This is a genomic window from Hominisplanchenecus faecis, assembly GCF_020687205.1.
Lineage (GTDB): Bacteria > Bacillota > Clostridia > Lachnospirales > Lachnospiraceae > Hominisplanchenecus > Hominisplanchenecus faecis.
Genome location: NZ_JAJEQE010000027.1, coordinates 1 through 40,729, shown reverse-complemented (window position 1 = coordinate 40,729; position 40,729 = coordinate 1). Strand labels below are relative to the sequence as shown.

25 protein-coding genes are annotated in these 40,729 nt (G+C 42.8%); 1 reads left to right on the top strand and 24 read right to left on the bottom strand.

The features are described 5' to 3' along the window. The 15 genes from LKD42_RS08895 to LKD42_RS08825 form a co-directional block, all read right to left on the bottom strand. The coding region (locus LKD42_RS08895) for an FtsK/SpoIIIE domain-containing protein (protein ID WP_248835474.1) at nt 1-1,136 on the bottom strand (1,136 nt) is incomplete at its 3' end. Between the two features lie 94 nt (nt 1,137-1,230). Further along, nucleotides 1,231-1,494, bottom strand: a complete 264-nt coding sequence (locus tag LKD42_RS08890; protein WP_005428607.1) for a hypothetical protein — start codon at nt 1,492-1,494, stop codon at nt 1,231-1,233. A gap of 35 nt (nt 1,495-1,529) precedes the next feature. Beyond that, the gene (locus tag LKD42_RS08885) at nt 1,530-1,712 is read right to left on the bottom strand and encodes a hypothetical protein (RefSeq protein ID WP_005428606.1); all 183 of its coding nucleotides are present in this window, start codon (nt 1,710-1,712) and stop codon (nt 1,530-1,532) included. A gap of 97 nt (nt 1,713-1,809) precedes the next feature. Beyond that, nucleotides 1,810-2,193 (bottom strand): YdcP family protein, encoded by a 384-nt coding sequence (locus tag LKD42_RS08880; protein ID WP_005428605.1) that lies wholly within the window; start codon nt 2,191-2,193, stop codon nt 1,810-1,812. Nucleotides 2,194-2,208: 15 nt separating this feature from the next. Beyond that, entirely contained in the window at nt 2,209-2,535 is a 327-nt protein-coding gene (locus tag LKD42_RS08875) for a YdcP family protein (RefSeq protein ID WP_005428604.1), read from the bottom strand. A 233-nt stretch (nt 2,536-2,768) separates the two neighbouring features. Further along, nucleotides 2,769-5,813 (bottom strand): SrtB-anchored collagen-binding adhesin, encoded by a 3,045-nt coding sequence (locus LKD42_RS08870; RefSeq protein ID WP_117628729.1) that lies wholly within the window; start codon nt 5,811-5,813, stop codon nt 2,769-2,771. Nucleotides 5,814-6,309: 496 nt separating this feature from the next. Beyond that, a complete protein-coding gene (locus LKD42_RS08865) occupies nt 6,310-9,093 on the bottom strand; it encodes a response regulator (protein ID WP_248835473.1) in 2,784 nt (927 codons plus the stop codon). Nucleotides 9,094-9,222: 129 nt separating this feature from the next. Further along, nucleotides 9,223-12,045, bottom strand: a complete 2,823-nt coding sequence (locus LKD42_RS08860; protein WP_248835472.1) for a transporter substrate-binding domain-containing protein — start codon at nt 12,043-12,045, stop codon at nt 9,223-9,225. A gap of 333 nt (nt 12,046-12,378) precedes the next feature. Continuing rightward, nucleotides 12,379-14,061, bottom strand: coding sequence for an ATP-binding protein (locus LKD42_RS08855; protein ID WP_248835471.1), 1,683 nt, complete (start codon nt 14,059-14,061; stop codon nt 12,379-12,381). Beyond that, nucleotides 14,022-14,609, bottom strand: a complete 588-nt coding sequence (locus LKD42_RS08850) for a hypothetical protein (RefSeq protein ID WP_248835470.1) — start codon at nt 14,607-14,609, stop codon at nt 14,022-14,024. Before LKD42_RS08850 ends, LKD42_RS08855 begins: the two co-directional genes overlap by 40 nt. Before the next feature lie 65 nt (nt 14,610-14,674). Beyond that, a complete protein-coding gene (locus LKD42_RS08845; RefSeq protein WP_248835469.1) occupies nt 14,675-16,519 on the bottom strand; it encodes an ABC transporter substrate-binding protein in 1,845 nt (614 codons plus the stop codon). A gap of 329 nt (nt 16,520-16,848) precedes the next feature. After that, complete coding sequence (locus LKD42_RS08840; protein ID WP_248835468.1) at nt 16,849-19,824, bottom strand: hybrid sensor histidine kinase/response regulator; 2,976 nt, start codon at nt 19,822-19,824, stop codon at nt 16,849-16,851. Between the two features lie 5 nt (nt 19,825-19,829). Beyond that, on the bottom strand, nt 19,830-21,680 hold the full coding sequence (locus tag LKD42_RS08835) for an extracellular solute-binding protein (RefSeq protein WP_248835467.1): 1,851 nt from the start codon (nt 21,678-21,680) through the stop codon (nt 19,830-19,832). A gap of 29 nt (nt 21,681-21,709) precedes the next feature. Beyond that, nucleotides 21,710-23,872 carry an ATP-binding response regulator gene (locus LKD42_RS08830; protein WP_248835466.1) on the bottom strand — a complete coding sequence of 721 codons (2,163 nt, stop codon included), beginning with the start codon at nt 23,870-23,872 and terminating at the stop codon, nt 21,710-21,712. Then, nucleotides 23,856-24,671 carry a substrate-binding periplasmic protein gene (locus LKD42_RS08825; protein WP_248835465.1) on the bottom strand — a complete coding sequence of 272 codons (816 nt, stop codon included), beginning with the start codon at nt 24,669-24,671 and terminating at the stop codon, nt 23,856-23,858. Before LKD42_RS08825 ends, LKD42_RS08830 begins: the two co-directional genes overlap by 17 nt. Before the next feature lie 265 nt (nt 24,672-24,936). Here LKD42_RS08825 and LKD42_RS08820 point away from each other — a divergent pair, with 265 nt between their 5' ends. Next, nucleotides 24,937-25,557, top strand: a complete 621-nt coding sequence (locus tag LKD42_RS08820; RefSeq protein WP_248835464.1) for a DUF3786 domain-containing protein — start codon at nt 24,937-24,939, stop codon at nt 25,555-25,557. 176 nt (nt 25,558-25,733) lie between these two features. On the opposite strand, the gene LKD42_RS08815 is transcribed toward LKD42_RS08820, so the two are convergent. The 9 genes from LKD42_RS08815 to LKD42_RS08775 all read right to left on the bottom strand — a co-directional run bounded on the left by LKD42_RS08815 (nt 25,734) and on the right by LKD42_RS08775 (nt 40,498). Next, nucleotides 25,734-26,465, bottom strand: a complete 732-nt coding sequence (locus tag LKD42_RS08815) for a response regulator (RefSeq protein ID WP_147631000.1) — start codon at nt 26,463-26,465, stop codon at nt 25,734-25,736. After that, nucleotides 26,431-28,221: an ATP-binding protein gene (locus LKD42_RS08810; RefSeq protein WP_248835463.1), complete on the bottom strand. Its 1,791-nt coding sequence runs from the start codon at nt 28,219-28,221 to the stop codon at nt 26,431-26,433. Before LKD42_RS08810 ends, LKD42_RS08815 begins: the two co-directional genes overlap by 35 nt. Nucleotides 28,222-28,240: 19 nt before the next feature. Then, entirely contained in the window at nt 28,241-28,888 is a 648-nt protein-coding gene (locus tag LKD42_RS08805; RefSeq protein ID WP_022118298.1) for a potassium channel family protein, read from the bottom strand. A 116-nt stretch (nt 28,889-29,004) separates the two neighbouring features. Then, nucleotides 29,005-30,342, bottom strand: a complete 1,338-nt coding sequence (locus LKD42_RS08800; protein ID WP_248835462.1) for a TrkH family potassium uptake protein — start codon at nt 30,340-30,342, stop codon at nt 29,005-29,007. A gap of 143 nt (nt 30,343-30,485) precedes the next feature. Continuing rightward, nucleotides 30,486-31,316: a TPM domain-containing protein gene (locus LKD42_RS08795; protein WP_022118296.1), complete on the bottom strand. Its 831-nt coding sequence runs from the start codon at nt 31,314-31,316 to the stop codon at nt 30,486-30,488. Between the two features lie 12 nt (nt 31,317-31,328). Then, nucleotides 31,329-32,399: a TFIIB-type zinc ribbon-containing protein gene (locus LKD42_RS08790; RefSeq protein ID WP_248835461.1), complete on the bottom strand. Its 1,071-nt coding sequence runs from the start codon at nt 32,397-32,399 to the stop codon at nt 31,329-31,331. 12 nt (nt 32,400-32,411) lie between these two features. Further along, nucleotides 32,412-33,764: an SPFH domain-containing protein gene (locus tag LKD42_RS08785; RefSeq protein ID WP_248835460.1), complete on the bottom strand. Its 1,353-nt coding sequence runs from the start codon at nt 33,762-33,764 to the stop codon at nt 32,412-32,414. Between the two features lie 47 nt (nt 33,765-33,811). Further along, nucleotides 33,812-39,013, bottom strand: coding sequence for an NPCBM/NEW2 domain-containing protein (locus LKD42_RS08780; protein ID WP_248835459.1), 5,202 nt, complete (start codon nt 39,011-39,013; stop codon nt 33,812-33,814). Between the two features lie 471 nt (nt 39,014-39,484). Next, nucleotides 39,485-40,498 (bottom strand): DnaJ C-terminal domain-containing protein, encoded by a 1,014-nt coding sequence (locus LKD42_RS08775; RefSeq protein WP_248835458.1) that lies wholly within the window; start codon nt 40,496-40,498, stop codon nt 39,485-39,487. Nucleotides 40,499-40,729 lie beyond the last annotated feature (231 nt).

The window sequence follows — 40,729 nt, the reverse complement described above, 5'->3', positions numbered from 1 at the left end:
TTATCTCTGATACCGTCCGAGAAATACTTTGCGTCTGGACGCTGGCAGGCAACGATAAGGAAATAACCTGCTTGTCGCCCTAACATAACGATTTTCTTTAGCTGGCTAAGTAAGCTCACGCTTTCTTTCGTCCCCAGCATTTCAAAAAACGCCACATATTCATCAAAGATAAGAAAGCAGGGTGGCAGTCCCAAATAGGCGTAGTTTTCGCCCGTCTTATAGTTCGGGTGTCGCTTCATTTCCTCGCTTCGCTGTACCATGCCCTCATAAAAGGCATTGACGCAATCAATCATTTCTTCTTTGGTGTGATACACATTTCCCATAACTGTCCCCAAGTCTGCTAAGTCCGCATTTTTCGGGTCTAAGACGTAAAGGACAGCGTTGGTATGCAGTAGGGCTTCAATGAGCGTCAGCAGAAAATAAGTTTTACCGCCACCCGTCCCACCAGCGATAAGAGCGTGAGGGAGTGCGTCATATTCCCAGACAAGATTTTTCATCAGCCTAAGACTGCCGTTTTCTGCCCGTACTTCATCAATGGTAATACGGTTCGCTATCATATCATAAAGCAGGGTATATTCGATATAGCCGTCGTGCAGGGTCTTGTCGGTCAGTTCACAATACAAGCCACTTTCCAATTTATCCTCTAACCGTAAAAGCTGGTCTTGATATTTCCCCAGCGTAATTTCACAGCGGATATGAAGCAGTCCCTTTTCCATTTGATAATAAATCTTTGGAAACCAGACGATTTTTTCCCTTGATCTGCTTTGCCGGTCAGTAAAAAAACCGCTGTCTTGTACGGTATCGGCTTCATACCACTTATTTTCCAGTACCATTCTTGCCAGCTTTTGACGGTGCAGGAGCTTCTTGAAACTGTCGTAACAGAAGCGGTAATATAGAAAAGCGACCAATGCACAAACACCCGTCGCTATCAATATGGTTATGAAGTTGTAAGGGGAGAGCGTCAAGCCGTTTTCTAACAAGCTGAAATGCTCCCAATCAGTACGCATAAGCTGTTTGATATTGAGTAGCAAAAGAACCGCCACGAATACCACCAGAAGCATCCCTATGGAAAAGTGGTAGACAAGGTGCTTGTCGCTGGCTCTGATACGGTGTCCTTTATTCCAAATCTTACGCATAAATCAATCACTCCTTTCTGGGTACGAAAAAAGCAGTCAATCCTAAGACTAACTGCTTTGTGTGTATGGATATGAAGTTTTGCAAATGGGAATTTTATATTACTTTTAATGCAATTTCTAGTATCAACGAAAAAATACAAATTGATAAAATAATGATAACTATTTCAACATTTCCTAGTGATATAAAACATTGAAAAATCAGCATAATTCCTACTAATAATATAGCTGTTCCCTCAATTCTTGAATGTAGCTTTATGTTTTTTACCCCATTATATCTTTTGATAAGGGGCAATTTACCTTTGATAATACTGAATACCCCTAAAACCACCATTATATTACCTAGTATTAGCCCTATCATATTTACCACCTTTTCTAAATCTTTAATTTTCAGTTCTATAAATCGAAATTTTCTTGTTTAAATTTATCTTTGAAAAAGCCAATTAAAATTAAAGCAATACCAAGAATTGCAACTGGTATATAAATAATATTAGGTATATGATAAACAAATCTATCAATTCCAGACATAGCAATATAAATAATTATTCCCACACAAATTAAAATGTTTTTATCTTTCATAGCTGGTCTCCTTTACACCTTATTATTTGTCCGTTTCTTCATACCCATATTATAACAGTTCCATATATCCGCTACAATGAAAATCTATTCAGTAAGCCTATTTTTTCGGCTGTCCCTGCGGTGTATGGTTCTGTGGACTGCCTGCGTTCTGATTGCCTTTATTTTTCAACACAATATTCTCTGCCTTTACATACCAGTCCACATCTGCACCCGTATAAGTCTTTCGTGATACCGTATCGGCTACTGGATTGACAAGCTCCACAACTGCATTGTACGGAAATTCCCTTAACGGTACTTCTGGCGGTACAGACACGGGGATAATTCCACCATGCAGACTGCACTTCAAATCATAGATACGCTTTTTAAGCTGGGTACTCGGTGTCCCGTCCTCATTCTGCAAGAACACATCACGCACCGCTGTAAATTTTAATTCTCCAAATGTTTTCTCTTTGTCAATAACAAACCCGTTTGATAATCTCATAAATTCTTCACTCCTTTACTTTTCTTCAACTGCTACAATATCATCAGCAAGCAACACATAATCGGTATGTCCCATATCCCCGATTGCGTAACCTCTGCCATATAACTTCGGATTGACAAGTTTTACTTTCTGCTCATACTTGAACTTCTTTTCGCCAGCCTGCACGGGAATTTCCACGACAACATTTTCCCCTCTCTGCACATCTGAATAAAGGTTGTAGCTTCTTCTTGCGAAAACTCTACGGTTATCTTTATCTCTGTCAAAAACATGGTCGCTTTCGCCTGCAAATTCAAGAGTTCCAAAAGACTGTGCCATATCTGGCACGACATATTTCATTTCCATATTGTTTTACCTCGTTTCTTTCTATTTTTGATAAATTGATTGTGATTTCTTATTCTGGCAGTTTGGGAAGTACCAGCAATCCCACAGATAGTAAAGGGTAAAATCAATGCTTCGCACCCTTGACTATCCGTGTTCTTGCAGGTCGTAAGCAGACAAGCCAGAATAAGCAAAAGTCTGCCGTTTGACAGCTTCGGCGGAGAGCGTGATTTTTCTTTCCTCATACCGTTACCGCCTTATGATTTCTTCATTTTACGGCGTTTGTAAAGATATGTTCCAGCCAGTCCACCAGCAGACGCAAGCAACATCACGACAAATGCTATTACATTTGTACTGTCGCCCGTTTTGGGACTGTCGCTAGGTCTGTTAGGCTTTTCTGGTGTCGGTGGTGTTTCGGGTTCTTCTGGGACTTCTGGTTTTTCCTTAAAGGTAATCGTCTGTCCCTTGTCCTCAATGTCCTTATGCTCGGTAACTTTCTTCGGCTCGTCTGGATTGCTTAAATCGTACAATTCTTCAAAAGTTACAAGCTGTTTGCCGTCAAGGGAAGTAGCGTCAAAGGTAAAAGCAACTTCCACTTTCATAGTTTCGCTGTCAGCAGTAAAGGTATAATCACTTTCCACACGTTTTCCATTGATAAGAAGCTCGGCGTTTTCTTCTTTCAACATCTGCCAGCCCACAAGTTTGTACTGTGTACCGACTTCTAAGCCCTCTAAAGTTACGGTATCAATGATTGTTACCTCTTTTCCAGCTTCAATCTCTTTGTTGCCGTCCTTGTCGGTAGCAGTCGTATGAATTTTGATGATACGCTCTGTGATAAGTACGGTTTGCCCGTCGTCCTCAATGTCCTTGTGTTCTGCAACTTTCACGGGTTCGTCTGGATTGCTGAAATCATACAATTCTTCAAAAGTAACAAGGTTTTTGCCACCTAAAGCAGACGCATTGAATGTATAGGAAATTTCTACTTTCATTTCTTTATCATCAGCGACAAAAGTATAGTCATTTTCCACACGTTTTCCGTCAATGATAAGCTCGGCATTTTCTTCTTTTAACATCTGCCAGCCTTTCAACTGATACTTTGTGCCTTTTGTAAGTCCGTCTAATTTGACAGTATCAACGATTGTTACCTCTTTTCCTGCAAGGATAGTCTTTTTGCCGTCCTTACTGGCCGCTGTGGTATGAATAGAGATTTTTTTTTCGTATTCATCAGTCAGCGTTCCTAAATCAATCACAAGATTATTTCTTGATACCACGATTTCAAAAGGTGGGATAAGTTCAAAGCCTTTGTTACTATCAGAGCGTAATTCTTCAATGATATAGGTATCATAAGGTAATGCACCCTTGCTGTCGTCTGGTTCAGAAGTTCCAAACCACACACCGTCCTCGCTGGTCTTTCCTGCGTTGGTATTGTGCTTATGAGAAGCCCAGTCAGCAGAAGTGGAGAATTGCCCGTTATCATCAGTTACCACTACATGATTTTCGCCCGTTGTCTTGCTTGTGATCCTAAAGGGAATATCAGCAAGACGCTTGTGTGTGCCTGCACCGATTTTTACACCCTCAATATCCCCACGCTTAATCTGATTGTAGATAGAATGGGCTTCGTCGGTTAAGTCCACGATTTTTCCATTTTCTGTGATTGTAAAATCAATCGGTTTTGCACCGTCAGTTAAGTAACCGTCGGGAGCTTCACTTTCAACGATACGGAAATTTCCGTAAGGTAAAAGGTCGGAAGAAGTAGAAGCGACACCCTCAATATCGGTACGAATTGTCTTTACCACTTCATTTTTCTTGTATAACTTGCCCTCAACCAATACCGCATTATCATTTAAGGAAATGATGTCAAAAGCAGTATCTTTCAAGGTAGCACTTCCTTGTGGCTTTGTATTGCCCGTTTCTAAATCTCGTTTCTGAATTTTCACACCGCCACGGATAACCTTGTCAGATACGGAAAACTGGTTACTTCCAGATAATACGGCAAGGTCGCCGTCCTCGGTAATCTGTGTAAGGTATAAGCTTTTTATCTGTTCGGACTTATCGCCAGTCTGCATATATGCACCCTCTAACAAGTAGCCGTTTGGAGCTTTTGTTTCTTCAACGGTTAGCGTTCCAAGTGGAAGAACCGCTTTGCCGTCCTGCATATAGAAGCTGTCGCCAGATACCTTGTATGCGTCCGCTAATTTTGTGATGTAATGAGTTGTCCCGTCGCTGTCTGTTTCAGCGATTGTCTTTGTAATCCATGTACGAGTAGCTTCGGCAGGAAGATTGTCTTTGTTATAGAAGCCTGCATAATACTTCCATGTAAATTCCGCACCGGCTAGAGAAGCGTTCCCTTGCGGATTGTCTTTCTGTGTTTCCATATCAATCTTGAAAAGCTTAATCAAAGTGTCTGTTACTTTCGGTGTATCTGATACTTTCAAGGTCGCTGTCCTTCCAGCTTCAACCTTTAAGGAATATACAGTTTTATCTACTTTATATCCTGCTGGTGCAGATAATTCCTTGATATAAACTGTGCCAGCCTTTACCTCTACAACATCTGTATTTCCGTTTTCATCAGTCGTAAGGGTGGCAAGCTGTTTCGTGCAGTCCTTATCAGAAAAGACACCATAGGTCGCACCAGCGACAGAGTAATTCCCGTTACTGTCTGTAATGCTGGTATTACTGGAAGTCTTTTGCAGTTTCGCATTTCCGACATTCAGCTTCGCCCAGAATTGTCCCAATTCCTGCCCCTCGCCAGAGTAGATATAACCGCCACATTCATAGCGTCCTTTATTCTCTTTGACAAAGGCTTTTGCACCAGAGAAAACTTCGTCCTGCGTTGCCTTTGGAATTTCATCATAAGAAGCTCGCACATTATCACATTGCCAGCCAAGATGTACGCTCAATCTCTGCCAAACTACACATTGTTCCAACAGATAGACTTGTTTATAGTTCAATTCCTTGTGAGCTTCGCCATACTGTTTGACATACTCTAAGGATAACGCCACATCTGAAATCTGGTCGGCACTCATGCGTGAGCTTGCGTCAGCTCTGGTCTTGTAACCGTTCTTAAAATCTGTATTGATGTCAATACAATAGGCAGTTTCGCCCTCGACTTTCATATAGCCCTCATTGAATGTCGAACCGATAGAACCATCATTCATTACTTTTTCAATGATACCGACACGCTCTGCACTTTCCGTCCAGTATTGCTTACTTTCTGCATGGACGGGTATAGTCGGTAAAGCAGTAACGACAGTTGCAAAAGCTAAGAAGCCCGTACACAATCGTTTCCATGTCTTTTTCATAAATCTAATGCTCCTTTCATTTTGGATAATAAAATAGCCGTCCAATAAGAACGGCTGGAAATAGAAAAGGAACGTCATTTTAGGCGTTCCATAATCTATAAAATATTCAATTTTTTATACTGATGTGTTGCTCATCAAAATCTCAAATTAAGGTTATTTGACACCAATTTTGACACCAATTTTTTGTATATTGACGATTTTTGATGAAATGTGATAAATTCATAAAACCCGTGAAAAGCCTGTAAATAGGCACTTTACGGCACTCTATGAACTAAGACAAAAGCTACGCTGTAATAACAAGAGGTGAGTGCTAATAATTTTGTGAAGAATTTGTGAACGCTACGAGCCATGCAAAATGGTGAAAAAACGCCCTGCAAGTTACTTGCAAGGACGTCTTTTTTTGCTATTTTATAGGGCGACAGCCCTACAGCGAGGGAAGTCTTTCCCGAGCTGTGCATGGCGTATGCCGCTACTTCACAGAGGTTTTTCACTTGCTTTAGCTGTGGGGAATGTCAAAAATGGTCATCTTTACTTTCTCAATATCAATCGGTTTTGCAATATGTGCATTCATTCCGGCATCTATGCACTCCCTGATATCGTCCTGAAATGCATTCGCTGTCATCGCAATGATTGGTACCTCTTTTGTATCTTTACGGTTCAATGTCCTTATCTGTCTGGTTGCTTCTAATCCATCCATTACCGGCATCATAATATCCATAAAAATAAAATCAAAACTGCCTGGAACTGATTTGGAAACAATATCCACAGCCTCCTCGCCATTTTCTGCCGTAGTCACAACCATCTTTTCATCTTCCAGCAACATCTTCGCAATTTCCAGATTTAGCTCATTATCCTCAACTAATAATACATTCCTACCTGACAGATCAGGCTTTTCCACTTTTTTTTGCTGTTCTTTCTCCGCATTATAATCAATCTCAAGTGGTATCGTGACGGTAAACGTTGTACCTACATTTTCTTTACTTTCCAGTCTGATGGTTCCGTTCATCATGTCCACAATATCTTTTACAATAGAAAGTCCAAGTCCGGCACCACTATATCCATTCGTTGTTTCTTTTCCTTCCCTGGCATAGGATTCAAATGCATGTTTCTGAAATTCTTCGCTCATACCAAGTCCCGTATCAGAACATACAAATTCAAAAACCGCCGTCTTGTCATCACTTGAAATCTCATTGAAATACAGGATTACTTTACCACCGCTTCGGTTATATTTAACGGCATTTCCGGCAAGATTCATAAGAAGGCGGTTTAGATATTTCTCACTGCCAATAACATATCTGTGATGAAAAGTACTCATGGAAGCTCCGCCTTCAAAGCTGATACCATACTCCTTTGCATTTGTCTCAATAATCGAAATCTGCTTTACGAGCATTGCAACCAGATCAAATGGCTTGTTTACCAACTGTAATGTTCCGGATTCTACTTTTCCGATATCCAGAACATTATTTAGAAGGGACTGCAGATAGTCCATCGACGCCATTACCTTTTCTTTACATTCATACAATTTTTCTTTATTGCCATAATAACGCTCTGATATATTGATCATCCCAATAATTCCATTTAAAGGTGTCCGGATATCGTGGCTCATGTGTCTCAAAAAGTCTGTCTTTGCACTATTCGCCTTTTCTGCCTGCTGCTGTGCCTCTTTTGCCTTTTTCTCTGCAATTCTGGCTTTTTGGAGTAATCTAAGTATCAGTATCAGCACGGTCAAAAAAACAGATACAACAAGCACCGTAAAGCCCCAGAAATTGTCCCTTATAAACTCCTTTACCGTAACTTTCTTCAGATTACTGTCATACATATACACAGCATTGGAGAATTTTGAAACAGACATTGTTTTTATAGTCTTATTCAGGACAGACAGCAGCATGCTGTTTCCATGTCTGACTGCAAATGACACCAAATCGTACTTTTCCAGAAAAACACTGTACAGTTTATTATCATCGAAATATTGTTTCAGCTTGCCTGAGTCCATAATCATGCAGTCTGCTTTTCCATTATATACAGCCTTTTTTGCATCCTTCCAGGCAGCATATTCCTTCACATGCCACTGTGGATAATTATAGGAAACATAAGACTTCAAATCACTCTCTTCTCTTGGTATCGCAACCGTATTTTCAGCATTTTCATCAAAACTCTTTTTAACCGTTACAGCCGCCATATTATACTTCCAGACAGTATCTGTCAGATCATAGCCCAAGTCTTCGGCAGCATTCGTATTTTGCATCACATGAAAAATCAGATCAATTTCTCCATCATGCAACGCTTTTTGCATATCCTCTTGTGAATCATACCCCTTGATATTAAATTTCAAAGTCTGCCCTTTCAGGCAGTTTTGTGCAAGCTGGATGTAATCCGTGATCAGGCCACTCACTTTTCCGGTTTCTGTATCAAGAGTACTGACCCCGCCATCGTTTATCAAACAACCGATTTTGATTGCTCCATGCTCTGACAGCCATTTCTGTTCTTCTCCCGTCAGAAAATATACACTGTCCACTGACAGAAACTGCTTATGCAGTTCATCTGCATAATAAGGATCATCATCTGTGATCCTTCTCATAGCATTATCCAGCTCTGTCTTTAAATCAGAATGACTCTGGCCAATCGCAAAATATATTTTTGAACTTCCGAGATTCGTTAAGGCCACCATTCCGTACCCACCCAGACGGGAATCCTCTAACGATACAAAAGCGTCAATTTCTCCGTCTGCAATTTTCTTCAAAGCATCTTCATTATTTGAAACATTGACATGCTGTGTATGCAGATCATATTTCTTTTCCCACTCGTTCAATATCATTTCCGACAGGTAACCCATAAGCACCCCAATCTTTTTCCCATTGAAAGATGCAGTGTCAGAGGATGAGAGGTCTGTATGATCGGGTTTTACGTAGACATAATATCTTTCGTCTCCCATTGGAATAGCGGAAAAAAGCATAGTCTCTGCCCGTTCCTCCGTATAAGAGACTCCTTCTATCATATCCAGCTCATCATTTTTTAATTTGTCGAAACAATTTTCCCATGTACAATCTACATATTCATAGTTCCACCCTGTATAACCTGCGATTTTCTGCAGATATTCATAGCCATATCCGCTTCTTTTTCCATTTCCATTTATCTTATCATACGTATCATCCGGCACACCAATCCTGACAACTCTCTCTTTCTGATTTTCTGCTGCAAAAGCATAAACCGGACAGATTGAAAAAAGGATGCAACTGCACAATATTATAATGATACCCCTTTGCAATACTGATTTATTCATTTTTATCCCTTTACGTGGCATTGTAATTACTCTAATTTTGCATTTTTCTATTTTACAGTGTCAAAATATCCAATGATTCCAATGTATCCATCCTTCTTTAAAGGCGACCACAATGTATGCAATTTCATTCTATACATACCTTATAATCGTTTTTATAACTTCATCAATCACAATCGGCTTTGACAAATGTGCGTTCATTCCTGCATCCAGTGATGCCTGAACATCTTCTGCAAATGAATTAGCTGTCATTGCTATAATAGGAATGTTTTTTCCATCCGGTCTGTCATTCATTGCCCTGATTGCTTTTGCTGCTTCATAACCATTCATTTCAGGCATCATGATATCCATCAGGATTACATCAAATGTGCCTTCCGGATGATTTCTGAAAATCTCAACAGCATTCTTTCCATCCACAGCTCTTTCTACATTCATCCCGAACTCTTCCAACTGCACGGCAGCAATCTCTGCATTCAGTTCATTATCCTCTGCAAGAAGGACATTCACACCTGTAAGATTCACCTTTTCAGAAATACCTGTGTCTGACTTATTACATTTCTTATCTGTAATTTCCAAAGGAATATCCACAGTAAATATGGTTCCCTCATGCTTTTTACTCTGCACGGAAATGGTCCCACCCATCATATCTACATACTTCTTTACGATAGCCATCCCCAGTCCAACTCCATGGTACTGCGTTCTCACACCGGAATCTTCCTGTGCAAATTCCTCAAAAACTTCTTTTGTAAATTCCTCACTCATGCCAATACCTGTATCCGAAATGCGGTAACGCATATTTATATATCCATCCCCGCCCTTTTCCTGACACCGGGCTTCAAATGTAATCGTCCCTCCATCCGGAGTGAATTTCACGGCATTGCTCAGAATATTGACCAGCACATCACGCAGGCGTGCAGGATCTGCAAGTACATTTGGAATCTTTGCTTCTTCACGCTGAATCTTAAAGTTGATATCCCTGTTCGTAAGAAAGCCTTTTGTAATATCCAATGCAGAATCTGTAATGTTTTTCACATCCGCCGGTACCGAATTGTAATTCACTTTTCCACTTTCGATGCGGGTCAGATCTAATATATCATTGATCAGCGACAGTAAATGCTCTGAGCTTTCGTCAATCTTCTCCAGACAATTTTTCACTTCGTCTGACGGATTGTTTTTCATTGCAATACCGGTAAATCCTATGATTGCGTTCATTGGTGTCCTCATATCATGGGACATATGTGACAGAAATGCTGTTTTTGCCTTGTTTGCAGCCTGTGCATGCTCTGCCAGTTCCGCCATTTCCTCAGCTTTCTCCTGGTCCGCCTTCTGAGCTTTTTTTCTTGCACTGAGATGCACCATTATCACAGCCATAGCAGTCAGCAGCCATCCCAAAATAAGAAGAACCAAAACAGTAACAACAGGATGCAGACGGATCCAGTCAACAAATGTCAGCTCTGTTGCTTTGTATGTGGTATACTGTGCTGCAAGATCTTCAACAAGATTTTGGGGCATGGCATACATTGCTTTCGTCAGAATACCAGCCAGTGCATGGTTCTCAGTTGATGAAATTACCATGCGGTAGGTGAATGTAGGCTGTTCCAGCAGAGTATATGTCATGGTGCCCGTAGTGTCACTGTTCACAAACGCCTGTGCCATGTAATAGTAAACGAAGGCAGCATCTGCTTTACCCTTACGGACAGCTTCCATCATTTCCTGTCTGGTACTGCACATCAGTTTTTCTGCACCGGGTGCCATTGCATCTTCAATTGACTTTGATGCTGTCTGGTCAACAGTAGTAACAACATTAATTTTCCCATCAAAGTCACGCCGTGTCACCCTTGCCAGCTGCATCGTAATGAAAGGTGCAGTAATCCCCCATTTTTTCGTCTCAGCATAGTTATCTGTTTCCAGGCGCGCATCGATGCTCATATCTGTGGTTTCCTTATTTTTCTGATAGGCAATATACTCATCTCTGGTGGCAGGGGTAAGAAACTCATAGGAAATCCCGGCATAGTCTGCAATTTTACGGAAGTAATCCGGGATAATACCCTTCATCTCACCATTTTCATTATAAGAATATGGATAACGGGTCGGATCACACAGAACATGAAGCGGGTTGTCCTTGGAATACTGTGAAATAATACTTTTTTCTTTCTCCGTATATTCCAGATTCTTAGTTTCCATGCTTTCATAATTTTTATTATAAAGTGTCGTTTTCCAGTCACCCTCAACTGCATTCATCTGGTCGATTGCATAATTGATCTCATTCAGCAATTCTGTATTACCTTTTTTAACCATGACATAGAAATCGCTGCTGTCAAATTTATCCACGATACGCTCATTGTTTGTTTTTCTCAGAGAAGTGGCAGCAATAGCATCAACATTTCCACTCAGAAGAGCTTCCTCCATCTCTTCTGTCGTATCAAAATAAAATGAATCATATGTAAATCCTTTATTGCCTGCAAAATCCGCAAGCTCTTTATCTCGTGAGCTTCCGTTCAAAAGTGCCACACGCATACCGTTGTAAGTACTGTAATTGCCATCCACAATCGTGCCGTTGTCACTGCGGACGGTCAGAATCCCATTATTGGTTCCGATCGGACGTGAAAAATCAAACTTTTCTTCTCTTTCCGGTGTTTTGCGGGGAGATGTTACCATATCAATCTCGCCATCTTCAAGCATCTGCTGCATATCATCCCAGCTCTTATCATATCCGACATATTCGTAATCTACATCCCAATAACGGGCCATCAGCCGAAGAAAATCATAGCCATACCCACTGCGGTTGCCTTCTTCATCCATCACATGATAACCATCCATGGCAAAGAAACCGACTTTGACAGTTTCATGCTGCGAACTGTCCTCGGCTGCATATGTAGTCTGGGGAGAAAATATCATACATACGCATACAAAAGCCAGTAATACTGCCACATATTTCTTTGCTCTCGAAATCATATTTTAAATCTCCTGTCTGTCAAATATATTTCTCTATACATCTCCTTGTCAACCTCCTGGTTTATTCAAGTCGAACGCACGTGAGACTTGGTGCGTGATTCTGGTCAGCGAAAGCTGACATATTCTTCTCAGAATCACTGCACATCTACACTTCGTTCCGGTCGGCGCAAAACCATTGTCTCCCAGACAATGTGCGCCCCCGCGGAGCGTTTATCTCAGTCGGAGATTGTACTCCCACTGAGAAAGACTTGTTATTACTCACCACTTGCAGAAGTGGGAGTCTTCTCGACTGAGATAAAATTGCACTGCCGCATCAAATCCATTTGTCACTGTTCAATAACCTGCGGTTCGGTACCCCCCCCCGGACTTTATGCTTCTGATCGTCTTTTCCAGCACCTTCATCTCAACTGGTTTTGAAACATGTGCATTCATGCCAGCCGCAAAAGAATGCTGAATATCTTCTGAAAATGCATTCGCAGTCATGGCAATAATCGGAATCGTCTTTGCCAGTTTATGGGAACTTCTGCGGATTGCCTTCGTTGCCTCATAACCATTCATAACAGGCATCTGCACATCCATCAGGATCATGTCATAATCACCTGGAGCAGACTGCTCAAATGCTTTCAAAATCTCTTCGCCATTTTCACAGATGGTACATTCCGCGCCTTCAATCTTTAACAGTTCCGTCAGGATCTCTGCGTTCAACTCATTATCCTCTGCACACAGGAATCGCATTCCCTGCAGGATATTACCATCCTGCTCATCTGTTTCTTCTTGTGCCGCCAGAGCAACCGTTCTATCCTCTGCAATTTTCAGATCCATGAGAACCTCAAAACAGCTTCCCTGTCCCAGTTCACTCTCCACGTCAATGGTGCCTCCCATTGCCTCAACCAGGTTCCTGGTAATAGCCATTCCAAGTCCGGTTCCCTGTATCTTATTAGTCACAGAACTTTCAGCGCGAGTAAACGGATCAAAGATTGTTTTTTTGAAATCTGCCGATATTCCCAAACCATTATCGCTAACTAAGAAACGGTACTTTGCATAGACAGATGACTTTGTCTCACATTCTTCTACCAGAAACTGAATTTTTCCACCTTCCTGCGTATATTTTATGGCATTAGACAGCAGGTTGCTGAAAATCTGCATCAAATGAACCTGATCCCCATTCACCCACTCATGCTGAATATTTTCTTTTATGATTGTAAAGGTCTGCTGCTTTTCATATATTTGAGAATGAAATATAGTGTCAAGTTCCTGCATAAAATCCAAAATAGAAAAGTCAGAATACTTGAAGACTGTTTTTCCTGCCTCAATCTTACTCATGTCCAGAACATCATTAATAATTCCTAACAGATGCTGTGATGAAATATCTATTTTATCTGCATACTCTATAACTTTTGCTTTATTACCTGCATCATGTCTGATCAAAGATGTGATACCAATGATTGCATTCATAGGTGTACGAATATCATGTGACATATTAGACAGGAAATCCGTTTTCGCCTTATTTGCATTTTCAGCTGTCTGCAAAGCCTCTGTTGCTACGTTCTTTGCCTTTTTCAGTTTTTGATTGACTACTTCCATTTCCTTCATTGTTTGTAAATGAAGGTCATTATTTCTTTTTTCATATTCTGCTTTTTGATCTGCAAGACTAAGTCTGGAAATACTGTAGAATAATCCGGCAAAAAGTAAAAGTATAGAACCTGCCATGAGTATTGTTGTAAACAACACCGTCTTCTGGTAATCCATCAGCACATTGTCAACAACTCCCTTTTCCACAATGCATACCAAAATGGTGTTGTTGCTTTCTATCGGGCAATACCCCAGATAATAGGGATTCTGTTTTCCCAAAAGTGCAACTCCGGATTCTCCGTTATCAAACTTCTTTTTGAACAAATCAGCCTCTTCTTCTGTAATGGCCTGTTCCCCTTTTAAATGTTTTAACAAAGAATAATTACGCTGGTATTTATCACCACTCAGGTTCGTATACGTAATATTTCCGTCATGATCCAGCATAAACAAATATGCTTTCCCATCATAACCTCATAACCTTTCAGTTTTAACATGGAATCCAGTTTCGAATGATCATACACAGTTCCAATTGCCGTATAAGTTTCCCCATTGATCGTATATTCCTGACATGGGATCGCAACCAGATAACCGTCTTTTTTCTCCTGATCATAATCAAGACGCACCAGTTTTCCAATATTGTATCCATTCTTTAAGTCCAGCAGAAGTTTACTTGGCATATCAATCCGCATTTTTGTTCCACCTGCGGATACTGCCTGACCATTTTCCTGAAGGAATATAAGGGTGCTTTCCGATTCTTTTTCCCATGCTTCAAAGAAATTTTTGTTCGTATCCACTTCAAGAGACAGCTCCCTCTCATGAAGTAAAAATTCCTCAACCAGCTGCAGCTGGCTGTAGTACCCACTCACCTGAAGATCATAGGTCTGCTGTATCTGTTCAACAACAGCTCCCATACTGCTTTTTCCGTTTTCGCTGATATACTTCTTAGACTTACTTATCAGATACTTGATACAACCTAAGCTTAAAAGAATCATAAGTAGTATAAGCAGCAGCCTTGTTATTTTTTTTCTTTTATTTACCGCTTGTTCTATCTCCACTTTTACTGTTCAACCTCTATATAGTCTTCCGGTGCTGACGGCTGCTGTCCTTTTGACATTGCTTCGGTCCATGCACTTGATAATGTTGTATCTTTAAGCTGCTCAATCTCACATTTCGGATTTATTTTTTTCAAAACAGACATTGTGGTGTCTGTAAGAAGAATCGAGTATTCCTTTTCTTTGTCTATTTTCTTATCATTAACTGTTAAGTCCTTTAATGAAAATCCACTTTCCGCTTGATTGACGATCGCTTTCATACCGGATGCAATTGGTAATTCGTATTTGTTGGTTACGTAAAAATTCTCATCAGCATCGGCGAGATAATTTTTCACGAGTTCATAAACCTGTTTACCATTGATTTTTGCAACATATAATGCTGTATCTGAACTCTTCGCTGTCATCATGCCAACCCGGCTGCTGGTGCATTCTCCTTTGTACATAGAGGAAGTGAAATAATAATATGGTGCCAGAGCCAGCTGTGCATCCTTTTCTTCTCTGATCGTAGTTAAAATGGAAGATGCTGCATCACGGCTATTTCTATCGTTCAGTGAAATGGAATATTCATTTTCAAAATTCACCGTTGCTTTTTTTTCTGGATCTTTACGGTTCATTACACTGCGAAAAGTATCATAAGCCTGTGTTTCATCCATTTCCCCTGACAGTAATCCGTGAACAGCCTCAAGACTTGCATCAAATGATTTTTGAGCGGAATATCGGATATAAACAGCATTATTATTAATTTCCTCTTCCAGTCCAGGCACATCCTGCATCATGGTTGGAACATCTGTATTCAATGAAATAACACCGCTTCCATCCGCAATCAGCTTTTGCCCCTCTTCTGAAATCATACAATCCAGCACATCCAGTGCAGTATCCAGTTTCTCCCGATCTTTTTCCAGGTTTTTGTTAAATGCAATGTTTAAGGATGGAGTCATGTACACGTAGGATTCATCTGATGTCTGTGAAAAGTAAGGAATACGGATCAACTCCGCATCCATCTGTTTCTGCAACTGCTGCATAACCGTCGGATGTCCATGAAACATTGCTGATTTTCCCTCGACAAACATCTGGGTTCCTGTATCGATGTCAATATTGATGTCTTCTTTACCAAAGTGCGAGTCCTTAAGAAACTGACTGGTTTCTGAAAAAATACGTTTCCATAATGCATCATCAAACTTTACTTCATCCGCTGCAGTTTCTGCACCGTTTCGCCATTCAATACCATCCAGGCTTGTAAACTCACCGATTGCCGCAGCCTGGATGATTTCATTATTAGACCAGTCTTCACCAAGGTCCATGGAATACGGTTTTATGCCATTATCATAAAACTGCTGACAGGCCTGTACATATTCCTCATAATTTTCCGGAATCTTAATTCCATACTGATCAAACAGTGTTTTGTTGGCAATGATCGTCTGCGGAATACCACAGATTGGCAGCCACTGGATTTCATCCTCCGTATTCTTATAATATTGCACCGCATAAGAATAATACTTGGAAACAACATCATAAGAAGCAAAATCCATAAGATAAGGCTGTAAGTCCTGTGCATCTGTTCCGGAGAATCGACGTACTGTTATGATATCCGGTAATTCATCATGTTCTTTAAAATAACTGTATAAATCGGTATCATTGTTCCCAATAATAAATTCAATATCCTGATCCGGAAACTGTTCATGGATATAGGGTGCAATATTTTTCATCAAACGATTTTCCCACAGATAAACGGTAAGACGATCATCGTTTTTAGATACCTCTTTCTTTGACTGTCCACATCCAGACAAAACAGCAGTTGCTGCAAGTACACCTGACACCAATGCTATCAGACCGTATTTAGCCTTTTTCATACTCTCATTTTCCTCATTCTTTACTGATAAAATCATTTATTGTTACGTCTATGAAATAACACCGGAACAAAGAATTTCCTTATTATAGCTTTTAAATTTATGCAAAAAAACTGATTTTATTATACTTTAACGTTCTACTATGCACAAGAAAAAAATTACCGTTTTAACGTTCAAAAACAAAAAAGCACAAATCATTCAAAATAAAAAATCCGGAAGTCACAGTGTTATCTGTGGCCTCCGACTCGTTCTGCTTATTTTACACTGTTCTTACACCCAAAGCAGCCTCTCTCCGGCTTATCTTTTCCTGACTAATTGCCCAAAAACTCTTTTCAAATGGAAGTTCTCTCTGTAAGATGATGTTTCAGACTATTTTGCAATGCACAGATCAGTTCCTCGATCACGATTGGTTTGGATAAGAAGCTGTCCATACCGCATTCCAGTGCTTTCTTTCTGTCCTCATCAAAAGCATTGGCTGTCATGGCAAGGATCGTAATTCCTGCCAGTGCCGGATCTGGCAGGGCCCGGATCTGTCTGGTAGCCTCATATCCGTCCATTACCGGCATCTGCACATCCATCAGCACCAGATCATAATCCCCTGGCCTTGCATTTTTAACTTTCTCCACTGCTTCTGCTCCATTTTCTGCCGTATCAACCACAAAACCATATTCATTAAGGATCTCCACCGCAATTTCACTGTTCAGTTCATTGTCTTCCACAAGCAGTACCGACCTGCCCTTGAAATTCAAATCTGCTGCCGGAAAAACCGAAGGCTCTGTCTTGTCCTTCTTCTGACCGATGGCAGTCAGCAGCGTCTCTCTGATATCTGACATAAAGAGAGGTTTTGCACAGAATGCCGTTACCCCTGCTGCCCTGGCTTCTGTTTCGATATCAGACCAGTCATAGGCGGTCAGGATAATGATCGGCGTATCATCACCGAGACTGCGGATCTGACGTGTAACCTCAATGCCATTCATATCCGGCAGACGCCAGTCAATGATATAAGCATGGAATGCATCTCCAAGTTCCAGAGACTGCCGTGCACGCAGAACAGCCTCTTTACCGAAAAGTGTCCATTCGGAACGCATCCCAACCTTCACAAGCATCTTCGTCACACTGTCACAGGTGTTAAAATCATCATCGACAACCAATGCCTTCAAACCTTCCAGCTCTGCGATTTTCTCTGTGCGGCGGTGCTCAGGCTGAAGTCTCAATGCCAGGCGGACAATAAATTCGGTGCCTTTGCCCTGTTCTGTCTGAACTTCAATCGTTCCTCCCATCATATCCACAATGTTCTTAGTAATGGCCATACCAAGACCTGTCCCCTGGGTTCTGCTGACGGTGGAAGTCCGCTCCCGCTCGAAAGGAGAAAAAATCTTCTGTACGAATTCCGGACTCATGCCGATTCCGCTGTCTTTTACCCGGATCTCATACAGACCACTGTCTTTTGTTTTTCCCGGGAACTGTTTCAGCCGAACGGAAACGGTTCCACCGGCAGGCGTAAATTTGACCGCATTGGACAAAAGATTCAGCAGTACCTGATTCAAACGCGTCTTATCGCAATAGACGTCCTCATTCGTCACATCCATAGCATCCATATAAAGCTCCAGCTGCTTCGCATGGATCTGTCCACTGATAATGGTTTTCAGGTCATGGAGCATTTCTGAGAGACTGACCGCCGTTTCTTCCAGATGGATCTTTCCACTCTCAATACGGCTCATATCCAGTATATCATTGATCAGCGAAAGCAGATGATTGCTGGATGAAAGAATCTTGCCCAGATAATCCCTGACCCTTTTTTTATTATCAATATTGCTTACAGCCAGGGTCGTAAAACCAATGATCGCATTCATCGGAGTCCGGATATCGTGGGACATATTGGAAAGAAATGTACTCTTTGCCTTGTTGGCATTCTCCGCAGCATGGACCGCCTCATAGAGTGCCTGATTCATCTTTTTATCAGAGGTACGGTCAGACATAACCAGGATGTATTTCTTTTTCCCGTTTACCTCACTGCACATTGCAATATTATGAAACCATCGTTGTTCCCCTGTTTTCTGATGAACACATTCAAAATCCCATTCCTTCTGTTCATCAACCTGGATCTTCTCCAGATAATTTTTCTTAGGATCTTCCGATTTTTGAGGATGCATTCTCCACAGAACACAAATATCTTTGCGGATCTGTTCTACTGTAATGCCCAGCAGCTTTTCCACATTCGGACTGACGTAATCTGTCTTATATGTTTTCGCATCCAGCATCAGGAAAACATCATCCACATTCATGGAAAGCTTCTGAAACAGCTCTTCCCTGTACAGGATCTCCGTATCTTTTTTCTTGAGGCTTACCCTGCTTTTCCTTAGGATCAGCCAGATAAAAAGACCGGCAACACTCAACGCTACTATGCCTGCAAGCATCATGGTACTGTGCTGCAAAACATTCATGCTGGCATTAACAATCTCAGCCTTTACAAGTCCCAGAAATACCCAGTCCTGAATTTCTGATTTTTCATAGACCAGATAATGCTTCTTTCCATCCAGATTTACCAGCATCGCACCGGTATCTCCTGCTTTAAACTTCCCTGAAAGTTCAAGGATCTCTTTTTCTGGAATATTGGAATGCTCTCTTAGAACGCCAAAGAAATTATATGCATTTCCCCATTCCCTGAAAGAATGATCCACGACAACACGGCCATCCGGATGAACAACATAGCTCTTTGCATTTCCATGAAAAGCAGAAATATCCAGTACATTTACAATATCCGAATTCTCATAGGCAATAGCGATCGCATCGTATCCAAATCCCTGATAGTTTCCATGAGCCCTAGGACTGGCAAAAACAAGTATCTGGGATTTTCCGGGAACTACTGCATTCGTTACGATATCATTCCCATTTTGGATCTCATCTTCAAAATTTTCCTGTAAATCAAGATATCCCGTTTCTCCGGTCAGCATTTTGTAGTTACCGTCCGTTGACAGAAAATAAAAATCTAAAAATCCGGCGTCTTTTTGTGCGTTCTCTATATAATCACGGATTTTATCTTCATCGGAAGTCTCCTGCAGATACGCCCCCCACATATGAAGATAGGTCAGATTCTTATCTGTCAGTTCCCTTAACATATTATCAGACTGGTGAAAAACCTCCGTCAGGTGGGAAACACTTTCCTCATAAACCGTTTTCGACACAAGCTTGAAATATCGAAAAACAGTCAAAACAATTCCCGCAAAAAGAAGAAGAAAGACCGCTGTCCTGAACCGTTTTTTCATGACACGTTTTTCTCTGTTTGTATTATGGTTTTTAGCTTTCATTCTTCTCACCTCAAAGTCAGGTAGTCTTCAGGCTCTGCAAGGACTGTATTCCCATCAGAAACATTTTCAATCCAGGTGTCTTTCACAGAGAACTCCCCAACATCAAATACTATATTTTTGCCTGTCGGATAAGCTTCCATGTGTTGTGGTGTCGCCAGACAGGTTACCATAAAAGTATCCGTATCACGGATTTCTTTTCCATCCTTTGCAACTTTACTCAATGTATAACCATCCTCTGTTTCCCTGATCTCCACAGAAATACCACTGAAGACTGGAAGCGATCCACGGTTAAACGTAAGGAAGCCTCCCGGATAGCCTTCTGTAAAATTTCTGACCGTCTCTTTCAGTTGTGCTCCGTCCATCTTGCAGCTGTAAGCCAAAAGACCATTTGGCATGATCATGTTTCCCGCCATTTTTTCCGTATACCCTGCTTTCAGTACGTTTCCCGTAAAGCTGTTTCCTGCTGCGATCAGCACATCTGCCGCATAAATACCACGCAGAGTGTTTGCCATAACGGAATATGCCGCATTCCCTCCACTGCTGTGAAAGCGGTTGGAATAGGATTTCTGTGAATCCAGCACGATATCCTCCGAAGTGGATTTTTCCTCAAGAAGCTGAGAATCAAATGAGCGGTATGCCTGCCCTGCATCGTATTCTCCTGAGATCATCTTCGAAACTACTTCTTTGGAAACAGAGAAAAAGTCATTTGACGCAATGCGGATATACATATAGTTTTCTTCAATCACCGGTTTCACATCTTTGAGATATTCCGTAAGATGAAGATTCACATCCTGGCTGTAGCTTAACAGATCCTGTCCATCATAAATGATCCTGTTCTGTGCATCCTCGGAAAGCATTGTGTCCAGTACCTTCATCGCTTTCTGCCGACGTGTTTCATTCTGCGTCAGATCACGGTTCAGTGCTACCTGGAAATATGGTGTGGTCATCAGCCACTTTTCGCCATTCTCCTGAAAGAATGGCAGAAATGTTGTGTTAATCCCCTGATCCTGAAACATTTTTACACCGGAAGAGCTGCCAAAATACATGGCAAGCCTGCCGCTTTGATACATCTCAACCACAGAATCATAGTTCATATCCAGATCATCCAGACCCAGCCTTGTATCCTTTATGAACTGTTCCAGACGTTCAAAAGCCTCCGGCCAGACTGTACTGTCCAGACCTTCTTTCTCTGTATTATCCGGGTCACTGTAAGCGGTACGCCACTTACGTCCCGCCGCAGAAGACAGCTCTGACGCAGACAGCCCCTGCAGTGTTTCCATACACGTATAATCATAAGAATAGTCTGCACTAAACCCACGGATCCCCACCTTGTCAAATGCCTGACAGGCAGAAACGAAGCTTTCATAATCGGTTGGAAGAGGGATATCGTACTTCTCAAAAAGGTCTTTGTTGACTACAAAACCATGTGCATCCGCACACACCGGAAGCCAGTTTACGCTTCCGTCCTCATTCCTGAAATTGTTGAGATATGTATCATAGACAGCACCTGCCGCATTGGTTGTGGAAAGATCCATCAGACTGTCTTTCAGCGGACTTGCATCATGCAGTGAAAAACGACAGCAGGTTATAATATCCGGCAGTCCACCGTTTTCATTCAAAAATCTGTAGAAATCCAGATCATTATTCCCTACCACAAATTCAATATTAATATCCGGAAGCTGTTCCTGGATATATGGTGCATATTTTTCATACAGCTTTGTACTCCATAAATACACCGTGATCGTTTCTTCATCTTCTTTTTCTGCACTCTTTTTGCTGCAGCCTGACAGAAGTGACATGACTGCCATCATCACAAAAAGCACACAAAATAACCGGTTCCATCTTTTCTTTTTCAATATAATTCCCTTTCTGAGATTGTTTTCCACTAATCCACTGATTCATAAATCACCTTTACCAATAATTCCGGATCCACAGGTTTTGCGATATGTTCATCCATTCCTGCTTCTTTTGCTTTCAGCCTGTCCTCCGTGAATGCATTTGCCGTCATTGCAATGACCGGGATCACCTTTGCATCCTCCCTCTCCAGAGACCGAATCATCTTCGTGGCTTCATAACCATTCATGACCGGCATCATGATATCCATAAGGATGACATCAAATTCACCCGGTTCGCTTTTTCTGAATATCTCAACAGCTTCCCGTCCATTCCATGCTTTTACCACGTCAGCTCCTTCATTCTGAAGCATAAATTCCGCAATTTCCATATTCAGCTCATTATCTTCTGCCAGAAGAATATGCAGTCCCCTTATAGAAATTTCTGGTTTTTCTTCCGTTTCAGATCTGCCGCTCCTGTCTGTATCAATTCGGAACGGAACCCGGATCACAAATGTAGTCCCTGTACCTTCTTCACTTTCAAAGGTAATGGTTCCTCCCATTTTTTCGATCAGCTTCTTTGTGATCGCCATTCCAAGTCCTGTTCCGGCATATTTTGTACGGCTTCCTGTATGTTCCTGTGCAAATGGTTCAAAAATATGTTTCTGAAAACTCTCTGTCATCCCGATTCCGGTATCCCGGCAGACAAATTCTATCGTTGTCCATTCCGACTGTTCTGATGGGATCTCACGACAGCTGATATAGATCTGTCCGTTTGCCCTGTTATATTTCACCGCATTTGACAGGATATTCATCATCACCCGTTTCACATGCCCCGGACTTCCGATAAGATCCCAGTGTGTGACTTCTTTTTTCTCCCATACAATCTGGATATTCTGTTCGGCAGCCATCTGATCGATCACAACAAATACTTCCCTTGAAATACGGATCAGATTGAATGGAATTTCTTCGAGCACCACTTCATCCGACTCAAGCTTACTCATGTCCAGCACTTCATTTACCAGTTCCAGCAGCAGATGGGATGCTTCTTTCACCTTTGCCCTGCATTCTGTCTGTTTCTCCATATCGTCTGCATAATGGTCTGCCATATTGACCATGCCGCAGATTCCATTGATCGGAGTCCGGATATCATGGCTCATCCGCTGGAGAAACTCGGTTTTTGCCTCGTTGGCAGCTTCTGCCTTTTTTGCGGCTGACAGAAGTTCTGCTTTATATTTTTCATCTTTTTCCTGTTCCAGCTTCCGGTGTGCCAGATTGGTTCTGTATGACCAGAACCAGAACATCGTGAATATCAGAAAATAAAGAAAAATGACACCGGTCACACTTAATGGAAGGTTATGGAATACTTCCGTATCCGGGAGATATGCATAAATATAGTAATCCCGCTGCTTCAGCATGATTCCGTAACATCCGCTTCCTTCATTCTTCACATGAAAAATATGCTGACTGTCTGTATGCTTTTTCATTGCCTGAACAACCTCGTTGTCGGCTGTATCTTTTCCCAGCAGACTCTCATCGTTGCTGGCAACAACTTTTCCATTGTCTGCAACAATAATCGTTCCGTCCCTCTGGACGCTGTAACCATTTAAAAGACCCTGTATCGTCAGGGTATAGTTTCTGGCAAATTCAGGAGATGTGTGATAGTAGATCGCAACGATACCCGGTGCATCTTTTCTGGCACAGGCTGCAATGTCGACATATGCCCCGTCTTCCCTTTCAAACCGTTCCGAATACGTTCTTTCTTCATATCCGGTAAAATCCATGATAACGTCTTTTTGCAGATAGTCCGTGATCTCACCTGCCAAAGACTCATCCGTGCTGTATCCACAGTCCGTCTTTCCTTCCTGATCCAGCACAATGATACCATCCACCCAGAGCGTCTGCAGATTTTCTTTCAGGAACTCCCGGCTTAGCTGACCGCCGTTTTCTGTTTCCATGTTAATATTCGTGCTCATCTGTCTGGCACTTTCGATCGCACGGAGAAGACTTTTGGATTCCGAAGATTCATTATAGTGGGTGTAAGTTGAGCACTGCACTTTGACATAATTTACGATCTCCACCATCCTTTTCTCTGCTTCCGCTTTTTCCGCATGAAAAAAATAAAACAACGAGACTGCAGCCACACAGATTCCAAGCAAAATCCCGACTATTTTTATTCCTTTTTCTTTTATTCTTTCCTTAATACCCAAGATCATCCACCTCCAGGTACTTCTTTGGATCATCCAGATATTTTTCGATGATTTTCAAGGCAGTGCCATCCTTGCGCATTTCTTCCAGTGTCTGGTCCATCTGCTCACAGATCCCCCTCTCATCCTCTTTTGCAAAAGCAACTCCTATCCCCACGATCATCAGAGGTTCTTCCAGAATGCGGAAGCTTGTATCATAATCCTTCATATACTGGACGATGGATTCCTCATGTGCGGCAACTGCATCCACATATCCTTTTCCCAGAAACGTATAGATCAGTTCCCTGTGCCCGAGGCTGATCAGATTTCCCAGTTTTGGGATCCTCGCATCCGTCCGGTTCAGGAAGATACCTTCCGGTTTGCTTGTAGACTGAACCGCCAGATTCTTTCCCTCCAGGTCACTCAGTTTATAGATATCACTGTTCTCATTTACAGCAACCACCTGGCGGCTTGCTATGTACGGTCCTGCCCAGCGGTAATCGTCAAGACGTCCTTCCATGGAAAAACAGCCCATGATACCGTCGATCTCCCCGCTCTCCACCAGTTCTTTTTTCTTCTCCCAGTTAATCTGGACAACGTCCACCTGATACCCCATTCTTTTAAAAGCTTCCGTAGCCAGTTCTACATCAATCCCTGTCGAGATTCCGTCTTCATTCAGATAATTGTATGGCGGATAATTGTCACTGCCCAGGGTGATGACCGGTTTTTCTGTTTCTTTTTTACTGATATCCTCATTTTTGCATCCTGCCAGGGTAGCTGCTAAAATTCCCACAAGCAGAATAGCTGCAATCACTCTTTTTCCTTTCATATTTCTTCTATACCTGCTCTGTTGTATTTTCAGATTTATTCTTTAAAAACCTTTTATATTTTACACCAGTATCTCCTGTTCATGCAAGAAAAACGTTATCTCCTCCCATGGAAAAAATCTGTTTTTGCTATAAGAAATCCATTTCTTTCTCTGTCTGTGGAAAAAACGGCCGGGCCATGTTACAATGAATGATATGAGCAAGCTCATGTGAATTTAGACCTTTTGACCCTGGCATCATGATATTTTATTCGAAAAGGAGGATCTTATGATTTCAAACTATGAAAAGCAGGTGGATATCGGCAAAGCTCATTTCCTGAAATATGATCAGGAAGCCCTCTCTGCCAAATTTCACCTAGATCTTGATAAAGATTATATTTATCTTACTTATCTGAATACGCCCTGCAAGATTGATCGCCCAAGCGGAACTGTTTTCGAAAAAACATCGGATGGTTTTGCAGAATGTCGCTCTTATGAAACAGTCATGACCATCTACGATATGCTCTGTCACGGTCAAGAAACGGAACTGCCCCCTCTTGGCGGCAAATGGACTCCAATCGCAAATTTTGCTGCTGCCGGTGCAAGCCCAAGTGCCGAAATTTTTTCACAGAAATATGCAGATTTCTTTTCCGGCAAAGTAGATGCCGTCAAAAAAGCATGTGTTTCCATCGGCGGGATTTTAAAGCCAGCTCTTGCCGGTGCTGATATCACTGCAGAAATCCCGGCATTTTCTTTCTTCCCGGTTCTGCTTCAGTTCTGGGAAAGCGATGAGGAATTCCCGCCGCAGATTAAAATCCTGTGGGATGATCAGACGATGCGTTATCTGAATTTTGAGACTACCTACTATCTGCAGGGCGATCTGCTGAAGCGTTTACAGGAACTTCTGTAGAATAGCAAAAGCGAATATTCGCAATCCACTTTGCTGCTTGATTTGGTTAAAAAAAACAGTATGCCGGGATGATCTCCCTGCATACTGTTTTCTTTTCCATTGTACTTGCCATCTCCCACCTTAGAGGTCGGAGTCTTCTTGCTGGAAGAGGATAAAAGAGACTCCATCCTGATGTTTTAATATTCACCCTTTTTATTTTCTGATGATTCTTCAAATTTCATCATACGGTATCCGACGCCGACATGCGTCTGGATATACTGAAGAGACTGTGGGTTTTTTTCCAGTTTCCGCCTCAGTGTCGCCATAAATACTCGAAGCGAAGCAATGTCCTTTTCCCAGTTACTGCCCCAGATATTTTCCATGATAAAGGTATGGGTCAGGACTCTTCCTGCGTTCTGTGCCAGCAGACACAGCAATTTATACTCGATCGGTGTCAGATGAAGCTCTTCTTCCCCAAGATACACACAGCCCGCTGCATAATCAATGCGAAGATCTCCGTTTACAAAAACTGCACTCTGATTCAGTGCGTCACTTTTCATCATCTGCAGTCTGCGTCTGGTCACACGAAGCCTTGCAAGCAATTCTTCTACTGAAAATGGTTTCGTCAGATAATCATCTGCTCCCGCATCGAGTGCTTCGATCTTGTCAACATCTTCGCTTCTGGCACTGATCACGATGATCGGCATCTGCGACCATGTCCGCACTCTTTTTATTACTTCAATTCCGTCTATGTCCGGAAGTCCAAGATCCAGCAGCATGATCTCCGGGTTGTGGCTCGCTGCTTCCAGGATCGCCACTTCTCCATTCTCCGCCGTCAGAAAATGATAATCATGTGCTTTCAAAGTTGTTGTGATCAGATTTTTCACCGAATTATCATCTTCCACAACCAGTATCCGTGGTTTGTTCATACAAATATACCTCCCCTGCCGGTAATGTAAACTGAAAAACTGCTCCATGTGGATGTGCATCTGAAACTTTGATTTCTCCTCCATGGACATTTACGATGGATTTGCAGAGTGCAAGTCCAAGTCCAAGACTTCTCCTGCTGTCTGCAATCTTATTCGTCCCGGTATAAAAAGTTTCAAAAATATGTTCTTTCATTTCATCGGAAATTCCAGGTCCGTCATCTGCAACTGAGATTACGGCATTTTTCCCTTCTCTTCCTGTCCTGATATCAATATGAGATCCCTTCTGCGTATATTTGATCGCATTATCCACCAGATTGATGACCATCTGCACGATCAGCCTGGAATCCATTCTGGCCAGAAGCAATTCGTCCTCATGCTCAACCGTGATCGTGTGTTCATCTTTTTTCCGGTCTACATGGCGAAGTGCCTCCTGGATCACATCATCCACCAGTTCTACTGATATGTTCAGATTCATCCGACCTTCCTCCAGTCTGGTCACAGACAGCATATTTTCAATCAGATTGATCAGCCACATAGAGTCATCATAAATATCCAGATACAGCTGCTTTTTCGTCTCTTTGTCAAAATAATCTGCATTGGAAAGCAGATTGCTCGCATTTCCGGAAATCGAGGTCAGCGGTGTCCGCAGATCATGTGAAATCGCCCGCAGAAGGTTTGAGCGAAGCTGTTCATTTTTTGCCAGAATCGCCGCTTTTTCTTTTTCAATGGTAATCTGTTCATTCTCCAGTGCCAGTGCACACTCGCCGATAATCGCCTGAAGGATACTTTTTTCAAAACTTTCCAGCTGCTTCTTTTCTATGCTGATCCCCAGCACTCCATAAACTGTTTCATTTACACCGACCGTCAGATAAAGGCATTCTGCACCCGGGAAATTCCCTGTGCCTGCACCTGCACGTTTCCGGTGTTTTAAAACCCATTCTGCCACATACTTTTCTTTTTTCAGCTTCTGCTGTTCTGACCACTCCCTGTCTTCCATCATAAACACTTTGCTTTTTTCCAGTTCATGATCTTTTACACTGTAAAAAATCACATTTCTTCCAAGGAGTTTCCGAAGCTGCTGTCCCGTTTTACTGATGATTTCTTCCCTTCCTCTGGCACACTGCAGAATCTGGTTTGTATCAAACAAAATCTTTGTGCGGAAAGCCACCATTTCTGACTGTTTTGCCTGATTTTTTAACTTCAGTGCCAGCGTTCCGGTCAAAAATGCAATACCGAACATGATCAGAAAGGTAACCGGATATCCCTCTCCGTAAGCATGAAATGTATATCGCGGTTTCGTAAACAGAAAATTAAAAATAAGTACACTCAGCACGGCGGCGATCATACTGTAGGCCCTGTGATTTGTAAGCACTGCGATCAGCTGTACTGCAAACACAAACACTGTCATGATATTGGCATTTGCAAAACCCAGACTGTTGAAAAAATATCCCATCACACTGGCTGCCAGTAAGATCAGAATACTAGTAAACAGATCACGGAAGTTCTGTACTTTCTTTTCTCTCTGAAATGCAGCGAGCAGTTTTTCCAGGCGGCCGTTCCGTTCTGCGGAAACAGAAGAGGAAAGGCAGTCATCCATCACCTGTTCTGCACTTTCCTCTTTTTCTTCCGGTACCGCATCCTCCTCCAGCCAGAGATTCTGTCTGTTTGCATCACAAAATGCATCAAATTTTTTCAGCATTTCATACATAAATATAAAAATGCCTCCCACTGCCGGCAATAAAAGAAATTCTTTCATATTACCATCTTCTTTCGTTTCAGATATGGAACTGTTTCTGGATGTTTTTAATATTTCCCAGTACCAGCATGGTCTGGTCATCTCCAAGCAGAGTTTCCGACGCAATATTCATATCCAGCACGCCGTTGCACCGCAGTGCCATGATATTTACATTATATTTCTTTCGGATGTCCAGTTCTCCAACCGTTTTTCCGATCCAGGCATCCGGAATGGAAATTTCAAAAATGCCATGTTCTTCATCTAGCTCCACATAATCAAAAATGTGATCTGCACTGTAACGGATCGCCGTCCAAGATGCCAGCTGTTTCTCCGGATATACAACCTCATCTGCTCCGTTTCTTAAAAGGAACTTCGCATGTACATCTCTTGCTGCTCTGGAGACTACCATCTTTGCTCCCAGCTCTTTTAACAGAGACGTTGTTTCCAGAGAACTCTGGAAATTATCTCCGATCGCCACAATGCAGACATCGAAATTGCGCACGCCAAGTGAACGGATAAAATCCTCATTGGTCGCATCCCCGATCTGTGCGTTACGCACATACGGCAGAACTGCCTCTACTCTGCTCTCATTGTTGTCTACTGCCATAACCTGATGATTCAGTTCATCCAGTTTTATCGCAATATGTCTTCCAAATCTTCCAAGCCCGATCAGTAAGATTGATTTCATGTCTTCTTTTCCTCCATCTATAGCTTTTTTCATTTTTCATCTTGATCGCATCATAAATATCCTGCTTTTCTGCTTTTTCCTGCAAATCAAGCACACTCTGTATCTGGTGGATACTCCTATCCTACGGTAATCTTTTCCTGCGGATATTTATACTCCGTCCGCTTCCCGGAAACGGTCGCAAAGATCAGCGTCAGTCCCCCGACTCTTCCAAAGAACATCAGACAGATCAGTATCAGTCTCGAAGCCAGACAAAGTGTCGGCGTCAGTCCAAGAGAAAGTCCTACCGTTCCGATTGCCGATCCGGTCTCAAAAAATGCCGTCACAAGCGGTACTTTTTCCACATAGCTGATGACCATCGCACTTCCTGTAAACAGCATCATATATAAAACAAAAATTGTAGCGGCATTTCGCTGCGTCTCTTCTGCAATTCTTCTGTTATAAAGATGTGCCTGCTCATTCTTTCGAAATACGGAAATCGCCATGGCAAACAGAACCGCTGCGGTTGTTGTTTTCATCCCGCCTGCTGTAGATCCCGGAGATCCTCCGATCACCATCAGAAGCACCATTCCCATCTTTCCGGAATCTGTCATTTTATCGAGATCAGCAGTATTAAATCCAGCTGTTCTTGTTGTCACAGACTGGAAAAAAGAACTCCAGATCCGTTCTCCCAGCGGCATATGCTGAAATTCCAAAAAAAAGAACATGATCGCCGGAACCAGGATCAGAAAGGCACTGACTCCAAGAACTACTTTGCTCTGCAGCCGGTATTTTTTAATATGCCATTTATTCTCCTTGATATCCAGCCAGGTAAAAAATCCAATACCGCCAACCACGATCAGTGTCATAATCACAAGATTCACAACCGGGTTTGCCGCAAAAGAAGTCAGGGATGAAAATTTTCCCTTTACTCCCATCAGATCAAATCCGGCATTGCAGAATGCAGATATCGCATGAAATACAGCGTACCAGATTCCTTTGCCAAGTCCAAATTCTCTGTAAAAAACCGGAAACAGAATAACTGCCCCGATCAGTTCGATCAGAAACGAGGTTTTTAAGATAAAAGTAGTCATCCTCACAATCCCGCCCATTTTCGGAGCTGCGATTGCTTCCTGCATGGTACTTCTCTGCATCAGTCCGATCTTCCTGCCGGCGATCGTTGCGATCGATACTGCCACAGTCACAACGCCGAGACCGCCAATCTGGATCAGCAGCAAAATAATAACCTGACCAAATTCAGACCAGTAAGTTGCTGTATCCTGCACAACCAGCCCTGTTACACAGACTGCTGATGTTGCAGTAAATAACGTATCAGAAAAGGAACTCCATCTTCCGCTTCTGGATGCCCACGGAAGCATCAGCAGCAAACTCCCTGCCAGGATCACTCCCATAAATCCCAGTATAATGATCTGAAACGATGTCATATGCCGGTGTCCGGCTTTTTTCTTTATCTTCATGATTCTTTTTGTCTCCCAGTTCTGTTTCATGACTATCATAACACCATGTACCTAAAAATAGTATTAACAATTTTTTATCCACATTAAAATTATATAAAGATACCTGCAAAAATGTATCACACTTTCGCAGGTATACTCACTCTTTAGAATTTTCCGCTGTGACCTCCGTGTACTTCACCGGATGAGCTGACATGCGTGCTGCTTCCGCCGCCTCCACTGTGTGAATCATTATCATTTTTTGGAACCGGACGGCTTGTAACCACTTTATTAATAAAGCGATCCTGTTTCACGGTAAGATTCAGACTGTCTTTTTTCATATATTCTTCTGCTGTGGTCCGCTTCACAACGGAAGTCAGTTTGGAACGTTTGATCGATGCCGTGATCAGTGCAATCACAAATCCGATTGCCAGGCACACAACCAGCCAGAATGCATAGGCAAATGGCTCTTGCGGCATATTATCTACATCATATGGCTCGCCTGTCTCTGCCTGTGTCAGGAAACGGTCGCACTGTTCTGCAAAACAATTAAATGCTTCTGCGTACTCACCATCACCAAGGTAGGATACCAACTTTTCTTCTATATAACTAAGTCCGGCATCCGTAAATGCCGTGATCGCATAACCATGTGTGCTTGTTGCCCAGTTGCGGTCGCCCATATCCACCAGGAAAAGTATCCCTGCTTTGTCTTCGCCAAGTCCATAGCCATCGTAATCAAATGCATCATCGGCGTATTCGGTTGCCGTTTTTCCCTCCAGTGAATTAACGGTCATTACCACTGCATCACAATGATGCAATTCACTGACTTCATCCAGTTTTGCCTGGATCTGCTGCTGTTCTTCTGCCGTGAGCAGCTCTGCCTGGTCAACAAGTCTTGCCGGATGATCCGCTGCAGCCTGAAGATTCAGAAATGGTACGAATAAAAATAATACCATACTAAGCAGCAGAGACATGATTTTCATTTTTGTTTTCTTCATCTCGCCACCTCCTTACAGCAACACCATGAAAACCCAGAGCAGTGCATAAAGGACAAGTCCGATCCCTGCTCCCCACATGGCAACAAATCTCCAGAATGCTCCATTGTCTGCCGGAAGATCACCGACAATCTTTCCGGTCTGACCGTTCATGGCAAAAATGTATTTTTTATCTTTCCAGGTCGTATTTAAGATCCATACCGGATAGAGAGCATACTTTGCCTGGTCTTTGATCTCCATATTTGCTTTTTCCTGATCGATCACATGATAACCTTTAACGGTATTTCGGAATTCACGTTCTGTGCTTCTCCGGATACGTTTTTTCGCACGCCCGATGCACTCCTCTTTCGGCACATCGTAGCGGTCTGCCAGATAGCCTGCCATATACGCCATGCGAAACGGCACTGCTTCCTTAAAATCATATGGTTCCACCGATTCCATCAGCGTATCATCCATCTTTTTTGATCCGTCTGCCGGAACTTTTTCAAATTCTACCGTTCCTGCTCTTTTTACTTCAAAATTCTCATGCTCTGTGTACTCAATATCATTTGACACCCATACACGCGTCTTTTCCGCATGATAGGAGAAATCTGCCTTTGCTTTCAGATCAAACACCCAGAACGGAACATACACGCCTTTGATCTCATCAATGTGGTTCTGCTGTTTGAAGACGCCCGGCAAAATTTTTTTGCCTTCGAGATGTTTCCGGTATGCTTCTTTTGCCTGCTTTTTATCTTTCTTGAACGGAATGATGTAATCCGGTCTTAAGGCACCGTCGAACTGCCCTTTCATAACAACTTTGTTGCCGCAGTACGGACAGCTCGTGGCACCGGTCGTCTTATCTGCCAGGATTTCACCACCGCAGGATTCGCACACGTAGAGCATCATTGCTCCTTCTTCTGCTGCTTCCTGTGTTTCTCCCTGTTCTGCCCCTTCTTTGGAAGCTGTTTTCTCCGACTGCGTTTCTTCAAAGTCGGACAGATCTGCAACCGTATCACAGTAAGGGCATTTCATTTTCTGAGTTTTGCTGTCAAATTCCATTGCTCCGCCACAGGCAGGGCATTTGTATTCTCTGATATCTGCCATAGATTCATCCCCTTACTGTACAATATCACCATCGTTGAACGGATCTCCGCATTCCGGACAGAAACGCGGCGGATTTGTCGGATCTTCCGGCTCCCATCCACATTTATCACAGCGGTATTTTTTTGCTGCTGCCGGTCTCGGACTGCCGCATTCACTGCAGAATTTACCTTTGTTCAGTGCCCCGCAGCTGCATCTCCAGCCCTCTTCCGGCTTTGCTGTTCCGCATTCCATGCAGAATTTGCCGGTATTTACAGCTCCGCAGCTGCACTGCCAGCTTCCTGCCTGTGCGGACGGACGCATCGGCTGTGCCTGTTTTTCTTCCGGTATATACTGCTGCTGTCTCTGTGCCTGCTGTCTCTGATTTCCCATCTGGAGAAGATCCTGGATATTGGCACTTCCGGCTCCTCCTGCCATATTCAGTCCCATAAAGCCCATCATCGCACCGTTTGGATTGGATGCGGCTGCTTTCATGGCTTCTGCCTGTGCACTGCCAAGCGTTGCCGCCATCATCGTCGGATCTCTCAGAACAGCAGCATCCTGGATTTCCTGGATCTTCTTGAGGTCCTCTTCTTTGAGGGTGATCGGGTTCATCGCTACGGATACCACGGAAATACCGCGTTTTTCCGCCCACTTTTTGGTGAGTGCTTCGTTCATCGCCTCTTCGAGATCTCCCGCATGTGCCGGGATATCACTTGGCAGAAGCTCCAGTCTTGACAGCTGTGCAAATGCCGGCTGCAGTGCGGAGATAAACTCTGTCTTTAACTGTCCGTCGATCTCTTCTCTGTCGTAAGTCATCTCTACATTTCCGCAGACATTCTTATAGAAAAGGATCGGGTCGGTAATGCGGTAAGAATAGATACCGTTGCATCTGACCTGTACGTCACGGCTCAGTCCGGTATTGTGATCCACTACATGGAACAAAAACGGATTTGCCGTGCCGAATTTGTTATCCATGATCTCTTTTGTATTGATATAATACACTCTCTGATCTTTTCCGGTATCTCCGCCGTAGGTAAAACGTTTTCCGAAGGTGGCAAAGGTCTTTTTCAGACCTTCGCCCAGTTTTCCGGTAAAAATACTTGGTTCTGTGGAGCTGTCGTAAGTAAACTCTCCCGGTTCTGCACAAACTTCCACAATTTTGCCCTGTTCAACGATCATCATACACTGACCGTCTGCAACTGCAATACCGGAACCGTTTGAGATGATATTCTCACTGCCCTTGGTGTTTGAGGACCGCCTTCCCACCTGCTTCTGTCCTTTTACAACCAGGGTATCTGCATCCATTGCCTCACAATAGAAAAACTCCCTCCACTGATCTGCCATTGTTCCGCCGACTGCTCCGACGGCTGCTCTGATAAGTCCCATAATATTTTACCCCTTTCTTTCCTTTTGTTTCTGTTACTTTCCCTTTACTATTTTATCTTTACCTTTTTGGAAAGTTTCGCTTTGTTCAAAAGTTTTGCATACTTTTTCTTCTGTGCTTTCGGCACTTTGACCGTTGCTTTTTTATTTATATTTTTAAACGCATTCTTTCCAATGGTATTGATCTTTTTACTCTTAATAGTAACTTTTTTCAGCTTTCTGCAATTTACAAAGGCATTCTTTCCAATCTTTCTGACATTTTTTCCAATTGTCAGACTTTCCATCTTCTTGTTGCCTTTTAATGCATTTGCTGCCACACTGGTTACTTTCCATGTTTTTCCGGATGCCTTGATCTTATCAAAGATCTTCACACTCTTCTTTGCTTTGCCTTTTGCAGTGATAGATTTTACCTCTACCGTGTCTTTTCCGGTTACTTTATAAGTAAACACTCCATACTGACCTTCTGCTTTGATCACCTGACCAACTTTCACCGTACCATCGTTTGGAGTTTCCGGTGTCTGTGGATTTGTAGATGGTGTTTCCTTTTCCGTAGATGGTGTTTCTTTCTTAAGTGCAGAGGCTGCATTGCGAAGAGCTGTTAAAATCTGCTGCATCTCTTCTTCAGTTGCTGTTTTTTGCTCTACGGCTTCTTTCGCTGCATTCAGTGCTTTTTCATAAACTTTCCAGGTTTCTTCTGTATAGTCACTTTCTTTCCTGCCTTCTGCTGCTGCGATTTCATTTTTCACTTCATTCACCAGTTCTTCCGGTGCCGGAACTGGTACACTTGGAATCTCCACAGTCACTTCACAGGCTGCTGTTTTCTCTCCATCTTCGGTCGTTACGGTGATGGTTGCTTTTCCATTTGCTACTGCGGTTACTTTTCCGTTTGCATCTACGGTTGCTACTTTTTCGTTGCTCGTTGTAAACGTTACCTTTTTATTTGTTGCATTTTCCGGTGCTACTGTTGCAGTAAGATCTACTGTCTGACCTTTTGCTGTCAGTTTTGCTGTGCTCTTATCCAATGTAACTCCAGTTACGGCTACTGTTTCCGGAGTGGTGTCATCTGCCAGCTCTGTGATGAATTTTGCGTCTGCAAAATCTGCGTGATCATTGCTGTCGCTGCCATTCTGATCCACGTTCAATCTGAGGATCTTGACACCTTCCACAGAAATATCCAATTTTGCCATCTCAGATGCTCTCGTAACAGCTCCACCTGTGTAAACTTGTTTATTATCAGTATAAACATTGAATTTTACATTTCCATCCTGGTTTGCTTCACGGTCAACGCCCATATAAGATGTAAATTTCTTAAAGCCCATACCTTCAATATTGTAATAGAGATTTGCAGTCGCATGAATACCCATACCCTTCTCAAAGGTTTTCTCCTGACTTCCGTCATAAAGTGTCAGTGTATTTCCGTCTACAGATTTGTCTTTCATGATGGAACCCCATCCAGTTGCAGAATTGCTCTCGTAACTTAAATCAGAAAGGTAAACTTCGCTCTTGCCTTCGACGCTCCAGATATAGGTTTCGGTTCTGCTCTTGTCTGCAGATTCTACTGTAACCTGTAACTGGTTGTTTCCTTTTTTCATCGTTACAGAAGTCTCTACGCTTCCCGTTCCGGTTGCAGCAGTTACATTGTTGCATTTTACAGTAATTTTTGCATTTGCTTCCTGTGCGGTAAACGTTACCCTGGAAGTTCTTGTCATGGTTGATGCTGTATACTCTTTGAGATTTGCATTAAAGTTTCCATTGCTCTGGATGGTACTGCCAAACTGTACTTTTTCCAGTTTTGCATTGCTGTCAGATGGTACACGCAAACTCAGGCTGTAGTGCTCTGTTACGCCGCCGTCTGGTGTGATTGCAATACCAACGGTCATGTTATCGCCGGAAACAGGAATGCTCTCTTGCGGGTTATATGTTTTTCCATTTACATTCAGAACTGCTTTTGCACCTTCGCCAAGATTTTTCAGAGCGATTTTGACTTCGGTCTGCCCTTTTGTCAAAGATGCACTGTAGGATTTTTCAGAAACATCAAAACCTGCCACTTCTTTGTCATCTACGCTGATGCCGCCGATGGATGCATCCTGTGCTCCGGTACGTGTGACCAGGAAACGATAAATCTCCTGTGTTGTTCCGTCTTCTGCGATTACTCTTGCTGTAATGATATTTAAGCCTGCCACAAGTGCAACTTCCTGCTCTGTAATCTGGTTTTTGCCGTTTTCTGCGGATACGATCTCATTGACATTTTTCAGTCCGACACCATTACCGACACCGTTTCGGCAGATTTCGATTTTTGCATTTTCATCTTTTGCTTTCAGAGAAATCTTTACACTCTTTACATTCTTATCGGCAGTTGTCACATAGCTCTTTGTCTCAGATGAGAATGTCGGGAAGGATACACCGGATACAGATGCACTCTCCAGAATCGCATTTCCTGATTTTACTTTTGCAAGATTTTCAATATTTCCGCTCTCTCCTCCGGTTGCTGCATCTTCGGTCAGTGCTACTGCTTTGCCATTGACCTCCAGGTCTGAGAAGGTAAATGCGGTTCCTTTTGTGCTGTTTCCGGTACCGGCAACCAGTGCCACGCCAAAGGAATTGCCGATTTTATCGTTTGTGATGCTGTTTCCTACTTTTGTCCAATTTTCTTTATCAACACTGCAATATCCGGTAAAGGTATTTCCGGATTTCTCCAGTTTCAGCCAGATTGCCTCTGCATTCGGATTTTCTGTGTTCTGATCTTCATTTGCACTTCCGTTTGCTTCGGTCACGACATGAACCTTCGGACTGTTCGTGCCATGTTTTCTCTCGACTGCCACATAGTTATCATCATCTTTGTAGATAAACAAACCTGCTTCGTCCCAGTTGTTGACGGTCTTGCCGCTCATCTTGACGATGGCTGTGAAGGTTCCGTCACCACGGTTTACATTTTCACCGCTTACGATCACGTTATTGGCTGTCTGGATTGCCCAGAGTCCCTGTCCCATTGCTTTGATGGTCACGCTGTCACCGCTGACACTGTAGCCGCCGTCGCTTGGATTTTTCACGGTCAGATCTTTTGCAAGCACTTTCACTGCTGTCACGGTTCCGATGCTCTGATCTGTCACCGTAAAGGTCACAGGATCTGCCTGGAATTTACGTCCGCCGACCAGCTCATAAGCTGTCACGGTTGCTGTTCCCTTTTTCAGACCTGTCACATGACCGGTGCCATCCACACGTACAACTTCCGGATCGCTGCTGACATAGATCATTTCGCTTGCCGGCTGTGTGCCACTGCCGATGCTTACGCCTTCGTTTTCACCGATTTTCACTTCACTGTTCTGCATATTCGTGATATTGACTCTGCGTGTCACGCCTTTATCATAAATATTATCAGAAATATTTACGTTGCGGCATCCGTTGAAAGTAAATGCATTGATATTTGCACCTTCCACAGCAGAAACATTCATGGCAACGCTCTCGCCGATCGCCAGTGTGGTTTTTGCCGGGTTTGCCTTTTCATTTACAGAGAAACGCAGAACTTTGTTTCCGGTAAAGGTCAGTCCGTTTACGCTCTTTGCATTAATAATATTGCTGGTTCCGTTTGTAAAATAGAATGTATTGTCTTTGATCCTTACATTTTTATGTACCGGTTCCGCTGCTCCGTTGTTGGTCGGATCAAACTGGATAAATGCACTGTAAGAACTCTGGTTGACACCACAGCGTCTGAATACATTGCCTTCGATCAGAACATCTTCATCATGTCCTGACTCGTACCAGCTGTTTACGTCATCGGAAATGTAAACGGCTGCACCGGCTACGTTATCAAATTCGTTGTTGCGGATCACGACCGGTTTTCTGGTTGTCACCAGAATACCACGTACCGGCATCTCACGGAATACGTTGTTCTCAATCTCAACACTCGGTGTATAAGTAATATTTTCCAGAGCTGCTGCATTTGCAGAGACGGAAGACGGCATATTTGTATCCAGTGTTACAATGATCGTATCCAGATCCGTTTTGGAAGCATCGGCTTTGTCACCATTTCCGGCAACCATGGTTCCGCCATGTCCGTCCGGACCTACCACTCCGGTTACTTTTGCTTTTGCCCCGTCGATTGGAAGCAGTGTTCCCTTAGAAACAAACTCTACTTCATCTCCTACATAATAGTTCGGAAAACCGGAAGTTTCGTGGTGCTGATAGTGAACTTTGAACTTATTATCAGAGATTCGTTCTGTTACCTGTAAGAATGTTCCATGGATGTTGATCGGGTCATCCTGCGGATCTTCAAATGTGCTGTTCACAATGCGGATTGTTCCGCCGCAGCCGGACATCTGCACAAAGTCAGCAGAACCAACGCCGGTTCTTCCGCTTCCTTCATAGTTGCGGAAATTTACATCATCCAGTGTAATGTTTTTGGAAAGCTGTCCTACCACACCAAATGCATGCAGAAAATGCAGTTCGACATGCTGCATCGTCACACCATCACTCTCCCAGAAAAAGGCTGCGGAATGATCACGTGTAGTCCTTCTCATCTGCTGACCATATCCTGCCTTGAAGGATGGTGCAGAATTGTAAGTCACCTTCAGACGATGTCCGTCCAGTTTTTCCATGCTCTGTACGTTGTTGAAAAATTTATCGCCGGAAGTAGTCAGGGTAGCGGTTGTCATATCAAATCCCTGTACATGTCCGACATTGTTCGTATAGCTCCAGTATGCCTGTCCGGTGTATGGGCTGACATCGCTGCTCCAGGTAACGGTTGTTCCGCTTACGGAATAATTATAACATTCCGGAACATATAAAATCGCTGTATTGCCTTCTACTTTTTCTGCTGTTACACTGACTACCGACGGTACCTGGAAATCGGTGTCAAAATTCTGGATTCTGATGTTTTTACATCCGATCGTGGAAAACATCATCATCTTGCCATGGAAGATCAGACTGGACTGATTTCCTTCCAGTGTCACATTTTCCATATTTTCCAGCAGAATACCGATATTTTTCATTTTGTACGTGCCACGGTCACCGTTATTACGGCTTAAAGTATTTGAAATATATAGTTCCCGTTTCTGTGCATGATCCGGGTAAATCTGATATTCCCCTTTCGGGAAATCCAATACAACCGGTCCTGTCACTTCTTTTGCTGCCTCGATAGCTGCCTGTATGCCTTCGGCACTGTCCTTTACTCCGGTCGGATCAGCCCCATACTGTGTGACATCAATAACTGTTACCTTATCAGAAGCTGAGGCTGCATTTGACACCCCCCCCACTACTGGGAAACACCAGTGACAGCAGCATACAGATCACCAGCATGACTGAAAATGTTTTTCTTGTTTTCATGTTATCCTCCTTTTCTTTGCTCACCTCTTATTTGCAGTATTTCAAAAAATATCAGGCAGAATGACTGAAATAGGAAGCACAAAACCATTCTTGTGACATCTTTAGTTTAATACCTACTAAAAAAATACTATATTTTCGTCATTTTGTCCAGTTAATCTCAATATCATTTCCTGATAAATCCACAAAATATCTAAATCCGACAGCCTGGATGCAGATTTATTAGCTTTTCCCTGTTGACATAAAAAATGCAGCATACTCTTCTTCCTTTTTGTATGCTGCACTTTCTATTTTTTTTATACAATTACAAGGTTTCCTTATGCCTTTACAATCTTTCCCTTATCCGCTCTGATATCAGCATATCGTAAAACTTACGATCGCTTTTATACTTTTCATTTTCATATTTATCCTGCATAACTGTTTCTGATACCACATGCCTGCTCAAACTCACGCAGTTTGCGTCTGGCTTCCGGAGTAATGTTCCGTGGCACCTGTACCTGGACGGTCACATAATGATCACCGTGTACCTGCGGGTTCTTCATGGAAACAATACCTTTGCCTCGCAGACGAATCTTGCTTCCGGACTGTGTGCCTTCCCTTACTTTGCAGATCACATCGCCGTAGAGCGTATGGACTTTCGCTTCGCCGCCAAGGACTGCCGTGGAAAGCGGAACATTGACGGTCGTGTAAACATCCATGCCTTTTCGTTCAAAGCCCGGTTTCTCTGCGATTTTAACTTTCAGAAGCAGATCTCCTGCCTGACCGTTTCTGCCCATCTGACCTTTGCCTCTTAAACGGATGCTCTGACCGTCATCAATACCTGCCGGAATATGAACCTTAAGGGACTGCTTTCTGCCCGGTGCTGAAGGATCCGACAGATTGATCACCTTGTCACCACCAAGTGCTGCTTCATCGAAGCTGACGGTGATATCGGCGTGAAGGTCACTGCCCCTGCCGCCAAAGCTACTGCCTGTACCGGAAAATCCATCGCCGAAACCACTGTTTCCGCCTGAGAATCCGTCTCCAAATCCGCCGCCGAAATGATAAGATCTGCTTCCGCCGCCTGCTCCGGCACTGCGGCCGGAGAATCCGCCGCCAAAGATATTTTTCAGGATATCATCCATGTCACCGCCATCAAAATGGAACTCCTGGTATCCGCCATTTGCCCCGCCAAACGGTCCCTGACCGCCCTGGTAATCGGCACTGCCGAACTGGTCATACATTTTCTTTTTCTCCGGATCACTAAGTACCGAGTAGGCTTCTGTGATCTGTTTGAACTTCTCGGCTGCCTGTGCATTTCCGGCATTGGTATCCGGATGATATTTCTTTGCCAGTTTACGGTATGCTTTTTTGATTGTATTTTCATCTGCGTTTTTATCTATTCCAAGGATTTTATAATAATCTTTTCTTTCTTCCATTTCTGATTCCTCCTCTGATCATGTCAAATCTTATATCCATAACGTTTCTTTTGAAATGCCATGTCTGTCATCTCAGGGTCTTCATTCACCAGAATATTCTATCTGATCTGATTTTACAGAAATATCCGAAAGCTTTTTTATTCAATATGATATGATGATGCCAGGGTCAAAAGGTCTAAATCCACATGAGCTTGCTCATAGGTGGATGAAAGACCTTGGGACCCGCCCCGA

What these genes read in the sequence shown, in the direction of transcription:
- LKD42_RS08865 (WP_248835473.1), bottom strand. Translation starts at nt 9,093, where the DNA reads ATGAATAAATCAGTATTGCAAAGGGGTATCATTATAATATTGTGCAGT.
- LKD42_RS08795 (WP_022118296.1), bottom strand. Translation starts at nt 31,316, where the DNA reads ATGAAGAAAACAAAAATGAAAATCATGTCTCTGCTGCTTAGTATGGTA.
- LKD42_RS08820 (WP_248835464.1), top strand. Translation starts at nt 24,937, where the DNA reads ATGATTTCAAACTATGAAAAGCAGGTGGATATCGGCAAAGCTCATTTC.
- LKD42_RS08885 (WP_005428606.1), bottom strand. Translation starts at nt 1,712, where the DNA reads ATGAAAGATAAAAACATTTTAATTTGTGTGGGAATAATTATTTATATT.
- LKD42_RS08845 (WP_248835469.1), bottom strand. Translation starts at nt 16,519, where the DNA reads ATGAAAAAGGCTAAATACGGTCTGATAGCATTGGTGTCAGGTGTACTT.
- LKD42_RS08815 (WP_147631000.1), bottom strand. Translation starts at nt 26,465, where the DNA reads ATGAACAAACCACGGATACTGGTTGTGGAAGATGATAATTCGGTGAAA.
- LKD42_RS08880 (WP_005428605.1), bottom strand. Translation starts at nt 2,193, where the DNA reads ATGAGATTATCAAACGGGTTTGTTATTGACAAAGAGAAAACATTTGGA.
- LKD42_RS08825 (WP_248835465.1), bottom strand. Translation starts at nt 24,671, where the DNA reads ATGAAAGGAAAAAGAGTGATTGCAGCTATTCTGCTTGTGGGAATTTTA.
- LKD42_RS08805 (WP_022118298.1), bottom strand. Translation starts at nt 28,888, where the DNA reads ATGAAATCAATCTTACTGATCGGGCTTGGAAGATTTGGAAGACATATT.
- LKD42_RS08800 (WP_248835462.1), bottom strand. Translation starts at nt 30,342, where the DNA reads ATGAAGATAAAGAAAAAAGCCGGACACCGGCATATGACATCGTTTCAG.
- LKD42_RS08850 (WP_248835470.1), bottom strand. Translation starts at nt 14,609, where the DNA reads ATGATTCTTTTAAGCTTAGGTTGTATCAAGTATCTGATAAGTAAGTCT.
- LKD42_RS08830 (WP_248835466.1), bottom strand. Translation starts at nt 23,872, where the DNA reads ATGATCTTGGGTATTAAGGAAAGAATAAAAGAAAAAGGAATAAAAATA.
- LKD42_RS08790 (WP_248835461.1), bottom strand. Translation starts at nt 32,399, where the DNA reads ATGGCAGATATCAGAGAATACAAATGCCCTGCCTGTGGCGGAGCAATG.
- LKD42_RS08855 (WP_248835471.1), bottom strand. Translation starts at nt 14,061, where the DNA reads ATGCTGGATCATGACGGAAATATTACGTATACGAACCTGAGTGGTGAT.
- LKD42_RS08840 (WP_248835468.1), bottom strand. Translation starts at nt 19,824, where the DNA reads ATGAAAGCTAAAAACCATAATACAAACAGAGAAAAACGTGTCATGAAA.
- LKD42_RS08890 (WP_005428607.1), bottom strand. Translation starts at nt 1,494, where the DNA reads ATGATAGGGCTAATACTAGGTAATATAATGGTGGTTTTAGGGGTATTC.
- LKD42_RS08860 (WP_248835472.1), bottom strand. Translation starts at nt 12,045, where the DNA reads ATGATTTCGAGAGCAAAGAAATATGTGGCAGTATTACTGGCTTTTGTA.
- LKD42_RS08810 (WP_248835463.1), bottom strand. Translation starts at nt 28,221, where the DNA reads ATGAAAGAATTTCTTTTATTGCCGGCAGTGGGAGGCATTTTTATATTT.
- LKD42_RS08775 (WP_248835458.1), bottom strand. Translation starts at nt 40,498, where the DNA reads ATGGAAGAAAGAAAAGATTATTATAAAATCCTTGGAATAGATAAAAAC.
- LKD42_RS08875 (WP_005428604.1), bottom strand. Translation starts at nt 2,535, where the DNA reads ATGGAAATGAAATATGTCGTGCCAGATATGGCACAGTCTTTTGGAACT.
- LKD42_RS08785 (WP_248835460.1), bottom strand. Translation starts at nt 33,764, where the DNA reads ATGGGACTTATCAGAGCAGCCGTCGGAGCAGTCGGCGGAACAATGGCA.
- LKD42_RS08870 (WP_117628729.1), bottom strand. Translation starts at nt 5,813, where the DNA reads ATGAAAAAGACATGGAAACGATTGTGTACGGGCTTCTTAGCTTTTGCA.